Origin of the sequence: Labrenzia sp. PO1 (assembly GCF_012273635.1) — a bacterium.
GTDB classification, from domain to species: Bacteria; Pseudomonadota; Alphaproteobacteria; order Rhizobiales; family Stappiaceae; genus Roseibium; species Roseibium algicola.
In genome coordinates this window covers 1-57,671 of record NZ_JAAXCR010000006.1, presented here as the reverse complement: position 1 = coordinate 57,671, position 57,671 = coordinate 1, and the positions used below count along the sequence as shown (strand labels likewise).

General features: G+C 58.9%; 47 protein-coding genes (1 of these 47 running past the window's edge). 21 read left to right on the top strand and 26 right to left on the bottom strand.

Annotated features, from left to right (window positions below; genetic code table 11):
* From HCG46_RS25535 to yghU, 3 genes are all read right to left on the bottom strand, one after another.
* On the bottom strand, positions 1 to 120 hold the start of the coding sequence (locus tag HCG46_RS25535) for an NAD(P)(+) transhydrogenase (Re/Si-specific) subunit beta (protein ID WP_023000234.1). The gene continues 1,314 nt to the left of window position 1, outside the view; 120 of the gene's 1,434 nt are visible here — the first part of the coding sequence; it begins with the start codon at positions 118 to 120; its stop codon lies off the left edge, out of view.
* Positions 121 to 132: 12 nt separating this feature from the next.
* Positions 133 to 1,716 carry a Re/Si-specific NAD(P)(+) transhydrogenase subunit alpha gene (locus tag HCG46_RS25530; protein WP_055659157.1) on the bottom strand — a complete coding sequence of 528 codons (1,584 nt, stop codon included), beginning with the start codon at positions 1,714 to 1,716 and terminating at the stop codon, positions 133 to 135.
* A gap of 396 nt (positions 1,717 to 2,112) precedes the next feature.
* Positions 2,113 to 2,982 carry a glutathione-dependent disulfide-bond oxidoreductase gene (yghU, locus tag HCG46_RS25525; protein ID WP_062489222.1) on the bottom strand — a complete coding sequence of 290 codons (870 nt, stop codon included), beginning with the start codon at positions 2,980 to 2,982 and terminating at the stop codon, positions 2,113 to 2,115.
* Positions 2,983 to 3,424: 442 nt separating this feature from the next.
* Between yghU and HCG46_RS25520 the strand changes: the two genes are divergently transcribed.
* Together HCG46_RS25520 and HCG46_RS25515 are read left to right on the top strand one after the other, a co-directional pair.
* Positions 3,425 to 4,825 carry a selenium-binding protein SBP56-related protein gene (locus HCG46_RS25520; protein ID WP_031269032.1) on the top strand — a complete coding sequence of 467 codons (1,401 nt, stop codon included), beginning with the start codon at positions 3,425 to 3,427 and terminating at the stop codon, positions 4,823 to 4,825.
* Positions 4,826 to 4,903: 78 nt separating this feature from the next.
* Positions 4,904 to 5,488 (top strand): hypothetical protein, encoded by a 585-nt coding sequence (locus HCG46_RS25515; RefSeq protein ID WP_286185539.1) that lies wholly within the window; start codon positions 4,904 to 4,906, stop codon positions 5,486 to 5,488.
* Positions 5,489 to 5,496: 8 nt separating this feature from the next.
* Here the strand turns inward: HCG46_RS25515 and HCG46_RS25510 are convergent, their stop codons facing one another.
* On the bottom strand, positions 5,497 to 6,756 hold the full coding sequence (locus tag HCG46_RS25510) for a Xaa-Pro peptidase family protein (protein ID WP_168687849.1): 1,260 nt from the start codon (positions 6,754 to 6,756) through the stop codon (positions 5,497 to 5,499).
* Between the two features lie 95 nt (positions 6,757 to 6,851).
* Here HCG46_RS25510 and HCG46_RS25505 point away from each other — a divergent pair, with 95 nt between their 5' ends.
* Entirely contained in the window at positions 6,852 to 7,739 is an 888-nt protein-coding gene (locus HCG46_RS25505) for a LysR family transcriptional regulator (protein WP_168687848.1), read from the top strand.
* Positions 7,740 to 7,743: 4 nt separating this feature from the next.
* Here the strand turns inward: HCG46_RS25505 and HCG46_RS25500 are convergent, their stop codons facing one another.
* From HCG46_RS25500 to HCG46_RS25485, 4 genes are all read right to left on the bottom strand, one after another.
* A complete protein-coding gene (locus HCG46_RS25500) occupies positions 7,744 to 8,175 on the bottom strand; it encodes a universal stress protein (protein WP_023000227.1) in 432 nt (143 codons plus the stop codon).
* Entirely contained in the window at positions 8,172 to 10,808 is a 2,637-nt protein-coding gene (locus tag HCG46_RS25495) for a TRAP transporter permease (protein ID WP_168687847.1), read from the bottom strand. Before HCG46_RS25495 ends, HCG46_RS25500 begins: the two co-directional genes overlap by 4 nt.
* 184 nt (positions 10,809 to 10,992) lie before the next feature.
* On the bottom strand, positions 10,993 to 11,961 hold the full coding sequence (locus HCG46_RS25490) for a TAXI family TRAP transporter solute-binding subunit (protein ID WP_023000225.1): 969 nt from the start codon (positions 11,959 to 11,961) through the stop codon (positions 10,993 to 10,995).
* Positions 11,962 to 12,013: 52 nt separating this feature from the next.
* Positions 12,014 to 12,883, bottom strand: a complete 870-nt coding sequence (locus HCG46_RS25485) for a MurR/RpiR family transcriptional regulator (RefSeq protein WP_055659167.1) — start codon at positions 12,881 to 12,883, stop codon at positions 12,014 to 12,016.
* A gap of 313 nt (positions 12,884 to 13,196) precedes the next feature.
* On the opposite strand from HCG46_RS25485, the gene HCG46_RS25480 reads away from it, so the two are divergent.
* Positions 13,197 to 14,087: an alpha/beta hydrolase gene (locus HCG46_RS25480; protein ID WP_168687846.1), complete on the top strand. Its 891-nt coding sequence runs from the start codon at positions 13,197 to 13,199 to the stop codon at positions 14,085 to 14,087.
* Between the two features lie 89 nt (positions 14,088 to 14,176).
* On the opposite strand, the gene egtD is transcribed toward HCG46_RS25480, so the two are convergent.
* Positions 14,177 to 15,139 (bottom strand): L-histidine N(alpha)-methyltransferase, encoded by a 963-nt coding sequence (egtD, locus tag HCG46_RS25475; RefSeq protein WP_205838705.1) that lies wholly within the window; start codon positions 15,137 to 15,139, stop codon positions 14,177 to 14,179.
* A complete protein-coding gene (gene egtB / locus HCG46_RS25470) occupies positions 15,139 to 16,404 on the bottom strand; it encodes an ergothioneine biosynthesis protein EgtB (protein ID WP_168687844.1) in 1,266 nt (421 codons plus the stop codon). The genes egtD and egtB overlap by 1 nt, the downstream gene beginning before the upstream one ends.
* A 541-nt stretch (positions 16,405 to 16,945) precedes the next feature.
* Here egtB and HCG46_RS25465 point away from each other — a divergent pair.
* From HCG46_RS25465 to dapA, 3 genes are all read left to right on the top strand, one after another.
* A complete protein-coding gene (locus tag HCG46_RS25465) occupies positions 16,946 to 17,539 on the top strand; it encodes a TetR/AcrR family transcriptional regulator (RefSeq protein WP_168687843.1) in 594 nt (197 codons plus the stop codon).
* A 40-nt stretch (positions 17,540 to 17,579) separates the two neighbouring features.
* Positions 17,580 to 17,864, top strand: coding sequence for a hypothetical protein (locus HCG46_RS25460; protein WP_168687842.1), 285 nt, complete (start codon positions 17,580 to 17,582; stop codon positions 17,862 to 17,864).
* 143 nt (positions 17,865 to 18,007) lie between these two features.
* Entirely contained in the window at positions 18,008 to 18,886 is an 879-nt protein-coding gene (gene dapA, locus HCG46_RS25455; protein ID WP_168687841.1) for a 4-hydroxy-tetrahydrodipicolinate synthase, read from the top strand.
* Between the two features lie 114 nt (positions 18,887 to 19,000).
* Here the strand turns inward: dapA and metG are convergent, their stop codons facing one another.
* The 3 genes from metG to HCG46_RS25440 all read right to left on the bottom strand — a co-directional run bounded on the left by metG (position 19,001) and on the right by HCG46_RS25440 (position 23,043).
* Positions 19,001 to 20,521, bottom strand: coding sequence for a methionine--tRNA ligase (gene metG / locus HCG46_RS25450; RefSeq protein WP_168687840.1), 1,521 nt, complete (start codon positions 20,519 to 20,521; stop codon positions 19,001 to 19,003).
* 183 nt (positions 20,522 to 20,704) lie between these two features.
* Positions 20,705 to 21,700: a YeiH family protein gene (locus HCG46_RS25445; protein WP_168687839.1), complete on the bottom strand. Its 996-nt coding sequence runs from the start codon at positions 21,698 to 21,700 to the stop codon at positions 20,705 to 20,707.
* A 26-nt stretch (positions 21,701 to 21,726) separates the two neighbouring features.
* Positions 21,727 to 23,043 carry a cytochrome c peroxidase gene (locus tag HCG46_RS25440; RefSeq protein ID WP_209009630.1) on the bottom strand — a complete coding sequence of 439 codons (1,317 nt, stop codon included), beginning with the start codon at positions 23,041 to 23,043 and terminating at the stop codon, positions 21,727 to 21,729.
* 3 nt (positions 23,044 to 23,046) lie between these two features.
* Here HCG46_RS25440 and HCG46_RS25435 point away from each other — a divergent pair, with 3 nt between their 5' ends.
* Positions 23,047 to 23,529, top strand: coding sequence for a tetratricopeptide repeat protein (locus HCG46_RS25435; RefSeq protein ID WP_205838703.1), 483 nt, complete (start codon positions 23,047 to 23,049; stop codon positions 23,527 to 23,529).
* Between the two features lie 213 nt (positions 23,530 to 23,742).
* Here the strand turns inward: HCG46_RS25435 and dctP are convergent, their stop codons facing one another.
* The 6 genes from dctP to HCG46_RS25405 all read right to left on the bottom strand — a co-directional run bounded on the left by dctP (position 23,743) and on the right by HCG46_RS25405 (position 29,632).
* On the bottom strand, positions 23,743 to 24,801 hold the full coding sequence (gene dctP / locus HCG46_RS25430) for a TRAP transporter substrate-binding protein DctP (protein WP_055659181.1): 1,059 nt from the start codon (positions 24,799 to 24,801) through the stop codon (positions 23,743 to 23,745).
* A gap of 27 nt (positions 24,802 to 24,828) precedes the next feature.
* Positions 24,829 to 26,322 carry a TRAP transporter large permease gene (locus tag HCG46_RS25425; protein ID WP_055659183.1) on the bottom strand — a complete coding sequence of 498 codons (1,494 nt, stop codon included), beginning with the start codon at positions 26,320 to 26,322 and terminating at the stop codon, positions 24,829 to 24,831.
* Positions 26,322 to 26,912, bottom strand: a complete 591-nt coding sequence (locus HCG46_RS25420; RefSeq protein WP_055659185.1) for a TRAP transporter small permease — start codon at positions 26,910 to 26,912, stop codon at positions 26,322 to 26,324. Before HCG46_RS25420 ends, HCG46_RS25425 begins: the two co-directional genes overlap by 1 nt.
* A 160-nt stretch (positions 26,913 to 27,072) precedes the next feature.
* Positions 27,073 to 27,588 carry a flavin reductase family protein gene (locus HCG46_RS25415; protein WP_055659187.1) on the bottom strand — a complete coding sequence of 172 codons (516 nt, stop codon included), beginning with the start codon at positions 27,586 to 27,588 and terminating at the stop codon, positions 27,073 to 27,075.
* The gene (locus tag HCG46_RS25410; protein ID WP_168687838.1) at positions 27,588 to 28,478 is read right to left on the bottom strand and encodes an aldo/keto reductase; all 891 of its coding nucleotides are present in this window, start codon (positions 28,476 to 28,478) and stop codon (positions 27,588 to 27,590) included. The genes HCG46_RS25415 and HCG46_RS25410 overlap by 1 nt, the downstream gene beginning before the upstream one ends.
* Entirely contained in the window at positions 28,478 to 29,632 is a 1,155-nt protein-coding gene (locus tag HCG46_RS25405; protein WP_055659188.1) for an LLM class flavin-dependent oxidoreductase, read from the bottom strand. Before HCG46_RS25405 ends, HCG46_RS25410 begins: the two co-directional genes overlap by 1 nt.
* A gap of 190 nt (positions 29,633 to 29,822) precedes the next feature.
* On the opposite strand from HCG46_RS25405, the gene HCG46_RS25400 reads away from it, so the two are divergent.
* Both HCG46_RS25400 and HCG46_RS25395 read left to right on the top strand, forming a co-directional pair.
* Positions 29,823 to 30,533, top strand: a complete 711-nt coding sequence (locus HCG46_RS25400) for a GntR family transcriptional regulator (RefSeq protein ID WP_168687837.1) — start codon at positions 29,823 to 29,825, stop codon at positions 30,531 to 30,533.
* A gap of 35 nt (positions 30,534 to 30,568) precedes the next feature.
* Positions 30,569 to 31,693, top strand: a complete 1,125-nt coding sequence (locus HCG46_RS25395) for a Gfo/Idh/MocA family oxidoreductase (protein WP_168687836.1) — start codon at positions 30,569 to 30,571, stop codon at positions 31,691 to 31,693.
* 84 nt (positions 31,694 to 31,777) lie between these two features.
* On the opposite strand, the gene HCG46_RS25390 is transcribed toward HCG46_RS25395, so the two are convergent.
* Complete coding sequence (locus HCG46_RS25390) at positions 31,778 to 32,206, bottom strand: hypothetical protein (RefSeq protein ID WP_055659195.1); 429 nt, start codon at positions 32,204 to 32,206, stop codon at positions 31,778 to 31,780.
* 214 nt (positions 32,207 to 32,420) lie between these two features.
* On the opposite strand from HCG46_RS25390, the gene HCG46_RS25385 reads away from it, so the two are divergent.
* Positions 32,421 to 35,120 (top strand): SH3 domain-containing protein, encoded by a 2,700-nt coding sequence (locus tag HCG46_RS25385; protein WP_062489199.1) that lies wholly within the window; start codon positions 32,421 to 32,423, stop codon positions 35,118 to 35,120.
* A gap of 6 nt (positions 35,121 to 35,126) precedes the next feature.
* Here HCG46_RS25385 and HCG46_RS25380 read toward each other — a convergent pair whose 3' ends face one another.
* Positions 35,127 to 35,588 carry an Lrp/AsnC family transcriptional regulator gene (locus HCG46_RS25380; RefSeq protein WP_023000201.1) on the bottom strand — a complete coding sequence of 154 codons (462 nt, stop codon included), beginning with the start codon at positions 35,586 to 35,588 and terminating at the stop codon, positions 35,127 to 35,129.
* A 104-nt stretch (positions 35,589 to 35,692) separates the two neighbouring features.
* Here HCG46_RS25380 and HCG46_RS25375 point away from each other — a divergent pair, with 104 nt between their 5' ends.
* Complete coding sequence (locus HCG46_RS25375) at positions 35,693 to 37,159, top strand: aminotransferase class V-fold PLP-dependent enzyme (RefSeq protein WP_168687835.1); 1,467 nt, start codon at positions 35,693 to 35,695, stop codon at positions 37,157 to 37,159.
* 16 nt (positions 37,160 to 37,175) lie between these two features.
* Positions 37,176 to 37,964 carry a class II glutamine amidotransferase gene (locus tag HCG46_RS25370; RefSeq protein WP_168687834.1) on the top strand — a complete coding sequence of 263 codons (789 nt, stop codon included), beginning with the start codon at positions 37,176 to 37,178 and terminating at the stop codon, positions 37,962 to 37,964.
* A 98-nt stretch (positions 37,965 to 38,062) separates the two neighbouring features.
* Here the strand turns inward: HCG46_RS25370 and HCG46_RS25365 are convergent, their stop codons facing one another.
* The 4 genes from HCG46_RS25365 to HCG46_RS25350 form a co-directional block, all read right to left on the bottom strand.
* Positions 38,063 to 38,434 carry an STAS/SEC14 domain-containing protein gene (locus tag HCG46_RS25365; RefSeq protein ID WP_023000198.1) on the bottom strand — a complete coding sequence of 124 codons (372 nt, stop codon included), beginning with the start codon at positions 38,432 to 38,434 and terminating at the stop codon, positions 38,063 to 38,065.
* A 139-nt stretch (positions 38,435 to 38,573) separates the two neighbouring features.
* On the bottom strand, positions 38,574 to 39,254 hold the full coding sequence (locus HCG46_RS25360) for an HD domain-containing protein (protein WP_353621841.1): 681 nt from the start codon (positions 39,252 to 39,254) through the stop codon (positions 38,574 to 38,576).
* Complete coding sequence (locus tag HCG46_RS25355; protein WP_168687833.1) at positions 39,244 to 39,813, bottom strand: helix-turn-helix transcriptional regulator; 570 nt, start codon at positions 39,811 to 39,813, stop codon at positions 39,244 to 39,246. The genes HCG46_RS25360 and HCG46_RS25355 overlap by 11 nt, the downstream gene beginning before the upstream one ends.
* A gap of 88 nt (positions 39,814 to 39,901) precedes the next feature.
* A complete protein-coding gene (locus tag HCG46_RS25350; protein ID WP_168687832.1) occupies positions 39,902 to 40,528 on the bottom strand; it encodes a DapH/DapD/GlmU-related protein in 627 nt (208 codons plus the stop codon).
* 399 nt (positions 40,529 to 40,927) lie between these two features.
* Between HCG46_RS25350 and phnC the strand changes: the two genes are divergently transcribed.
* The 5 genes from phnC to HCG46_RS25325 all read left to right on the top strand — a co-directional run bounded on the left by phnC (position 40,928) and on the right by HCG46_RS25325 (position 46,455).
* The gene (gene phnC / locus HCG46_RS25345) at positions 40,928 to 41,761 is read left to right on the top strand and encodes a phosphonate ABC transporter ATP-binding protein (protein WP_168688017.1); all 834 of its coding nucleotides are present in this window, start codon (positions 40,928 to 40,930) and stop codon (positions 41,759 to 41,761) included.
* A gap of 58 nt (positions 41,762 to 41,819) precedes the next feature.
* Positions 41,820 to 42,734, top strand: coding sequence for a phosphonate ABC transporter substrate-binding protein (gene phnD / locus HCG46_RS25340; protein ID WP_023000193.1), 915 nt, complete (start codon positions 41,820 to 41,822; stop codon positions 42,732 to 42,734).
* A gap of 182 nt (positions 42,735 to 42,916) precedes the next feature.
* Positions 42,917 to 43,765: a phosphonate ABC transporter, permease protein PhnE gene (phnE, locus tag HCG46_RS25335; RefSeq protein WP_023000192.1), complete on the top strand. Its 849-nt coding sequence runs from the start codon at positions 42,917 to 42,919 to the stop codon at positions 43,763 to 43,765.
* Between the two features lie 11 nt (positions 43,766 to 43,776).
* Positions 43,777 to 45,111, top strand: a complete 1,335-nt coding sequence (phnE, locus tag HCG46_RS25330; RefSeq protein ID WP_168687831.1) for a phosphonate ABC transporter, permease protein PhnE — start codon at positions 43,777 to 43,779, stop codon at positions 45,109 to 45,111.
* A gap of 156 nt (positions 45,112 to 45,267) precedes the next feature.
* On the top strand, positions 45,268 to 46,455 hold the full coding sequence (locus HCG46_RS25325; protein WP_168687830.1) for a lytic murein transglycosylase: 1,188 nt from the start codon (positions 45,268 to 45,270) through the stop codon (positions 46,453 to 46,455).
* 49 nt (positions 46,456 to 46,504) lie between these two features.
* Here HCG46_RS25325 and HCG46_RS25320 read toward each other — a convergent pair whose 3' ends face one another.
* Positions 46,505 to 48,109 (bottom strand): tetratricopeptide repeat-containing diguanylate cyclase, encoded by a 1,605-nt coding sequence (locus HCG46_RS25320; protein WP_139314219.1) that lies wholly within the window; start codon positions 48,107 to 48,109, stop codon positions 46,505 to 46,507.
* Positions 48,110 to 48,295: 186 nt separating this feature from the next.
* On the opposite strand from HCG46_RS25320, the gene parA reads away from it, so the two are divergent.
* The 3 genes from parA (at position 48,296) to pbpC (ending at position 56,760) form a co-directional block, all read left to right on the top strand.
* Positions 48,296 to 48,937, top strand: coding sequence for a ParA family partition ATPase (gene parA / locus HCG46_RS25315; RefSeq protein ID WP_023000188.1), 642 nt, complete (start codon positions 48,296 to 48,298; stop codon positions 48,935 to 48,937).
* 137 nt (positions 48,938 to 49,074) lie between these two features.
* Positions 49,075 to 54,618, top strand: coding sequence for an alpha-2-macroglobulin family protein (locus HCG46_RS25310; protein WP_168687829.1), 5,544 nt, complete (start codon positions 49,075 to 49,077; stop codon positions 54,616 to 54,618).
* 42 nt (positions 54,619 to 54,660) lie between these two features.
* A complete protein-coding gene (pbpC, locus tag HCG46_RS25305) occupies positions 54,661 to 56,760 on the top strand; it encodes a penicillin-binding protein 1C (protein ID WP_209009628.1) in 2,100 nt (699 codons plus the stop codon).
* The last annotated feature ends 911 nt before the right edge of the window (positions 56,761 to 57,671 follow it).

The window sequence follows — 57,671 nt, the reverse complement described above, 5'->3', positions numbered from 1 at the left end:
GCCGGCGATACCGTACCAGATGGCGCGCTTGGCGCTTTCCTGGCCGGAAAGGCCTCCCAGAGACAGGATGAACAGAACAGCCGCAACAACGTAAACGGCGGTCGTGAAACCGAATTCCATCTGCCGGCCTCCTTAGGATTTCTGGAACATGGCGAGCATGCGCCGGGTGACGAGGAAACCGCCGAAGATGTTGATCCCGGCCATGAAGACGGACAGGCCTGCCAGCAGGATGACCAGGAACGATCCGGATCCGATCTGCATCAGCGCGCCGAGAATGATGATCGACGAAATGGCGTTGGTGACAGCCATCAGCGGCGTGTGCAGCGAGTGACTGACGTTCCAGATCACCTGGAAACCGACGAATACCGAGAGCACGAAAACGATGAAATGCTGCATGAAGCTGGCCGGGGCGATGAGGCCCACCAGCAGCAGAAGCAGGCCACCAACCGCCAGCAGGGTCACCTGCTGCTTGGTCTGCGCCTTGAAGGCGGCAGTTTCCTGCGCACGCTTTTCTTCCGCCGTCAGTTCCTTCGGCTTTTCCTTCGATTTCGCCGCGATTGCCTGCACCTTGGGCGGCGGCGGCGGGAAGGTGATCTCGCCTTCATGGGTCACGGTCGCGCCACGGATGACGTCGTCTTCCATGTTGTGAACGATCTGACCATCCTTCTCGGGCGTCAGGTCGGTCAGCATATGGCGGATGTTGGTGGCATAAAGCGTGGACGATTGAGCGGCCATGCGCGAGGGGAAGTCGGTATAGCCGATGATCGTGACACCATTCTCGGTGACGACCTTCTCGTCCTTGACCGTTCCTTCCGCGTTGCCGCCGCGTTCGGCGGCAAGATCGACGATGACCGAGCCCGGCTTCATGGCCTTGACCATGTCTTCCAGCCACAGCTTCGGTGCATCCCTGTTCGGGATCAGTGCCGTGGTGATGACAATGTCCATCTCCGGAGCCAGTTCCCGGAATTTTGCAAGCTGGGCTTCGCGGAACTCTGGTGAGGAAACGCTGGCATAACCGCCGGTCGCAGCGCCATCCTGCTGTTCTTCTTCAAAATCCAGATAAACGAATTCAGCGCCCATCGATTCGACCTGCTCGGCCACTTCCGGGCGCACGTCGAATGCATAGGTGATCGCGCCGAGCGACGTGGATGTGCCGATGGCCGCCAGACCCGCGACGCCTGCTCCCACGACCAAGACCTTCGCAGGCGGCACCTTGCCTGCAGCAGTGATCTGGCCGGTGAAGAAGCGGCCGAAATTGTTGCCCGCCTCGATAACGGCGCGATATCCGGCGATGTTGGCCATGGAGCTGAGAGCATCCATCTTCTGGGCACGCGAGATACGCGGCACCATCTCCATGGCAATGACGCTGGCGCCCGATTCCTTCGCCTTTTCCAGCCCGTCGGTGTTCCCACCCGGGTTGAAGAAGGAAATCAGGGTCTTGTCCTTTGTCAGATAGCCCAATTCCTTGTCATCGGGCTGCCGGACCTTGGTTACGATGTCCGATTTCTTCCAAAGACTTGCGGCAGTCTTGACGATTTCAACGCCGGCTTCTTCATAAGCCTGGTCGGAAAATCCGGCGGCGGTCCCGGCTCCGCTTTGCACAAGGCAGGAGAAGCCAAGCTTCTGCAGCTGCTTTGCGGATTCGGGTGTCATCGCCACACGGTTCTCCCCGGGGAAGGTTTCCTTTGGTGTGCCGATCTTTAGGGCTTCTGGCATACGTCTCTCCAGCAAGTGTCGAGGAATTGGCCTTTGGTAAGGGCAAGTTGGCCGGATTGGCTAACAAACTCCCCCCGTGCGTCCTGTCCCTCACAAATGTGCTGCGAATTTAGAAACGAAAATATTACTTATGACAAGGTGTCTTGCGATTGAATTTGGAGGGTATTACCGCACTGCACAGTGAGAGCAGCGCGATATAAATTTCACGGGATTTACAAAATAGGGGTATCGGAAACTGTGGGCGAGGGCATTCGGCAGTCGGAATACTCAAATAAGGCCCGGAATTAGTAAATTTTCCCGGCCCTATACACATATCAAGGCAAAATGACCAAAGACTGGTCGTGCGTAAAACCCCGGCAGCGGTTCCTGGGGAAAGAGCCGCTGCCGGACGAAAATTTATTCTGCTGCCGGGTCCAGCGCGGCTTTTGCGTCCAGATCCGCGGCATCATGACGCTCCGGAAGCTGCTCGTGATCTTCTCCCCAGGTCCGGTTCACCTTGCGCCCGCGAACAACCGCCGGGCGGGCATCGATCTTCTGGGCCCAGGCCAGGAGATTCTTGTATTCGTGAACGGAGAGGAATTCCGCCGCGTCATAGGCGCGGCCAAGAACCATTCCGCCATACCAGGGAAAGATCGCCATGTCGGCGATGGTGTAGTCGTCACCGGCGATGTAGGGGCGATCAGCCAGCGCCTTGTCGAGGACGTCAAGCTGGCGCTTGGCTTCCATTGCGAAGCGATCGATGGGGTATTGGTACTTTTCCGGCGCATAGGCGTAGAAATGGCCGAAGCCGCCGCCAAGATAAGGGGCGGATCCCATCTGCCAGAACAGCCAGTTCAGCGTTTCGGTGCGCTTCGCCGGATCCTTGGGCAGGAATTCACCGAATTTCTCGGCCAGATACAGCAGAATGGAACCGGATTCGAACACGCGCGTCGGGGTTTCGGTCGAGTGGTCGACAAGGGCCGGGATCTTGGAATTGGGATTGGCTTCCACGAAACCACTGGAGAATTGATCGCCTTCGTTGATCTTGATCAGCCAGGCATCATATTCAGCGCCCTTGTGACCGAGTGCGAGCAACTCCTCGAGCATCACCGTCACCTTGACGCCGTTCGGGGTCGCCAGAGAATAAAGCTGAAGCGGATGCTTGCCGACAGGCCGGTCCTTTTCGTGGGTTGAACCGGAAATCGGCCGGTTGATATTGGCGAACTGGCCGCCGCTCGGCTGTTCCCAGGTCCAGACTTTGGGCGGGGTGTAGGTCGGGTCACTCATGTGAAAGGGTCTCCGGAACGGGTCGGACAGTAAAGGAAGGCGTCGATCGGAGCCAAGGTTGGTTCGATCCATCGCAATCTTACGATTAAATAGGCGGCAATGGCAGGATTGCCTAGGGTCGATTTTTGTTCTGAGGCATATTATTGCGCAAAATCGAGCCTGGTTGAAACCGGGTCGCAATAAGTTCCTGTTTCTAGGTTTTCTGTTCTTTCTTCTTCATCAAAGTTAGGATGCGTTTTCGCCATCGACCCCTGATCGTATTTCAGGCATTGTACTAAAGTCGCATTTGGAAATGCCAATGGTCGGCACCGTGATCATTGGCGCGGCCCGGCTGCAAAATGCAGGACAAGCAGCATAGGAGACGAATTCGGGAAGTCGGTAACAACAAGAAAAGGAATGCGGACATCCCGTCTTGAATGTCATCACGTTTTGGGAGGACGACATGAATTTAAGGCCCGATCCGAGTTTTTATCCGACGCCGCGCATGGCTATGGAAGCGCCGGTTGAGAAGCTGGCTTTCACCCTGATGCTCAGTCCAGATTTCTCTCAACCCGATGGTCTGGCTGTCGTCAATGTCGATCCGCAAAGTCCTGACTACGGCAAGATCGTGCATACCGTCTTCATGCCGAACAAGGGAGACGAATTCCACCATTTCGGGTGGAACGCCTGTTCCTCGGCGCTGTCGCCGCTGACAGGGCATGCCTTTCTCGAGCGCCGTTACCTGATCATTCCGGGCATCCGGTCGTCGCGCATCTACGTCGTTGACGTGAAAGAGCCGCTTCAAGCGAAAATTCACAAGATCATCGAACCGGAAGAAGTCTTCGCCAAGACAGGCTATTCCCGCCCGCACACCATCCATTGCGGGCCGGAAGGTATCTATGTCTCGACCCTTGGGGGAGGCGGTGCGGATGGCACCGACGGGCCTCCGGGCATCTTTATAATGGACTGCGAGACCTTCGACATTCTCGGCCGGTATGAAATGGATCGTGGCATCCAGGACAAACACTATGATTTCTGGTGGAACCTGCCGCGCGACTACATGGTGTCGTCGGAGTGGGGACTGCCGCCGCAGTTCGAGAACGGTCTCGTTGCAGAAGATCTTCTGTCCAACAAATACGGCCACAGCCTGCATTTCTGGGATCTGCGCGGGCGAAAGAACATCCAGACCATCGATCTGGGCGAAAACCACCAGATGGCGCTCGAGGTTCGCCCTGCCCACGATCCCGCCAAACAATACGGCTTTTGTGGCGTTGTCGTCGACACAACCAACCTGCAAGGGGCGATCTTCACCTGGTGGCGCAAGGACGATGGCACGTTTGAGGCCAGGAAGACCATCACCATCGACCCGCAGCCGGCCGATCCCGCAGACCTGCCCGAAATGCTGAAGGGGTTTTCCGCTGTTCCACCGCTGGTGACCGACATCGACCTGAGTCTCGATGACAAATATCTCTATGTCGCATGCTGGGGCACCGGTGAAATGCATCAGTATGATGTCTCCGACCCAATGAACCCGACGCTTGCCGGCAAGGTCGAGATCGGCGGGATCGTGAAGAAGACGAAACACCCGAACGGCAAGGACTTCGGTTACGGACCGCAAATGGTCGAGATCAGCCGGGATGGTCAGCGCGTCTATTGGACCAACTCGCTCTATTCCACCTGGGACGAACAGTTCTATCCGGGCGAGCGCGGCGCCGCGATGGTGATGGCCCGTGTTGGAGCCGGTGGCGGATTGACGCTCGATCCGGATTTCTGGGTCGAGTTTCCGGCGGGCTACAGGTCGCACCAGATCCGGCTTGAAGGCGGGGACTGCTCTACCGACAGTTTCTGCTTCCCGTCGGTCTAGGTTTTGGAAGAGGCGAGTTTGTCGGCTCTCTGGTGGGCCGTCATTGCGTCTGGTCTCTATCACGGCGTGAACCCGGGCATGGGTTGGCCGCTGGCGGTGTCGGCTGCCTTGATGGAACAACGCGCGTTGGCCCTGCCGCGTGCGTTGTTGCTGCTGGCGGTCGGGCATCTGGCGGCAATGCTGGTTATTCTCTTGCCTTTTTCGGCAATGATCACGCTGGTTTCCCTGGAACGGGAAATCCGCATTGGCGCCGCTTGTCTGGTGATCGGCATGGGGCTGTACCTGCTGATCGCTGATCGCCATCCGCGCTTTCTGGCCCGTATTTCACCGGCGAAGCTCGGCCTGTGGTCTTTTCTGGTGGCGATTGCTCATGGGGCAGGGCTCATGCTGGTGCCTATCTACCTGGGCATCTGCGCAATGGAGCAGGAGGCAGGCCACGCGGCGGCCGGAACTCTCATGGGGGCAGATTTGAGGATGGCGTTGCTCGTGGCTGCGGTCCACACGCTCGCCATGGCGCTTGCCGGTGGCCTGCTGGCCATCGGCGTCTATTTCTGGCTGGGCCTTCGGTTCCTGCAAAAGGCGTGGTTCAACCTGGACAGGGTCTGGGCAGCCAGCCTCGTTTTCGTCGGTTTGTTTGCCCTTGTCCTGGCGCTCGGGAGCTGAGCTGCTCATCAGGTCAGCAGATGTGCCTCGAACGGAAACCTGGACAGGGTCTCGATGCCGGTTTCGGTGATCAGGACCTGCTGCTCCAGCTTGACGCCTTCCTTGGCACCATCCTCGCCAATGTAGCTTTCGACACACAGTGTCATGCCCGGTTCCACGACACCGTCATAACCGGCGTCCGGAAAGTCGCCATGGTGATAGAGGTAGGGGTATTCGCCGGTCATGCCGCAGCCATGGGCAGACAGATAGTAGCGGTTGGCATAGTAGCGCTCGGGGATGTTCCACGCCCGGTCGGCATATTCCCGGAAGCTCATTCCGGGCTTCAGAATGCCCATGTTGTAGTGAACCTGTTCGTAGGCGACCTTGTAAAGTTCGCGCTGGGTGTCCGTCGGCCGGTCCGGGCCGGAGTGAAAGGTGCGTGAAAAGTCGGCATAATAACCGTGGCAGCCGACAACATCCGTATCGAGGGCTATCAGCTCGTTCGCGCCGATGACGTTGTCAGATGTTTCCTGGAACCATGGATTGGTGCGCGCGCCAGCATTCAGCAGCCTCGTTTCGACATAGTCGCCGTTCTGCGCGATGATCGACTTGTGCAGCACTGACCAGAGTTCGGCTTCGGTAAGCCCCGGGCGAATTGCTTCACGCAGCTTGCCGACGCCTATTTCCGTCGCGCGCAACGAAGCAATCACGCATTTCATTTCTTCCGGCGATTTGATCGCGCGCGCCATCTCCACGGGTTGCTGCGCGTCGACCACGTTGAGCCCGGCTTCTTTCAGCGCGATGGCTGTTCCCGCATTAAGCCGTTCCAGCCCCACCGTGGCGTCCTTCAAGCCTGTCAGCTCATGAATGGTATCGGCCATCTCCGCCGCCCAGGCGTGTTCGCGCTCTGCAATATGAGGACCGGCAGCGACAAAGCTCGCGGTTTTGGAGGGGCGGACCTCATCGACGGTTTCATAGCCCTCTCCAAGATGAAGACAGCCGGTGAACTCGAAAAGAATGGAGCGGTTCTGGGTCAGCAGCAGGTAGCGCGACGGGGCATTGCGCATGGAAAAAACCTGCATGTTCCGCGTGCCGGTCGCATAGCGGATGTTGACCGGGTCGGAGAGGATTACCGCATCAACACCATATTCAGCCATCTTCTGCCGCACACGCTGCTGCCGGTATGTGCGCACGGCCACCAGATCGATCCCTTCCACCTCGGGTGCGCGGTCAAGCTGCGCCAGTCCCTGAAGGTCGCTGCGCTCCGCGTGCCAGTCCAGTTCCGCCATTTGTAATCGTCTCCAGTTCAACTGGATGGAATATCGGCCGAGCTTCGATTCTTTAAAAGACTGGAAAAAATCGGGTCATTGGATAACCTCCAGTAATGCAAGCCTATCGAAAATCACTCCCGCCGCTCGACACATTGGTCTTCTTTGAAGCCGCCATGCGTCATCTGAACTTTACAGAAGCTGCAGAAGAACTCTTCGTGACCCAGGCAGCCGTTTCCAAACGCATCCGGCAGCTGGAAGACTGGCTGGGCGTCGACCTGTTCGAGCGGTCCGGCCGCAGGCTTCAGCCAACGGAAGCAGGAACATATCTTGCCGAGAAGACCGGCATGACGCTGGATTATCTGACGCAGGCGCTGAGTGCGCTGAAAGTGCCGGAGAGGCCTGTCGTGCGGATTGCGTCTGTGACGGCACTTGCTGCCTTCTGGCTCCAGCCTAAGCTCAAGGAATTTGCACTGTCAGACGAAGCCTGCCTGTTCAATCTGGCAACAGCAGACGATCTGGGAGACCTGCTCAAACCAGAGCACGACCTTGTCATCCTGCACGGGGACGGCCGGTTTCCGGGCTGGCAGTCGGAATTGTTGTTTCAGGAGGTCCTGACACCTGTCGGGATGCCGGAAATTATTGACGCCCTGCGGTCAGGAGGTGGTGGGAAACAGCCGGCGCTTCTCAACTACCCGCGTCTTGCTCCGAACTGGATCGATTGGACAGGCTGGATCCAGCGGACAGGGAGATTGGATCTGAAAGATTGGCCTGTTCAGTCATGTGCAAGCTACAATCAGTCTATAGGGCGGGCCTTGAAGGGGCTCGGCATTGCGCTTGGCGCCTTGCCATTGTTGCGGGAAGAGATTTCTTCGGGAAGGCTCGTGCCGCTGGAAGGCGCTACGCTCAAGACGGGAATGGGCTATTACATCGCCTGGCCGAACATGCGGCCGCTCGGCACAGAGGCCGAGCGATTGAAATCCGCGCTGTTGGAAGCCGGCTGAGGCGTCAGTTCCTCACCACATAGACCGAACATTTCGAGTGACGGACGACCCGAGCTGCATTTGGTCCGAGCAGGAATTCGCTCAGATGCGGCTGGTGGGCGCCAATGACAATGAGGTCTGCCCCGGTCTTTTTCGCGACTTCCAGGATTTCCTCGTAAATGGAGCCGGTGGCGACCAGATGCCGGATTTCGCTGTTCCTTTCCGCTCCGAGGACGCTTGAGACCTTCTCGACCAGCTTTTTCTGGGTTTCCGCCACCATCTGACCCTGGAAGTTCTCGTCGAAATAGGAAGCGACAAGATTGATACCGGCGCTCGGGACGACCGTGATCACATCGAGCTGGGCACCGTCCAGACGGGCGAGCTTGTCGGCCGTTTCCAGAACCTTGGTGTCGTCGACCTGCTGGACGTCGACGGCGCACAAGATGGATTTCGTCATGCCGCTACTCCTTCTTCACGGTTGGTCCGGCCTGCGCGGGCGCGCTGGAGCATGAAGACAAGGGCCAGAAGCAGAAGCCCCGGAATATAGATCAGCTCCTTCGGCAACTGATCCGCCTCGAGGCGAGCTTCTTTAACGACCACGGGTTCGTCGCCGTAGAAGTCGAACGTTCCGAGCTGTTCGAAGTAGGGCGTCCCCGGGAAGGGTTCCTCCAGCTTCAGAACACCGTCTTCTTCGATTGTCGTCAGGCCAAGCGCCTGCAATCTGGCTTCGCCCCCGTCTTCGCTTCCGGGCGTGATCGCAATGCGCGTTTCCATCGTGTTGCCGGTGTCGAAATCCGGACCACTCAGCACCAGGCGGATCTCGCTGCCTGCAGGTGCATCGCCAACTGCCTGGACGAAACGGTCCGGCGAGACGATCTCGAACGGAGGCTGGATCCGGTTCATGAAGAAATCCGGACGAAACAGCACGAAGGCGACCAGCACCAGGGCAACACTCTCGTAGATCCTGTTCTTGGTCAGGAAATAGCCCATGGTGCCTGCGGTAAACACAAGGATGGCAATCGTCGCCATGATGAAGACGAGTATGCCCTGGGTCACCGTGACGTCGATCAGGAGAAGATCGGTGTTGAAGATGAAGACGAAGGGCAGAGCGACCGTCCGCAGAGAATAGAAGAATGCCGTGAACCCGGTCTTTATGGCATCGCCTCCTGACACCGCTGCCGCGGCAAAGGAGGCTAGACCTACGGGTGGCGTTACGTCCGCCATGATGCCGAAATAGAAGACGAACAGGTGCACGGCGATGAGCGGAACTATCAGTCCGGATTGCGCGCCGAGTTCGACCACGACCCCGGCCATCAGTGAAGACACCACGATGTAGTTGGCCGTTGTTGGCAGACCCATGCCAAGTATCAGCGACAGGACGCCGACGAAGACCAGCATCAGCACCAGATTGCCACCGGATACGAACTCGACAAGATCTGCCATCACCTGGCCGATGCCGGTCAGGGTGACCGTGCCGACGATGATGCCGGCTGTCGCAGTCGCAAGACCGATGCCGATCATGTTGCGGGCACCGTCGATCATGCCGTGGACGAGGTCGTTGACGCCCTCCTTGAAAGCTTCGACCGTCTCGTTCTCGCCCCGGAAGATCGCCTTGATCGGACGTTGGGTCAGAAGGATCGCGAAGAGCAGAGCCGTTGCCCAGAAGGCTGAAAGGCCCGGTGACTTCTGCTCGATCATCAGGAAGTAGACGAGCACGACGATCGGGAGCAGGTAGTAGAGACCAGCCTTGTAGATCTGCGAAATATCCGGAAGCGTGATCTCCTTGGCATTGGGGTCGTCCGGATGAAGGTCATCGACGCTGGCAGCCAGTTTCAACAGAGCGATATAGGCAAGGAAAACCAGTAGCGCGAGGATCCACGACGCGCCTTCCGGTACCAGGGCGACAATCCAGCCGACCGGGTATTGCACGCCATAGCAAAGAGCGGCAAAGGCCGCGAAAAACACGAACATGCCGATGATCGTGCGCAGGGTCGAAACGGTCTTGTGCCCGATGGTTGGCATGTTCCGCTTAACGGCTTCAAGGTGCACGATATAGACCAGCGCGATGTAGGAAATCACGGCCGGCAGAAAGGCGTGAGTGATCACGTCGACATAGGAAATGCCGACATATTCGACCATCAGAAAGGCGGCGGCGCCCATCACCGGCGGCATGATCTGGCCGTTCACGGATGATGCGACCTCGACCGATCCCGCTTGTTCAGAGGTAAAGCCGACACGCTTCATCAGCGGAATGGTGAATGTGCCCGTGGTAACGACGTTTGCGATGGATGAGCCGGAAATGAGGCCGGTGGCTGCAGAGCCGACAACGGCTGCCTTGGCCGGGCCACCCTTCAGGTGACCGAGCGCGCCGAAGGCCATCTTGATGAAGTAGTTGCCCGCGCCCGCCTTGTCCAGCAAGGCGCCAAAGAGCACGAACAGGAAGACGAACTTTGTGGAGACACCGAGCGCGATACCGAAGACACCCTCCGACGTGATCCACATGTGGCTCATCGCCTTTTGCAGCGAAGCGCCTTTCCAGCGGATGACTTCCGGGACCCATTCTGAGGAGCCGAAGAAGACGTAGAGCAGGAATACGGTTGCGACGATGGCCATGGCCGGGCCGAGTGCCCGGCGCGCGGCTTCAAACAGGACCACGATACCGGCAAGGGCGAACCACTTGTCTGTGTCGTCGGCCAGACCGCCGTTGGCAACGATCTTGTCGTAGAAGAAGAAGCCGTAAAGCGAAATGAAGGCGCCGAAAAACGCCAGGGCCCAGTCCTGGATCGGGACGCGGTGTCTCGGACTGCTCGACAGTGCGGGGTAGGCCATGAATGCCAGGAACATCGCAAACGCCAGATGCACCTGTCGGCTGTTGTTGATGATGTCCGACGGCAGGACGTAATAGACGATGGGGGAGGCGAGCAGAACCTGGAAGCAGGACCAGATCAGGGCCACGGTGGCGATCATCATCCCGACGGATCCGGCAGGGTTCCTGGACCCGGAATCGGAGGAGGCGACGAGTTCCTGAAGTTCTTCTTCGGATAGTCCCTGTCGTTGGTCCCGTCCGTTCGGCTGGTTCTGTTCAGACATGAAGTTCCCCCGGTCTTCCGGCTGAAGCGCAACGTCGGCGTTGCGCTCGGCTGGCACCCGACAGCCACGCAGCCCGTGGCATCTGTTAATTCATTCAAGAAATGCCTTGGCCAAAGTGTCGTTCAATGGGCCGCAGCAGAGAAACGGGCCCGGACATGGTCCGGACCCGAAATGTTGGCAAGGATTAGTTGATCCAGCCCTGTTCCTGGTAGTACTTCGCAGCACCCGGATGAAGCGGTGCGGACAGGCCGTCCTTCACCATTTCTTCCGGCTTCAGGTTGGCAAAGGCAGGATGCAGCTTCTTGAAGGCATCGAAGTTCTCGAACACTGACTTGACCAGCGTGTAGACGACTTCATCGTCCACCTTGGCGGACGTAATGAAGGTCGCGCCGACACCGAAGGTGGTGACGTCTTCGTCATTGCCGCGATACATGCCGCCCGGGATGGTTGCCTTGCGGTAGTAGCTGTTGTCTTCGATCAGCTTTCCGACAACCGGGCCGTCAACGTTCACGAGTTTGGAATCGCACGCCGTGGTCGCTTCCTGAATGGAACCGGACGGGTGGCCGACCGTGTAAACCATGGCATCGATCTGGTTGTCGCAGAGGGCGGCAGACTGTTCCGCAGCCTTCAGCTCGGTCGCCTGCGCGAAGTCATCCGTGGACCAGCCCATCGCTTCCATCAGAACTTCCATGGTGCCGCGCTGACCGGAACCCGGGTTGCCGATGTTGACCCGCTTGCCTTTCAGGTCCTCGAAGGACGTGACGCCGCTATCGGCGCGGGCAACGACGGTGAACGGCTCGGGGTGCACGGAGAAGACGGCTCGCAGGTCTTCGAACGGGCCTTTTTCCTCGAACTGCGAGGTGCCGTTGTAAGCGTGATACTGCCAATCGGACTGCGCAACACCAAACTCCAGTTCGCCTTCACGCACCGTGTTGATGTTGTAGACGGACCCGCCGGTGGATTCCACGGAGCAACGAATGCCATGGTCCTTGCGGCCCTTGTTGACGAGCCGGCAAATGGCTCCGCCGGTCGGATAGTAAACGCCAGTCACACCACCAGTGCCGATGGTGATGAATTGCTCTGCAGAGGCTGCGCCGGTGAATGCGATGCTGGTCGCCATGACGGCGCCCGCAAGGTTCAGTTTCATCATCATTTGACTTGGCTTCCCTTTGTTTGAATTCTTGTGTCCGGCATGGCGATCCACGCTAGACGTTTTCAAATTCGTCGAGCAGACGATTGTGTCTGTCGACCTCCTGGATCCGGGCTTCCGCCTCGGCTCCGGCCCGCGCAACCAGCATGCCTGTAATGGTTTCGATAAGCACAAGCGTGGCTGCGTAAGACGAGAAAAAGTGTGGACTTTCAGTGCGTTGTATGAAGTGGTAATTCGCGAATTGCAACCCTGGAAAGGCGTGGCTGTCGGTCAGGACGATCACCTGTGCACCATTTCCTGCCGCCACTTTTGCCGCGCGTACCGAACGGTGGGCATAAGGGTGCTTGGACAGGACGATGACCGTGTCGGCCGATGTAATGCCGGCAAGCGTGCTGCCCAGAGTGGCACCATTGCGCCCGGCAACGACCCACCTGTCATCGAACCACTTGGCCAGATAGGCGAAATAGTCGGTAAAACCTGCTGAGGCGAGGGCGCCTATCAGGATGATCTTGCGGGACTGGCTGAGCCGGTCGACGGCAGCATCCAGAACGGCCGGGTCAATGTCGTCCACCAGTGCCTTGATGTTGTCGATGCAAGCGGAGACCTGGCGTGGCAGCAGAGGCAGGTCGGCATCCGAGCGCAGCTTCCTGGCCTTGTCCTGAAACGTGTCCCGCCCACGGTGGCTCAACTCGTTCCGGGCCTGTTCGCGCAACGCTTCGTAATCAGAAAAACCCAGTGCCCTTGCAAGTCGGGTGTAGCTCGCCGGCGAAACACCACTGGCCGATGCGACCGACCTCAGGCTGCGGGTGGCGATTTCCACCTGGTTTTCCGCAATGTAATCCGCTGCCGTACGCAATGCATCGCTCAGGTCGGCATAATTGGCCGAAATTGCGGTGCGAAGATGGGGCGGCGAAATGGTTTCCATCCGGTTACTGTTCCATTTGTTTTTTACATTGTCAATTTGTGAAACAAATGTTTCGCGTTGAAAACGATCCCTCCCTTTCTACCGGAAATCCCTACGGTTTTGCCCGTCCCACCAGCACACTCAAGGCAGTAAAATGTCCCTGTCCAAGTGGTTTGGCGCGGTGATGACGGTTCTCGGAACCTGCTCAAAACGTCACTGATAAAAATACACGCATAAATTGATTTTTGAAATTTTAGTACACGTTAAGGTTTTGTTAATGATATAATCCATTGGGGGCATTGCGCTTTTCCTGTGACCATAAGGGGAGAGAGACATGACTGACTACACATCGAGAACTTTGGCCACATGTGCCCGGTCGGTGCTGTTGACACTTGCAATGGCAGCTCCGGCAATTGCCGGTGACTTCTTTGAAGTCGAGCCCGGGGTCGATCTCTATTACGAGGATCACGGATCGGGACTTCCGATCGTGTTTGTTCCCGGTTGGACCTTCACCACACAGGTTTTCGAACATCAGATCGAAGCCTTTGCGAAAGACCACCGGGTCATCAGCTTCGATCCTCGAAGCCACGGCCGCTCGACGCTGACACTGGAAGGCAATAACTACGTTACCCAGGGGGCTGACCTTGCAAAGTTGCTTGATCATCTCAAGGTCGAAAAGCCGGTGCTGGTGGGGTGGTCATTCGGTTGCCTGACCACTTGGGAATTCATCAAGACAAGGTCTGTGGATGCTGCGTCCGCCCATATGTGCATCGATCTTTCGCCGACACCGCTAACCGGCAACGACGGCGACTGGGCTGAGGGAAGTGTCGCGGAAATTGCGGAACTTTACAGCGGCATTCAGTCAGCTGAAGGCCAACGCAACGTCATCAACTGGTATGCCGACGAGGTCATGATCGAACAGGACTACACGCCGGAACTGTCCCGCTGGATTGTTGACCAGTCGACCAAGTCGCCACCTTTCGTGGCCGCGGCTTATCTGGCGGCCGGAAATTTCAGCAATTACCTGGAGACGGCCAAGGAGGTCGATGCGAAGCTGCCGTCGGCCTTCGTGATCGCCGATCACTGGTCCGACAGTGCCAAGGCCTACCTTGCCGTCCATACGCCCAACAGCTCGGTGCAGGCCTTTGGTGGCCATATGATGTTCTGGGAGTATCCGGACCGGTTCAACGGGGTGCTGGCCGGATTCATCGCACAGATCGAATAAGCTTCAGGCTGAACCTTTGAGTAAGTGGCGGGTGAGGCCTTGAAACTCTGCCTCACCCGCATCTGTTAGGTGACCCAAGTCGAAGGGCTTTAGGCAGCCTGCAACGTATAGACCGAGAACCATTTGTTCTCGTCGCTGTCGACGTCCGTGATCTGCCATCCGCCCTCGCGGGCGATGCCTTCGAACGCTTCCTCGCTGTATTTGTGCGAGTTTTCCGTGTGGATTGTCTCGCCCTTTGCGAATGCAACGGTTTCACCGGCGATGGAGACCTGCTGCTGAACCAGGCTTTCCAGATGCATCTCGATACGGCTTTCGACCTCGTTCCAGATGGCTTTGTGTGCGAAGGCGGCGAGGTCGAAATCGCCATCCAGTTCCCTGTTGATCCGCTGCAAAAGGTTCTGGTTGAAGGCTGCAGTGATCCCGGCTGGATCGTCATAGGCTTCCTGCAGGACTTTTGCATCCTTTGGCCGGTCCACCCCGATAACCAGGCTGGCCTCCGGCATGGCTGAGCGAATGTTCGACAGGAGTGCCGCTGCCTCGGTTTTCTCGAAGTTGCCGATCGTGGAACCGGGAAAGAAGATCAGCACTGGCAACTCGGGTAGCAACGGCAGTTGTCCGAAGGGCTGTGTGAAATCGGCAGCAACCGGGATTACCGCCAATGACGGGTATGCGCGGCGCACCCGTTCGGCAGCAGCTTTCAGATGATTGGCTGAAATGTCGATCGGCATGTATACGGACAGGTCCGGAAAGGCATTCAGCAACAGGTCTGTCTTGCGGCTGGACCCGCTGCCCAGTTCGACCATCGCTCCGCGTGCGCCCGGTAGACGGCGATATTTCCTGGCATTCTGGGCGAGGATCGAGATCTCCGTTCGGGTCGGGTAATAGGCATCCAGCTCGGTGATCGCTTCGAACAGATGTGACCCGACATCATCGTAGAGCCATTTGCTGCTGATCGCCTTCTGGTCCTTGAGGAGACCGGAGAGAATGTCGTCGCGAAACATATCCGACTGGTTCTCGTCCGTTTGGTTCTCGGGAGAAACATGCTTGGTCATCATTGATCTCCCGCCAGCCTCAGGCCGAGCATCTGCCAGCGTTGGTGTGGATAGAAGAAGGTGCGGTAGGACGACCGCAACTGTTCCTTAGGGGTCGCGCAGGACCCGCCGCGCAGCACCATCTGGTTGACCATGAACTTGCCATTGTATTCGCCAATGGCCCCCTCGGGTGGTCTGAAGCCCGGATAGGGGCTGAAAGCGCTGCTGGTCCATTGCCAGACATCACCCCAAAGGCCGGGCCTGCGGCCAACAGGCTGAAAGGCTCCGCTTTCCAGGAAATTGCCTTCGATCGGGGTCGGCTCTGCAGCGGCTTCCCACTCTGCTTCCGTCGGCAACCGGCGACCTGCCCAGCGGGCAAAGGCTTCCGCTTCGTAGTAACTGACGTGGACAACCGGTGCCGCAAGATCAATCGGTCTTGGACCCTGCAAGGTATAGGTCCACCATTGACCATCCTGCTGCCACCAGTAGAGGGGGCTATCCCAACCGTTTTTCTCTCGCACGGCCCAGCCTTCCATCAGCCAGAGCGTTTGGGTTGAGTAACCACCATCTTCCATGAAGGCGATCCACTCGCCGTTTGTTACGGGACGATCCGCAAGACGATAGGGCTCCAGCCAGACCTTGTGACGTGGCCCTTCGCAGTCATAAGCAAAGCCGGTCCCGTCGTGGCCGATTTCGAGAAGACCACCGTCGTAGGAAACCCATTCGGCGGTTTCAACCGCGCTGACCGGTGCCGGTTTTGGTTCGACATAGGCGGGCAGCAGCGGATTGAAGGAAAACGCATGGAGTAGATCGGTGACCAGCAGTTCCTGATGCTGCATCTCATGATGACAGCCGAGGGTAATCAGCTCTTCAAGCTTGTCCTGTTCGAGCGAAAAGGCGTTTCGGGCAACTCCTTCACGCAGGGCGTCTTCGACATGTGAGCGGTAGTCAAGCACGTCGGTAGCGCTGGGCCGCGAAAGCAGGCCCCGTCTCGACCGGGTATGTCTCGGGCCGGCTTGTACGTAGTACGAATTGAAGAGCACGGCGAAACGATCATCGCGTGGCTGATAGCCAGGCAGCGAAGGCTTCAGGATGAATTCTTCGAAGAACCAGGTGGTATGTGCCATGTGCCACTTGGGTGGGCTGGCATCCTCCATGGATTGCAACCCCATATCCTCCGGACTGAGGGGGGCGGCGAGAGCAAGTGTCTGTGCCCTGACCCGATCAAACAGGTCGGTAACGGCGGAAAGAGGCGCTTCATGCGTCCGCTCATCCAGCAATGTCATTTCAATCCCTCCACGCGGGAACCGGCTGCTGTGCCTCCAGCCGGACCTGTGTCTGCCACCAAGCGACTTCTAGGTAGGCAGCGAACGGGGCATTCCAATGTCGGAAATTGCACCGGTCCTGTGCACAAATGCGCGATCAAGGCACTTGGTTGCGTATTGTTGATAAAAAGAAACATTGTTGAGATTGATCTTCAATCGGTTGGATCGGGTGCGGAAAGTCACCAAGTCGTTGAGAGTGATGGAAATTTTGCGTTTTGCCTTCCCGCAGATCAGGTGTGACCGTCGAAACCCATCCTAAAAAACAGCTACTGACAGGGTGTGTCAGGAGTTGCTGCAACCAGAGTTCACATTGATGTGAGGGAAGCGAAAATCGCTTCGCGTCAGCTTGAAATGACCCTTCGCAGCAGTGCCGCACTACCTGTCTCGGGCGGCATCCGTGTTTTCCTGATGAACTTCACTTGACTTATTCGGACGGTCGTCCTAACTCGTCGATAGGTCATTTGTCCTAATGAGTGATGCGGAAATACGAAGGGAGATGGATATGGTTGCGGCAGGCGAGACACGGCGTCAGATCGTGGATGCGGCGGACAGCCTTTTCTATGCCCAAGGATTTACGCAGACGTCCTTCGCGGACATTGCTGCAGCGGTGAAAATCTCGCGCGGCAACTTCTATTATCATTTCAAGACCAAGGACGAGATCCTCGATGCGGTGATCGACAAGCGTTTGTCGGATCGAAAAGAGCTGCTCGCCAAATGGGACGAGACGGCGGATGAAGCACGGAAACGGATTGAGTGTTTTATCCGGATCGTCATCGTCAACCAGACGAAGATCATGGCTTACGGCTGTCCCGTCGGTACGCTGACGACGGAGCTGGCAAAGATCGATCATCCCTCACGGGGCAAGGCCAACGAGATCATGGCCCTGTTCGGCGACTGGCTTGAAACACAGTTTCGCGAAATCGGCTGCGGTGAGAATTCGCGGGACAATGCCATGCATGTCCTTGGCTGGAGCCAGGGTGTCGCGACACTCGCCCAGGCATTCAAGGACAAGGCCTATGTCGAGCGTGAAGTCTCGAAAATCCTGAGCTGGCTGGACGGCGTCATCGCCGGGACACAGCAGAACAAGATCCAGTAACTCGCCTTTGCCTTTCGTAAAAACCTACATGGAGAATGACATGTTTGTCGTGACACTCACCTTTGCTGACAAATCCCGGGCAGGCGAACTCATGGAAGGCCACAAGGCCTGGATCCAACGCGGGTTCGAGCAAGGATATTTCCTGATGGTCGGCAGCCTGCAGCCGAACCGCGGCGGCGGGATCCTTGCGCACGGCGCTAGCCTGGAAAAACTTGAAGGATTTGTTGCCGAAGACCCTTTCGTTGTTGAAGGTGTCGTGACGGCCGAAATTCTGGAAATAACACCTGCGCGGTTCGATGATCGCCTGGAGTTTTTGGCTGCCTGATCGCGGATCATGATGCAGTAAGATGTTCATGAGGGACAGGGCAGGTTGCCAGTGACGGGTTTTTGGTGGCACATCGATCTGGAATGACTATCGATGGAGATGGGACCGTGCTTTCAGACAGCGCGGATCCGGGAGGACGCCACATGCTCGAACTCAAGGGATCCATTCCCGCCCTTGTCACACCGTTCAGGGACGGAAGCGTTGACATCGAAGCGCTGGAACGTCTCGTTGAGTGGCACATTGCCCAGGGCAGCGACGGGCTGGTTGCCGTCGGGACAACGGGCGAAAGCCCGACGGTCTCCAAGATCGAGCATAAGGACGTCATCAAGCGGGTCGTCGATCTTGTGGCCGGCCGCATTCCGGTTGTTGCCGGCACTGGCTCCAACGCAACGGCGCAATCCCTCGACATGCTTCAGCACGCTGAAGCCGTTGGCGCAGATGCGGCGCTGGTCGTGACGCCCTATTACAACAAGCCCAACCAGGCAGGCCTGCTCAGCCACTACAAGGTTCTCCACGACAACAGCGCGATCCCGATTATCCTTTACAATATTCCGGGCCGGTGTGTGATCGACATATTGCCGGAAACCATGGCCGAGATGGCACGCTGGCCGCGGATTATCGGCGTGAAAGATGCCACCGGCAGCATGGAGCGGGTCAGCAAGCAAAGGGCACTTTGCGGCAAGGCTTTCATGCAGTTCAGTGCTGAGGACGCCGCCGCACTGGGTTTCAACGCCCATGGCGGGCAAGGGTGCATTTCAGTGACCGCCAACGTGGCTCCAGGCTTTTGTGCCGAGTTCCAGAGCGCATCACTTGCAGAAAACCTCGAACTTGCCCGGGAGTATCAGGACCGCCTTTTGCCGCTCCACTCCGCGATGTTCCTCGAGCCACCCGCAGCCTGCGCCAAATACGGCCTGTCCAGACTGGGGCTTTGCCGCGAAGATGTCCGCTTGCCGCTGACACCGGTGACCGAGGCAACCCGTCGCGAGATCGACAAAGCCATGGAAATCGCCGGTCTGCTCTAGAGCCTCTGCTCGTTCGCCGTACACTTTGTGGCTGCAAATCGCGTTCCGCGCGATTGGTTATCTGAAGCGCCCCGGCCCGGGGCGCTTCATTTTTTTGATCAAGCCGCGACGGGCTTACTGAACCCGCGGATAAAGCGTCTCGATTTCGCCGAGATCGCTATTGCCTTCAAGCCGGTCAAGTTCCGGCTTCCACGGGCAGGCGACAGCCGGTGCGTTCAGCATGGCAAGAGCCTTCCCGGCAGATGCAGGGATGACCTGTGTCAGCGCTTCCATCACGACGCGCAGGCAGTCCAGTGTCACGTAGATCACCGTCTGGCAACGCTCGCGGGTCTCCTCGTTCTTGATGAGATCCCAGGGAGCCTGCTCGGCGAAGTAGTTGTTCATCTCGTCGGCGACGGTGATGATCGACTGCATGCGAGCCGGGATTTCAGCAAGGTTGACCCATTCGCCCATGCCCTTGGTGGCTTCAAGCACGGACTTGCGGATCGCTTCGTCCTCGGCTGACAGCGGACCCGGTGCCGGCAGTTTGCCGTCAAAACGGGCCTTTGAGAACTTGGCCGCCCGCGACAGCAGGTTGCCGATCTTGTTACCCAGTTCCGTGTTGTAGGACTGGGTGATGAAGTCGACCGAAATCTGGCTGTCGCTGTCCGCACGCATGTGCCGGGCGAGGTACCAGCGCAAGGCGTCGACGCCCAGCTTCTCGATGACCTCGATCGGATCAACAACGTTGCCGATGGACTTCGACATCTTCACGCCGCCCGCACCAACCCAGTGACTGTGGACGGACAGCTTCTTCGGCAGCGGCAGACCGGCGGCCATCAGCATGATCGGCCAGTAGACCCCATGCGGCTTGAGAATATCCTTGCCGATCAGATGCTCGCATTCCGCCCACCAGCTCTCGTAGCCTTCTTCCGGCCAGTTGATGTTGGTGAGGTAGTTCGCCAGCGCATCGAACCAGACATAGGTTACGAACTCGGTGTCGAACGGCAGTTCGATACCCAGGGTCACACGGGCTTTCGGCCGGGAGATGCAGAGATCCTCCAGCGGCTCGGACAGCATCTGCTTCAGTTCGTTCTTGAACGCTTCGGGCTGAACGAAGTCCGGATTTTCGGCGATGTGCTGCAGAAGGCGCTCGCGGAACGGTTCCATCTTCAGGAAGTAGTTGGTTTCCTCCGTCTGCTCCACCTTCATTGTCGGGTGCAGCGGGCACTGGCCCTCTTCGGTCAGATCGGATTCCTTCTTGAACTCCTCGCAGCCCTTGCAGTAGGTGCCGGTGTAGTTCTTCTTGACGATCAGATCCTTGTCGAAGATCGACTGCTCCATTCCAGCGACGGCCGTCTTGTGGCCCTCGCGGCTGGTACGCACGAAATAGTCGTAAGCCACGTCCAGACGGTCGAAGACATCGCGGAATTCTGCACAGCGCATGTTGAGGTAGTCTTCAACCGACATTCCCTCTTTTTCCGCTGCTTCCTGGTTCTTCTGTCCGTGCTCGTCCACGCCGGTGGACAGCATCATGTCATACCCCAGCGCCTGTCGGTTGCGTTTCAGGATATCGGCCATCACGGAGGTGAAGGCGTGACCGATATGCGGAGAACCGTTGACGTAGTAGATCGGGGTGGTGATGTAGCTTTTCATCCAAACGCTTTCGAAATGTTTGGGCGGAAACAAGTCCGGTCCGGCCTGTTGCGGCGCATCTGCCGTTCCGCCTAAAGAGGTGCGAGCTATATTCCATACTCGCCCGCACAAGAAAAGCCCCGGCCTTTGAAAAGACCGGGGTTCTGCTTCGTTATATGGGGTGCGGCAAGGCCGATTGAAAGGTCAGCCGATCAGCCAGATGCCGCCCAGAACGAAGAGCGCCAGAAACGCTGTCTGCGTGACCAGCATCCAGATGGCCGGGCCGCCGACTTCCAGCAGTTTCGGGATCGAGGTTTTCATGCCCACTGCCGCAATTGCGGCCAGCAACGCCCAGCGGGAAACGTGTCCGGCCGCCTCCTTGGCAACGTCCGGAATAAGGCCGAAGGAATTGAGTGCGGCAAGCACCAGGAAGGCGACAACAAACGCCGGCATGATCGGAGGACGGGCGCTGCCCGGCTCCGAACTCTTGCGCAGGATGAGCGCCGCGACCAGAACGATGGGCGCCAGCATGGTGACACGGATCAGTTTCACCAGCGTCGAAAGGTCTCCGGTTTCCTCGGAGATCGAGAAGCCGGCCCCGACAACCTGGGCAACATCGTGGATCGTGCCGCCAAGGAAGACACCGGTCGCGTCCATGGAAAGGCCGAGGGAGGAGGTGAGGATCGGGTAGAAGATCATCGCCAGTGTGGACAGGACGGTCACGGTAATCACCGTAAAGGCGAGATCGCGTTCGGCATGTTCGCGTTTCGGCAGGATGGAGCCGATGGCCATGGCCGCGGAGGCTCCGCAAATGGCGACTGCGCCGCCGGTCAGAAACGAAAACAACCTGTCTCGTCCGAACAATCCGCCGATCAAGAGGGAAAAGCCGATTGTAACCAGGACGCCGAGGACCACCAGAAGCAGAAACGGCAGACCCAGCTGCTGCACCATTTCCACACTGATGCGGACGCCGAGCAGAGCAACGCCGACACGAAGCAGCGTGCGGGCTGCAAAGGCGATGCCTTCGCCCGTGCGCTGTTCCTCCGACAGGAAGTTCAGCGGCATGCCAAGCAGGATGGCCATCAACATGGCCGGTGCCCCGTAGTGCTCGTTGAGGAATTGCGCAGCAATGGCGACAAGCCCGGCAATCGCAATACCCGGGAACAGCCGGTTAGCCCGGTCTTTCAATGGAGCAACCATGAAACGTTCTTTGTCCTTGTTGATGTTTACCGGTCGACGAGAAGGCCGCTCGGGACAGTGGCAGGGATGCCGAAGGGCGGGGCCGTGACGGACTGCGTGCCGGTCAGGCTTTTCAGGAAAGCCTCCAGATCGGCAATCTCCGCATCCGAAAGGGGGAGAGGTTCAATATCCCTGAAACGGGCCTGACGCGCCATCTCACGAGCGTCATTCCAGACCACAAAATCGATCGCCTGCAGCCAGGGCGCTTGTGGAAGGGCTGCGGTGTCCGGTGTCCAGGCTTTCAGCATTCCATCGGGGTCGAGATGATGCCGGATGATCCCCTCCAGCGTGGGGTAGGCGCCATTGTGCCCGTAAGGGGCGGTCAGCTCGACATTGCGCAGCATCGGGGTCCGGAACCGGTAGGCATCTTCCAGGCGGTCGGTTTCTCCCATCACGCCGACATCGCGCACCATCGGATCGAAGCTGCGGGTGCGACCCGGACCGAAGGGGGGCAGGCCAAGGGCGTGAAACTTCTGATCGCTGAGCAGTTTGCCCGAATGACACGAGGAGCACCCGGCCTTGCCGTAGAAGAGATCGAGACCCCGCTTCTGGGCCGGATCCAGAGCGCTTTCGTCGCCGGTGAGATACGCGTCGAACGGGCTGTCGAAGCTCTGCCATTCAATTGCCTGGAAAGCTGCCAGCGCATTTGCGATTTCAACGATCGTGACCGCTTCAGGCGCGTCGATATGATCGAATGCCTCGACAAACAGGCGGCCATATTCCGGAATGATGCGGACGCGTTTGGCAAGGATCGGCCAGGCGTTGTCGATGCGATCGTAGATGGCCCCGGCGATCTCGTTTTCCTTCGGATTGCCCGCCATCTCGAACTGGGCCGTCACCGGAAAGACAGCCTGGGCGGCGAGCAGAGAATTGAAGCCCGTGGGCAGCCATTCTTCCGCCGGCGAATTGAAGCCATTCTCGAAGGTGTCGTTAATCGACAGGCGGCCGTCATGAAACAGGACGTGGAGCTCTTTTGCTCCCAAGTTCCAAAGACCTGGAGCGTTTCGCGGAATCCGTTTCTTAATGCGGCTGTCACCGGTTCCGGCAATCCGCATGAGCCCCAACCCTTCGCCACCTTCGCCGATGCCGAGCGACAACCGGTCCCCGGTGCCAAGGGTCGGGTGGTGGCATGTGGCGCAAGCAATATTCCTGTTGCCGGAGAGGATCTTGTCGTAAAAAAGCAACTGGCCGAGGGCTGCCTGCTTTCTGTCGAAGGCGATGAAATCGTCTTCCTTCAAGGGCGGTGGCAATTCGGAAGCAATCGCCGGTGCCGACAAGCCGAAGACCAGAGGGAGCAACCGCAACACATGAAAACCACGCTGACCGCCGCTCTTTTTGCTCTTGTGTTGTGCACGAGTTCTGCTCAGGCGGAAATCGAAGCCGCGCGCGACCTTATGGAGGCCAATCGCTACGAAGAGGCGATGAAGGAACTTTGGCCGGCGGCACGCTCCGGCAACGCGGATGCGGAAGAACTGATCGGTGTGAGGTACGCTATGGGGCTGGGTGTCGAGCGCGACGACCAGCGGGCATTCGAGTGGTATCTCAGAAGCGCGATGAAGGGGCATCCGGGTGCCCAGTCCGGTGTCGGCTGGTACTATGAGGTGGGCCGGGGCATGCCGGCTCCGGATCTCGTGCGGGCTTACATGTGGTACACGCTCTCCGCCATCGGGGGGGACCCCGACGCCGCGATCTCTCTGGAAGAGGTGGTCAAGAAGATGACCAAAGACGAGATTGAGAAGGCGCATATCCTAGTCGGTGATTACAAGGTCTGGATGTATCCGTTCAATTGAAAGCCGGCGGTTCGTTCCTGATCGGCGCAGAACTCGCGTGATCGAGTGCTGGGCGGACCGGACCATTGAGTTCTGGCTCTCCCGGGTCTCCTACGGCTTCACCATGGGACGTGTGCCGATCCCTGTCCAGTTTACGGCAGGCACGATTCCGGACCGGTGCATGTGCTCGGATGTGTCACGCCCTGCAGTGGCAAGGCGTGACACGGTGTTTCGTCAGTTCAGATCGGCAGAGCGATTGGCGTTGATGTCGGCTTCGGCCGCAGCCACGGCTTCTTCCAGGGCGCCGAAGATCTCGCCGCCGCGTCCGACATTGCCTTTGAACCAGTCATAGACCGGAGCGGCTGCTTCCTTGAAGGCTGCCTTTTCTTCCGGGGTCGGGACGTAGAGATCGCCGCCACCGGCCACGAAGTCCTCATAAGCCTTGATCGACTTGCGCTTCGGTGAGGCGAAGGTTGCCTGCTGCAGGGCGTAGAAACCATCCACCACGACGCGGCGAAGGTCTTCCGGCATCGACAGGAACTTCTCGTTGTTCATCCACCACAGCGCGCCCATGTAGGCATGCCCGTCGAGGGTGACATACTGAAGACCGGCATCGGGGAACTTCATGCCCATGATGTCGGTGATGCCGTTCTTGGAACCTTCGACAACGCCGGTCTGAAGCGAGGTGAACAGTTCCGGCCACGGGATCGGTGTCGGAGCAGCACCAAGTGCCTTGACTAGTTCCTGCGGCAGGTCGGCCACCACGGTGCGGATCTTCAGGCCCTTGAGGTCTTCCGGCTTGGCGACGCGATGCTTGGTGTTGGCGAAGTTGCGCCAGCCGCCGGTGTTGCCGATGGTCATCAGGCGGATGGTGTCACCGGAATCTTCCAGTGCCATCGTGCGCATGGTGCGGGTGAACTCGCCGGACAGGACATGCTCCGCAATCCGGTCGTCGCTCATCATGTAGGGCAGGTCGAGAACCTGGACATACGGGAAAATGCCCGCCGCGCCGCCGGAGGTGGAGATGTAGATGTCGATCGCACCGTCGGAAATGCCCTGAAGGCATTCAGCGCCGTTGGAGCAAAGCTGCGTACCGATGAACAGTTCGACCTCGATGGCACCGTTGGAAGCGGCCTCAACGAAGTTCTTGAAAACGACAAGACCGTCGTAGTCTTCGTCGTTTTCGTTGGAATTGGCGGTTGCGCGCAGCGTGTAGTCCGCGGCAAGCGCGCTCAGCGACGATCCGGCAAGCATCGCCGCGACGGTGAGCGTTTTCAGTGCAGTTTTGAGCATTAGGTTCCTCCCTTAGAAAGCTCAGGATCAGTTGGCAAATCCGGTCAGACGCGGGATCGTCATCGAAAGTGCCGGAATGTAGGTGATCAGGAAGATCACCGCGATTTCCACCGCCAGAAACGGCAGGATGGCTTTGGCAATGGTTTCAACCCGTTCTCTTGAAACCGAAGCCGCAACGAAGAGCACCAGTCCCATGGGTGGCGTTGCCAGCCCGATGGTCAGGTTGACGCTCATGATGATGGCGAAATGGATCGGATCGACGCCCAGGTTGACGAAGATCGGTCCGAGAATGGGGCCGAGAATGATGATGGCGGGGCCTGCATCCAGGAACATGCCGACAACGAAGAGCAGCAGGTTGATCAGGAACAGCAGGATCAGCGGGTTCTCCGACAGCGTGAGAACGAACTCCGCCATGATTTCGGGAGCGTGGCTGAGGCTGACGACGGTCTTGAAGGCCATCGCCGCACCGACCAGGAGAAGCACCACTGCAGAGGTTATGCCAGCCCTGTTCAGGACACCCGGGATCTCGGAGACCTTGATGGAGTGCAGAACGAAGAAGCCGATAACCAGCGCGTAGGCAACTGCGACCGCGGCCGCTTCCGTTGGCGTGAAGACCCCCAGCAGAATGCCGCCGAGAATGATGATCGGCGTCTGAAGCGGAGCAACTGCTTTCTTGCACACGACCCGAAAATCTTCAGAGACAGCACTTCTGAGCTTCCACAAGAGCACATGGGAAACCGCCAGGAAGACCGCGAACAGGATGAAGGAAGTCGTCGTTGAAAGGGAAGCGAACCCGGTCAGATTGATCACAAGGTCCGCGATCACCGTGAAGAGGGCAGCCAGGTTTGCCCTCAGCACGACAAAGGAGAACCAGTATTCCACCGGTGCCATGGTCTGGCCGGGGTTGACGATCCTCTGTGCTTTGGGAAGGTCGTACTTGTTGGCCATGACCTTGACCATCAGCATCAGGCCGATGCCGACCATGATGCCGGGTACGATACCGGCCAGGAACAGCGCAGCAACGCTCTCGCCCATTACATAGGCATAGATGATCATGATGCCCGACGGCGGAATGATCGGCCCGATGACGGAACTCGCCGCGGTGATTGCCGCGGCAAAGCGCCTTGTGTAACCCTGCTTCTCCATTGCCGGGATCAGCATGGATCCGAGTGCGGAGGTATCGGCAACAGCGGAACCGGATAGGCCTGCAAACAGCATCGACGACAGGATGTTCACATGAGCAAGGCCGCCGCGCAGATGTCCCATCAGGGCCTGGCTGAACTCGACCAGCCGCATAGTGATGCCACCCTTGTTCATCAGCTCGCCTGCGAGCATGAAAAACGGAATCGCCATCAGAGGAAAACTGTCCATGCCGTTGTAGACGTTGCGGTAAAGCAGCGTGATGTCTTTTTCCTGGCCGTTCAGCCAGAGCAACAGGCCAGGGGCCGCCAGAAGGCCGAAGAAGACAGGCAGTCCGATCAGCAGGAAGACGAGGAAAACGGGAAGGAACCAGATCAGCATCAGTCAGCTCCTGCCATGTCGGGATCGGGAATGACCGGCATGCGGTCGGCGCCACCGAAGCTGGCGATGATGTTGCGCAGGATCAGCTCGATGTTGACGAGCGTCAGCAGGAATACGCCGACGAGGATGGAAGCCATCATCCAGCTGCGCGGCACGCGGATCCATTCGCTGAAGGAAAGGTTGCCCGGAACATAAAGCGATGCGGTTGCGAAACGGCCTCCGAAACCGGTGACTTCCGAAAAGCCGATCTTGAGGGCAACGACGAGCACCACAAGTGAAATAAGCAGAAGGAGCAGGGATATGGCGCTTCCCAGCAGGCGAGGCAGGGAATGGGTGAACATGTCGATGGCAACGAAACCGCCTCTGCGGAACGCCGTTGGTGCCATAAGACCTGTCATCCAGAGCATGCAGAAACGGGCTGCTTCGTCCGGCCAGGGCAGGGCATTGTTGAAGACATAGCGGAACACGACCTGAACCAGGATCGCGATCACCATCAGGGCAACGGCAAAGATGCCGATGCCCCGGCCAATTCGCAACAGCAGCGAATTGACGAAGTCGAGCGGTGCAAGAACCGCCAGCAAAATGCCCATTCGGGCTCCTCCCTGGATCAACCGGCCTTCATGTGCGCGAACATGAGAACCGTGAAGCTGATCATGTTAAAAGTGGCGAAGCGGTCTTCTGCGTTCTCCTGAGACAGAAGGCTTCTCACTTTCCTCCAGAACGGGCCGGTCGCCGCCCCGTTTTCCGCCCTTATTTTGGAGCGATTTGTCCGAGTTTGCCTGCATAAAACGTCAGGGCCTCGCCTGAACGCATCTCGGCCTGCAACACCTGCCCAAGAACGATCAGGTGATCGCCGCCCTCATAGGCGGTGAAGCGCTTGCACTCGAAGCGGGCGAGACAGTTTTCGATCAGGGGCACGCCGTTGTCGTCGATCGTATAGGTGAGCTGATCGAAAGCATGGGCATTGCGCACGAAACCGTTGCAGACTTCAGCCTGTTCGTTGCTGAGCACGTGAATGGCGTAATGTTCGGCCGTTTCGAAATACCTGAACCTGCGCGATCCCTTGTCCGGCATCCACAGGACAAGTGCCGGTTCCAGGGAGACGGATGAGAAGCTGTTGGCTGTAATGCCGACGGGGCCATCGGCCGAGCCGGTGGTCACCACCGTAACACCGGTGGCAAATCGACCGAACGCATCCCGCAAGAGGCGGGTGTTATCGGCGTCCGGTTCGAAGGTCACGGTATGATTGGCATTCTGCATGGTCATCAGGGCACCTCTGTTCCAAGCGCCGCTTCGTAAAGACGGTACCAGGTTTCGCGATCCAGGCTGACTTTCAGCGCGTCGGAGATCTGGGCAATGCGCTCCAGATTGTTCGTGCCCATGACCGGCAAGAGTTGCGCCGGATGAGCCAGAAGGAAGGCGACCGCGACTGCGGACCGGTCTACACCGGCCTCTGCAGCGATTTCGTCCATCACGGTGCCAAGCTTGCCACTTTCGGAAATCAGCGAGCCGCCGCCGAGGGGAGACCATGCCATCAACCGGGTGCCGAGGCGCTGGTGGAACGCGAGGTCGCCATTGGTGAACGGCGCGATTTCCTTCAGTGATATCTCGATCTGGTTGGTCGCAAGCCGGTTCGACATCGCCGACTGCAGCAGCTCCCAGTCCCAGGGGCGGAAGTTGGAGACACCGACATTCCGCACCTTGCCGCTCTTGACCAGGTCATCGAGCGCGGCGCCGGTCTCGTGATGGTCCATCAGCGGGTCCGGGCGATGGATCAGCAGCAGGTCGATGGTCTCGATGCCCATCTCCGTGAGGGAGAACTCGACCGACTTCTCGATGTGAGATCGGGACGTGTCGTAGTATTTCACCCTGGCATCCGAATACCGTCCCATCGGCGCGACAATGTCGCATTTGGTGACGATTTGCATCTGACCACGCAGGGCCGGATTGGCTTTCAGCGCCCCGCCAAGCACGGCCTCTGCGGCATAACCGCCGTAAATGTCAGCCTGATCGAAGGTTGTGATGCCCTGGTCGAGACAGGTCTGGATCTTGCGTTCCACGTAAGCGGGGGACGTGTCGCTGTCGTCGCCGATGCGCCACATGCCATAGATCAGCCGGGAGAAGTCCAGGGTTTCAGAAAGTTTCACGCGGTCCATTAGCGGCGCACTCCTTGGCCAAGCGGGGTTGCCGGCGTTTGAGCCGGTACACGACCATAGGCGTGCGGCAGGGAACATGTCTTCAGATTCGGCAGGACCCTGGACCCGAAATGCCTGGCTTCTTCCAGGTGCGGATAGCCTGAGAAGATGAAGGCACGAATGCCCATCTTCTGATAGGCCTCGATCTTGGACATCACCTGATCGGTTGACCCGACCAGCGCTGCCCCGCAACCGGACCGCGCCCGGCCGACACCCGTCCACAGGTTCGGTTCGATATAACCGAATTCATCGGCGATCTCGCGGTTCTTGGCCTGGTGGCTCACCCCCAGCGACTTGGCATCCAGTGCCCGTTCGCGAATGGCGGTTCCCTGGGTCTCGTCAAGTTTGGAGACGATATAGTCCGCGTATTCCTGCGCTTCCTTTTCCGTGTCGCGCACGATCATGTGCACGCGCAGGCCATAGTCGAGGGTGCGGTCGTATTTCTCGGCGACCGCGTTGACCGCCTTCATGCGGCCTTCCAGTTCCTCGATCTTTTCCGGCCACATCAGGTAGACGTCGCAATGCTGACCGCAAAGGTCCAGCGCATCCGGAGAATAACCTCCGAAATAGAGCAGGGGCCCACCGGTCTGGTAAGGCCGGGCGGGGTCCGTGGTCAGGCCCTTGAAGTTATAGACCTGGCCTTCGTAATTGATTTCGTCCTGCGTCCAGGCCTGCTTCAGGATCTCCACCACTTCCCGCGAACGCTGGTAGCGATAGCTGCTGTCGGCCTGCTCGCCCGGAAAGTCGGACGAGATGATGTTGACCGTCAACCGGCCCTCGAGCATGTGATCCAGCGTGGCAATGGTCCGCGCCAGCATGATCGGCTGCATCTCGCCGCAGCGAACCGCTGCCAGCAGGTTGATCTTGTCGGTGATCGGAGCGCAGCCGGCGACGAAGGACAGGGTGTCCTGGCCCACCTGGTAGGACGACGGGCACAGGATGTTGCGGAAGCCCTGCTGCTCGGCTGTTTTCACGATCGAAGAGCAATGCTCCCAGGAGGAACGCAGATGGCCTTCGGGTACGCCCAGAAACTGATAGTCGTCGGAACACAATGCGGCGAACCAGGATACCTCCGCTGCATCAAGATCCGGTGACGTGACTGGGACTACGGTCATGAAGTGCCTCCCTTGGACCATCTTGTCGAATAGCGAAACCCGCATGCGCCGACATGGGCGCGATTGTGGTTTCGCTATTTTCGTTTGTTTTCGAATGGCTTCATTCTGCCTTCGATTTCTTCTTGCATATCACCCGTTTTGATGTAAATCAATAGTGTATCAATTTTGAAAACGAGACCTTCGAACCGCCATGCCAACCGCCTCGCAAACCTCTACCGCGCTGCCGTTATACGTGCAGATAAGCGAGCTTTTGATCAGGGATATCGCGGCCGGGCGGCTGATCGACGGGGAGCGGCTGCCGCCTGAAAGGGACATGGCAGAGGAGCTTGGCATCTCCATTGGAACCCTTCGCAAGGCACTCGCCGACCTTACGCAAAAAGGCTTACTCGAGCGGATCCAGGGGTCGGGAAACTACATACGGCAGGGCGGCACGCATGAGAGCGTCTACGCCATGTTCCGTCTGGAACTCCTGACCGGAGGTGGTCTGCCACGCGCCGATATTCTGGACGTTCAGCGCCTGGACAAGCCGGACGATCTGCCGCTTTTCGGTACCAGCGCCGAAGGCACCCGTATCCGCCGGCTGAGGTTTCTCAACGATGTGATGATCGCGGTGGAGGAAATCTGGCTCGACGGCGACGCGGGATTCGTGCGGCGCGAGCTTCTGTCGGACTCGCTTTACCGCTTTTACCAGAAACACCTCGGGTTCTGGATCGTGCGTGCAGAAGACCGGGTGACCATCCGTGCGCTGCCGGACTGGACGCCGGAACTCTTTCAGAAGACGCCGGGCACTCTCACAGGCTTTGTCGAACGGTTCAGCTGGGCGGATCGCCCCAAGCCGGTCGAATATTCGCGAACCTGGTTCGACACGGACCGGGCGCATTACGTGCAGCGCTTGAAATAGGTGGACGAGAAATGCCACCGCGCATGGAGGACTGAATGCCTGCAAAGGTAAGATATGGTGTCATTGGCTGCGGGATGATGGGGCAGGAGCACCTGCGCAACATCGCACTCCTGCCGGACACCGAAGTAACGGTGATCTTCGAGCCGGACGCCGGAATGGCGGAAGCGGCCGCAAGATTTGCGCCTCTTGCGCGATTTGCCAATTCCGTTTCGGAACTGCTGGAAGTGGACGAACTGGACTGCATCCTGATTGCCAGTCCGAACCACTGCCATGTGCCGCAGATGGAAGAAATTCGCCGCAAGCGCCCGTTGCCGCTTCTCGTCGAAAAGCCTCTCTTCACCGATCCCAAGGATGTTGCCGAGCTGGAGGCTTTCAAGGCGTCCTATCCGGCGCCCGTGTGGGTGGCGATGGAGTACCGCTACATGCCGCCGATCGCGGCGTTGATCGAGCAGGCGGAAGCAGCCACTGGCGGCATCAAGATGCTGACCATCCGCGAACACCGTTTTCCCTTCCTCGACAAGGTCGGCGCATGGAACCGGTTCAACCGCTACTCCGGTGGTACATTCGTTGAAAAGTGTTGCCATTTCTTCGATCTCATGCGGCTGATCATGCAATGCGAACCAGTCCGCGTGATGGCGTCGGCCGGCCAGGATGCCAACCACAAGGACGAGGTCTACAATGGCGAGCAGCCAGACATACTCGACAATGGCTATGTGATCGTCGACTTCGAAAACGGTGCACGGGCCATGCTGGAACTTTGCATGTTTGCCGAAGGCTCCCGCTACCAGGAAGAAGTGTCGGCCGTTGGCCCGGAAGGCAAGATCGAAGCCTTCGTGCCGGGTCCCGGACGCTTCTGGCCAGAACACCTCGGCGAGCCGCCGGTGCCTCAGCTTGTCGTGTCGCCCAGGTACCCGAAGGGGCCACGTCAGATCGATATTCCGGTTGACCCGATGATCCTCGATGCAGGCGACCACAACGGCTCGACATTCTATCAGCACGAAGGCTTCGTGGCTGTCGTACGCGGTGAAAAGCCGTCACCTGAAGTAACGCTTGAAGACGGATGGCGGGCCGTGGAAATGGGGCTGGCGGCACAGCAGTCTGCCCGTACGGGTCAGGCCGTGACGCTACGATCTCAGGCGCTTTCCTCCGTCGCCTGCTGACAAGACGATTTTCCTCTGGAAACCTGGCCGGTACGACATTTGTCGTGCCGGCTTTTTCTTGCCAGTCCGGCAGACGAGAAAGGGCTACCAGCGTTCCTTCGGCAACAGGGACTGCACGTTGTTGGAACTGAAGCCATCCCGTCCGCGCCGCAGGTTGATGGCGCGGATCGGTACCTGGTATTCTCGGCCCGTGTCCGACTTCTTGCACTGCTGTTTCCGGTAGGCGAAATTGTCCGGCACGTTCCTGTGGTTTTGAACAAGGACGCAGAAGACGTCGTAGCGGCCGTTCACGGCCACGTCCCGCCGCGCGCCCTGGGCGACGATTACCTGCATGTGGCGGGTGAAGGCCTTGTCGAAAAGCATAAAGTTGCAGTAGGGCTCGCTGCCGTTGGGTGTGCGCGTGCTCTGGCAATAAAATATCTCTGCCCAGGCTTTCTGCGGAGCCGCGAACGGGAAAGAGCCGATCGAGACCAAGCCCGCCAATACGGCTGCCAGAGCGTAACGCTTCACCATTCCCTTAAACTCCTGGTCGAAATGCAGTTTTTTTCAACGTGATCTTGCGGATAGAATATCACTCCACGTAAGATTTACCCGTGACGCTCCTCACAGGGAATAGGCGTGACGACGAAATTTAGCTTGCCTCGGGAACGCACAGGTTCCCGTCACGTGCACAGACACATGCACCGACATCGACAGGGTTGGTTGAACCGGCCCCCGGGAGGTCCCAATGCGTAAGTCTCTTTCCGTTCTTTTGTCTTCCACTTTGATTTTGCAAACGGTTTTCGTAAACGGCGTGCTTGCCGCGCCGGCCCTGACGACCGCCAACGTGAATTTCCGACAAGGCCCGGGAACGAACTTCGGCTCACTGGGAACGGTGCCGTCCGGTACGCAGGTCGAAATGGAGAACTGCGATGACAGCGGGGCCTGGTGTTCAATCAGCTACAACGGCCAGAACGGGTTTGTCAGCGGACAGTATCTTCAGCTTAGCGAGCCGGAACAGACGACCGGCTGGCCGCGGTCTTTCCAGACCGACGCCGGGGCGACGCTGGTGCTCTACCAGCCGCAATTCACCGAGTGGGACAACTTCAAGACCCTGAAGGCGATGGTGGCAGCGGAATACATCAAGGACAAGGATGCCAAGCCTGTCTTTGGTGTGATCGGTGTCAGCGGCGCGACCGTGGCCGACACCGACAAGAGCGAAGTTGACATCAACCAGATCCAGGTAACGGAACTGAACTTTTCGGCTTTGGACCGGGAATCCCTCACTGACCTGTCGCTTCAGGTCGGCAAGATCATGCCGACCGGTACGATCACCGTGAAAGAGGATCGGATTACCGCAGGCCTTGCCGAATACCAGCGCATGGAGGATGTCCAGGGCCTGAGTTCGGAAGCACCGCCTATCTATGTCTCTACCGAGCCATCCATTCTCGTGCAGACCGAAGGCACGCCGATCTTTGCGCCAGTCAAGGGTGATCAGGGGCTCAGCTTCGTGGTCAACAGCAACTGGGACATTCTGAAAATCGACGAGAGCGGCGAACTCTATCTGCGCGATGAAAAATCCTGGATGAAAACCAAGGACGTCTCGGCAGGGTGGGAAGCGGTCGACAAGCTGCCGGATCTGATCGGGTCTCTTCCGGATGACGACAACTGGAAGGAAACCCGGGAAGCGATCCCGGGGGAACCGTTCGCGGACAATACTCCGCCGAAGGTGATCTATTCAGACACACCGGCCGAAATGATCGTCTTTGACGGCGAACCGGCTCTGGAACCGGTGGATGGCACCGATCTGGAATGGGCGTCCAACACCGAAAGCGACGTGTTCTTCCTGAAATCCACGTCCACCTGGTACATTCTGGTATCCGGCCGCTGGTTCAAGTCCACTTCGCTCGACGGGCCGTGGACTTTCACCACTCCGGACATGCCCTCCGATTTTCAGAACCTGCCGGAAGACGCGCCTTACTATTCGGTCCGTTCGTCCATTCCAGGCACTTCTGAAGCCTCGCAGGCACGGCTGAAAGCCAGCATTCCGACAACTGCTCGCGTTGAGGTCGGTTCCGTCAGTGCGGATGTCTCCTATGCCGGCGATCCGGAATTCGAGAAGATCGACGGCACGTCGATGTCCTACGCGGTCAATACCAGCGACCAGGTGATCCAGGTCGGTGCGAAATACTACGTGCTGCAGGACGGTGTCTGGTTTGTCGGAGACAGCCCGGAAGGACCATTTACGGTTGCCACGGCGGTTCCTGACGAGATCTACACCATTCCGCCGTCTTCCCCGGTCTACAACACCACCTATGTGCGCATCTACGACAGCGAACCGGGAGCTGTCTGGTACGGCTACACGATGGGCTATCTGGCTGGGTTCCTGTCCTGGGGCGTCTTCGTTTACGGCACAGGCTATTATTATCGGCCCTGGTACCGTCCGGGGCTGCGCCCGATCTACTTCCCGCGTCCTGTGAGCTACGGGATCGGTGCCTTCTACAATCCGGTCCGTGGCACTTTCGGACGCTATGGCTATGCCTACGGTCCGCTGCGTGGCATCGCCGGCGGCGGCATCTATAATCCGCGTACGGGCGGCTACATTCGCGGTGCCGCCATCAGCGGCCCGCGCGGCAGTGCAGGCTTCATCAGCGCCTATAATCCGCGCACCGGCAATCGTGTCGTGGTTGGCGGAGCCCGGGGCATTTACGGCTCCTGGGGCGGAAAGGTCGTAAGCGGGCCGGAATGGTCACGCACGCGCGATATCCAGGCTGGCGCCGTGCAGCGCTGGAAGCAGGACGGCAATCTGGGCCGTGTAGCGAACCTTGATCGTCGTGGTGACGTCTTTGCCGGCCGGGATGGTAGCGTCTATCGCCGCGATGGTGAGAAATGGCAGAAATTCGAGGGTGGTCGTTGGGGCGAAGTCGCTGCGCCCTCCCGCGAGGCAATCCAGGACCGCGTGGGTGACATTGGTGCCGGACTGGCCGGGGGAGCGATCGGCGCCGGAGCAGGCGCAGCCCTTGCCAACCGCCCCCTTGGCGACAAGATCCAGAACCGGCCGAACGTTCAACGCCCGACCAACCTGCCTGCAGGCCAGCGCCCGAATATCGAGCGTCCCAACGTCCAACGCCCGAATGTTCAAAAGCCGAATGTGGAGCGCCCAAACGTCCAACGCCCGGCGCAGAGGCCCAATGTTCAGCGCCCCAATGTGCAACGACCGAATATCCAGAAGCCGAATGTGCAGCGACCGGCGACCCGCCCTGCCACACGTCCGGCGGCACGACCCCAGGCGCCTGCACACCTGAGCAGGGACAACCGGGCGAGAACGGCAGGCAACCGTCAGGTCAATCGGCAGCGCAACGTTCAGCGCTCACGTCCGCAGGCACGCCCGCAACGTCATGGCGGCGGTGGCGGTGCGCGCAGGGGAGGCGGCGGACGCCGCCGCTGAGAAAAGCTAGATTGGAAGGTCGCGGGCATCCGCGATCGATTCCATGGTCATGTACGACGTGACCGTATCCAGATCGACTTTCTCGATCAGGCGCTGATAGACGCGGTCGAAGGCATTCATGTCTTCGGCCACCACTTTCAGCATGTAGTCGTAGTCTCCGGCAATCCGGTAGAAATCGATCACGTTCGGAATGGCCACCACTTCGCCCCTGAACCTTTCCAGCCACTCCTTGGAATGGTGCCGGGTCCGGATCATCACGAAGACCGTGAGATTCAACCCCAGCTGCGCCGGGTCCAGCCGGATCGTATGTCCTTCAATCAATCCACTGTCGTACAGCGTTTTCAACCGGCGCCAGCAGGCGTTCTGGGAAAGACCGACCTTGTCGGCAAGGTCTCTTTGCGAAAGACGTGCGTCGCGTTGCAGGGCGCGCAGCAGCGCGCGATCAATATGATCGAATTTTTTCTCCATCATCGATCAAATGACACGATCTGGAGCCTAAAACAATCGAATGAGGTGAAGATTTCCCCGTGAAAGGGGTCGTATGATCCGAAAAAGACGTTTCGGAGCACAAGATGACCCAAAAAACAGGCACGGCACTCGATCATTTCATCGAGGAACTGAAATCTCCGGACCTGATTTCCCGCCTGCGCGCGGGATTGATCGGCGAGGGGGCAACCATTTCAGGTCCGTTCGGCGAGCGCGAGCTGATCTATGCCGACTACGTCGCCTCCGGGCGGGCTCTGCGTCAGGTCGAGGAATTCGTTCTGGAAGAAGTCCTGCCGGTCTACGCGAACAGCCACACCGAGGCTTCCTACTGCGGCAGCGCAATGACACGAATGCGCGAGGCCGCGCGATCTGAAATCGCCCGCATTTGCGGGGCTGACCAGGGCTACGCGACGGTCTTTTGCGGCTCGGGGGCAACCGCAGGCCTTAACCGGCTTGTACATCTTCTTGGTGTTTCGGCCGCCGCAGAGCGGGGCGAACAGCCACTTGTTGTGATCGGTCCCTATGAACATCACTCAGACATTCTGCCCTGGCGCGAGAGCGGAGCGGAGGTGATCGAGATAGACGAAGCGGAGACTGGTGGTCCTGATCTTGCGGAGCTGGAGGTTGTTTTGCGCAAGGCGGGGGCGGGCCGGCTGATTGTTGGAGCATTCTCGCTGATGTCCAACGTAACCGGCATCGTTACCGACGACGTTGCGGTCACACGCATTCTGAAGCGATACGGCGCGCTCAGCGTTTGGGATTGCGCGGGTTCCGGCCCTTACCTCCCGGTAGATATGAAAGCCGGCACGGATGCCCAGAAAGATGCGGTTGTTGTCTCGCCGCACAAGTTCATCGGTGGGCCAGCCGCGTCAGGCGTCATGATCGTGCGTAAGGAAGCTGTCAGCAAGGCGACACCGGTCTTTCCGGGCGGAGGAACTGTACGCTTCGTCTCGCCCTGGGCTCACGATTATTCAGACAATCTTTCAGCCCGCGAGGAAGCCGGGACGCCGAACGTGATCGGCGATATCCGGGCGGCGCTCGCTTTTCTGGTCAAGGAAGCCATTGGGCAGCGGCTCATGGACGAGCGGAACGCCGCCTGGCGCGCCAAGGCGCTGGCGGTCTGGCGTGACAATCCGGCGATCGAGATCCTCGGAAACGACAAGGCCCGTCACGTGCTACCCGTGTTCTCGTTCCGTGTGAAGGATCTGGAACGCGGAGGCTATGTGCACCAGCAGCTCGTCACCCGCATGCTGTCGGACATCTATGGCATCCAGGCCCGTGGTGGCTGCGCCTGTGCCGGGCCCTATGCCCATCGGTTGCTGGATATCGGTCCGGAACAGTCCGAAGCGTTGAGGGCCGGTATTCTTTCCGGTGAAGAACTGAAGAAACCCGGCTGGACACGGCTCAATTTTTCAGTGCTCATGACAGTAGACAAGGCGGACAGGATCATTGCCGCCGTCGAAGATCTGGCGCTGCATCCTTATCCGGCCGCGGATTACTACGCGTGCGATGAAACCACGGCCCGGTTCAAGGCCATGCAAGACGCTGCTTGAAGGACACCAAGTCGACATGTGCCGCTGGGCTGCCTGGAGCGGAGCTCCCAAATACCTGGAAGAAGTCATTTGCGATCCGGCGCATTCGCTGATCGACCAGAGCCGCAACGCGCTGTCCTGCAAGACATCGGTCAATGCCGACGGGTTCGGCGTTGCCTGGTACGGCGACCGGGACACTCCTTGTGTCTACAAGGACGTCCGGCCCGCCTGGTCGGATCCAAACCTGTTGCAGATCTCCAAGCACATCCGGTCTCGCCACTTCCTGGCACATGTGCGCGCCTCAACCGGAACGGCGACCACGCGGGACAACTGCCATCCTTTCACGTTCCAGCGCTGGACCTTCATGCATAACGGTCAGGTCGGCGGCTACGACAAGGTGAAGCGTCGCCTCGACAACATGATCCCGGACGACCTTTACCGCGACCGCATCGGCGGCACCGACAGCGAAAGCCTGTTTCTGGTCGCGCTCGCCTATGGACTCAATCTGCACCCGCGCGCGGCGATGGCGAGAGCTGTGTTCGAAGCAGAAGCCCTGTCCAAATACGCCGGAACGACGCCTCACATGCGGTTTGCTGCCGGCTGGTCGGATGGTGAAACGCTCTATGCCGCCCGCTATGCTTCGGACAACCTAGCGCCGACGCTCTATTACCGGGTGTACGACGACGGTGTGATGGTGGTGTCAGAACCGCTGGATGAAGCCCGCGGATGCTGGATGGAAGTGCCTCAGGGCCAGATGATCGAGGTCTGGGACGGCAAGGTGAACCAGGTTGCCTTCCTGAGTGATGAACAGCTCGCTGACGCCTGATTTTCCGGACTGACCTGCCAGGACTGACCTGCCAGAGCTGAATTGTCAGATGAGGCTGGACGGCAGCCTCAGTAGCAGAAATCGCCAACGGCTTGACCTCAGACCGGCGTTTCGATCCAGTGCCAGGCGATATCGATTTCATCCCGGTCGAAGTGCTTTTCCTGAATTCCGACCATCCGTGCAAACGTGGCGTCGATCGCAACGAGGGCGGCAAGCAGCTTGCTGTCCGTAACGATGGCGATCTTGTTGAGATGCTGCATGTTGGCAAGCACCCACCGGATGTCCGCCTTGGCGGCCTCGAAAGAAACGCCGACATGATCGCCAAGAACGACCAGAACGCTGATCTTGCCCTGATCTTCAATCATCTCCTCGGCCTTGGCGATCAGGTTCTTTTCCTGATCAATATCGATTTTTCCGGAAATCTCGACACCGAGAACGGCACCCTGGCTGCGGGGCAGAATGGTGTACATGCTGGTTCCTCCGGCAGTGACTGGACGGCACAACCAGAAGGGTAAACCCAAACACGAAAAATAAGAACCTGCCTGACCTTTTTTGCTGACCGCCCGGCAAGGCGCCAGGCACCCTTGAGCGGCAAAGTCTCTGGTGCAATCAGGCGATTTCCCGTCCTGCGCCCGTCATCATGGTGCGGGTAAGCTCGTCGACTTCGTCACGCAACTGGCGCGTGAGAGCACTGCAATCGGTGCGATCACGGCCGTAACCCAGGTTGAACTCATAAAATGAAGGCGCTTGCCTTGGCATCAGAACGTGCTGAAGCATGGTCTCCAGCTTGTCGAACGCCTTGGCAAGTCGGGCTTCGACGGTTCGTGCCGCTGCATACTCATCCCAGAGGGAGGTTAGCTCCCCAGCCACGTCACCCGGCAGCGGTTCACACAAGGTCAGGAAGTCCCGCCTCTCGCGTTCCTGCCGGTCGTCACCCGGCGTCTGGAGTGGAGCGGGGACATCTCCGGAGATGGCTTCGCCCAGGTCATGCACAAGCGTCAGCTTCAGGAGTTTGAGCAAGTCGACTTCTTTCAGCTCTGGTTCGAACAACAGAACCATCAAGGCCAGTCGCCAGCTATGTTCGGCAGTGCTCTCCGGCCTGCCGCCGGTTGTCGTTCCCGAGCGAAGCGTGTCCTTCAGCTGCTCTGCAGCCTGAAGGAAGTCCAGCAGGCCCGTCAGTCTGGTATGGGAAATTTCAGGAAGATCGAGGGAAGGGGGCGTCTTTGTCATGGTGGCCAGATTATTGCGGGCCACCGCGCCAGGCGAGTTACCGCATAATTTATGCGGCATCCTGTTCTTCACGGACCAGCCGCGCAAACCGTCCGTCTGACAGCGGCAGGCGCGAAATCCGGATGGTGCTCTCAGGGATGGTCATTTCCGGGAAATCAACGTGTTCCGTTCGGTAGACAATGTCAGGAGCATCCGGCTCGAACCAGCCATAGTCGGTCAGTCTGTGCTCCGTTGCCCGGATGCCTGCGGACGCAAAACGCCACAGGGGCCGGTTCAGAAACTCGTTCACCGGTGCGCGCCATTCGCAGGCACGCGGTACGGACATGGCCAGCAGCCTGTGTGTGAGGTCGCAGACCAGATGCACGGGAACTGCGGACCGGGAGACAAGATCAAGCAGGGCCTTGTCGGCGGCGCTCTCCGGACGTGCCCTCAGCAGACAGGTGATCTTCGCCCTGTCGCTGTCGTCCGGCTGCGACATGCCACTCTCCCAGCGCGATATCCTCGTCTGCGAGACGCCGAGTTCATGCGCCAGAGCTTCCTGCTTGACCCGGTTCAGTACGCGCCAGCGCCGCAGCGACGGTCCAAGACTGCTTTCTAGAACGGCGGTTTCTGTTTGCATGGTGCAAGTGTAACGCGTCCCGGGAATTTTGTGCAGCGGGAAAAGAAGGCACGGCTCACCTGAGCAGGTGTCCGCGCCACCAGCGGGATCAGCGGTACTTCTCGATGAATGCGTCGATCGACAACTTGCGAAAATCGGGCAGCCGCTGCTTCAGCTCTTCTTGGGACCAGTCCCACCAGGAGATATCGATCAGCGCCTGTTCCTGCTGTTCGGTAAAACGCCGTTTGATTTCCCTGGCGGCCACACCGCCAACAACGGTGTAGGGGGCGACATCCTTGGAAACGACTGCCCCGGCTGCAACAATAGCTCCGGTGCCGATCGAGACGCCGGCAAGCACCGTGACATTGTGGCCGATCCACACATCATGGCCAATGGTGACCCAGTCGTCCTTGCGCCACTGGAAGAAATCCGCGTCGTCTTCGCCAAGGTCATAGGCAGCAGCGCGGTAGGTGAAGTGGTGCTGTGAGGCGCGCCAGGTTGCGTGGTTTCCCGGATTGATGCGGACGCGACGGGCGATGGAACAGAACTTGCCGATAGTCGACCAGACGACATCGCCTTCCTGCACGATATAGGAATAGTCCCCCATGCTGCTTTCGCGCATTTCCGTGCGTGCGCCAACCTCGGTCCAGATGCCGAGATCACAATTCAGCACCCTGGCCTCCGGGTGAATGTTCGGGGCTTCGGTCAGGGAAGGCTTCTGGGTCGGGGCGGACATGGATGCTCCATATAGCGTTGGAAGGAGTGCGGAAACGGTTTGTAGCCGTGTTGCTGGCACCGGTCGTGACGCTTTGATGACACTGGCGTGACTCCCGTCACTTTTTTTGCATGCATCCACAGCGGTGAAAGCGGCATTTGGCGGGTAGAAGCCTTGTATTTGAGCACTGATTTCCGAGTAAATTTTAGCCAGGAATGTGTGACGCCAAGGGGGCTCGGAAAGCGCTGAGAGCGCTGCGGAATTCCCGCCGGAGATGGTTGTTCTGCCGATGCTTCAGGCAGGGATGTCATTGATTTGTCATAAAATTTTGAGCTCCCCGACAAAGGAATGTCATTTTTCTGTAATGGTCCGGTGGCTCTTGTCGCGCAGCACGACGAACACAACGGACAGGGCTGGCGCGTGATTCAATTTCAGGAAGTCACCAAGACCTTCGGGTCTCGGACCGCGGTCAACAAAGTAAGTTTTAATATCGAAAAACCGCAGATGGTCGGGATCATCGGTCGCTCCGGTGCCGGCAAGTCAACCTTGCTGCGCATGATCAACCGGCTGACCCCCGCCAGCGCCGGACAGATCCTGTTCGATGGCCGGGACATTCTCAGCCTGAAAGGCGGCATGATGCGCCGCTGGCAGCGCGACTGCGCCATGGTGTTCCAGCAGTTCAACCTGGTGCCGCGCCTGGATGTTGTCACCAACGTCATGTTGGGGCGCCTCAACGGTCACGGCACCTTGAAGAGCCTCTTCAACATCTTCAGCCAGGAAGACGTCAATTCCGCGCTTGGTGCGCTCGACAGACTGGGCATTGCCCAGGAAGCCACCAAGCGGGCCGAGGAGTTGTCCGGTGGTCAGCAGCAGCGTGTTGCGATTGCCCGCGTTCTTATGCAGGACCCGCACATGATCCTGGCGGACGAGCCGATTGCTTCGCTCGATCCGATGAATGCCAAGATCGTCATGGATGCGCTGCGTGAGATTCACGAGCGCGACAACAAGATCGTCATCTGCAACCTGCACACGCTCGACACTGCCCGGACCTATTGCGACCGGGTGATTGGCATGCGCGACGGTTTCCTCGTGTTCGACGGGGCGCCGGAAGCGCTGACCACGGCTGTCGCACGCGAAATCTACGGTGCTGATGAGAGCTTTAACGAGGCGGCGACATCCACCGCCATCGATGCCGGCCAGTCCGGTTCCAGAGAATCCGCCGGTGCGATGACCCCGGCGGCAGCAGCGGTCTGATCCGGCTGCGCACCCGCTTAACGTCATCAAAATTGAGAACTCTCGGGGAGTGTCCCAAATGAAACTCGTTGCTAAAGTTGCTGCGCTTGCTGCTGTCAGCATGATCGCTCTGAACGCTTCTGTTGCCGGTGCAGCGGAAATCACGGAATTCCGTATCGGCCTGCTCGGCGGCGAAAATGCTTCCGACCGTCTGCGTGCCAACGAATGCCTGCGCGAAAAGACCGAGGAACTGCTCGGCGTTCCGACAAAGCTGTTTGCTCCGGCAGACTACAACGGCGTTATCGAAGGCCTGCTCGGCGGTAACCTCGACATGGCCTGGCTCGGTGCTTCCGGCTACGCAAAAGTCTTCCTGACCGACCCGGAAGCCGTTGAGCCGGTTCTGGTCAAGGTCAACAACGACGGCAGCTATGGCTACTACTCCATCGGTTTTGCCCGCGTCGACAGCGAGATCAACTCCCTGGAAGACATGAAGGGCAAGACCTTCGGCTTTGGTGACCCGAACTCCACGTCCGGTTACCTGATCCCGTCCATCGAAATCCCGAAACTCGGCTACTCCATGAAGCCGGGTGAGTATTTCTCCGACGTCGTCTTCACCGGTGGTCACGAGCAGACCATCGTTGCCGTATTCAACGGCGACATTGCCGGCGGCGTGACCTGGGCTGACGGTCTTGGCGAATGGGAAGACGGCTACAATTCCGGCGCTCTGCGCAAGGCAACCGATGCGGGTCTGGTCGACATGACCGAGATCAAGGAAATCTGGCGTTCGCCGGTGATCCCGGAAGGCCCGGTTGTCCTGTCCAAGAAGCTGCCGGACGACATCAAGGCAAAGATGACCGAGCTGATGGCCAACCTCGTCAAGGAAGACAAGGAATGTGGTTACGGCGTGATGGCCGGTGAAGCACGCGGCTTCGAACCGATCACCCATGCGGCTTACGAATCCATCGTCGCTGCCCGCAAGGCAAAGAGCGAGTAATCGGAATTTCCGATCTCCGCGCGGGCCGGTCTCCGGCCCGCGTTTTCTCAAGTATCGGCCAGCGGAATCGACTTTCCGCCAGAAGTGGCTCCACAGGGCCAGGATCGCCAGGTTTCGAAGGGTTGATCCAGCTAAGCCACCCCGCTTCGGATGAAGTGAGCATCAAGTAAAGGTCCCAAACAATGGCTGTTGCCGCACTCGAGCAGGAAATCCTGTCCATGCGCAAACGCCGCCAGCTCTATTCGTTGATAGGGTTGCTGCTGGTCGTAGCGGTTCTGGTCTCCGGTTATTCGAAATCCAATTCGATGAATTCCGGCGGATTTATTCAGGGTCTTTCCAAGTTCTTCGACTATCCGGGCGAGATCGTCGTTGAAGCCTTTGAAGCCGGCCCGGCCTTTTTCTCGCTGATGCTGCAGTTCGTTCCGGCCATGCTGGAAACCTTGAACATTGCCGCAGTTGCGACCCTTCTGGGCGGCGCGATGGCGGTGGTGCTGGCGATGGCCTCCACACGCAATGTCGACAGCTGGGGACCGTTGATCCCGGTAGTCCGCCGCATCATGGACATCACACGTGCCTTTCCCGAACTGATCATTGCGCTGTTCCTGATCTTCGTACTCGGCTCCAGCCCTGTACCAGCCATGATCGCTGTTGCGTTTCATACCGCAGGTGCGCTCGGCAAACTCTTTTCCGAAGTGAACGAGAACATCGACCGCAAGCCCATCGAGGGCCTGTCGGCCTGTGGGGCCAGCTGGCTGCAACGCATCCGGTTTGCGGTGCTGCCCCAGGTGGCGCCGAACTATCTCAGCTATTTCCTGCTGCGCCTTGAAATCAATGTGCGTGCTTCTGCCATTCTCGGCTTCGTTGGCGCTGGCGGCATCGGCCAGGAACTTCGCCGCACGATCGGCTGGGGCAAGGGTGCAGGCGATGAAACCGCCGCTATCTTCGTCCTTCTGTTCATAACCATCATGGCCATCGACCAACTGTCGTCCTATCTGCGCGGCAAGCTGGTCGGGTCCGGCCGGGCGCATTGAGGGGAAATCTCATGACCGTCGATACGCTCGAAACACCCGTCACCCAGGCACTCGTCTGGAATCAGGTCCGCCGGCGCGCATGGCTCACTGTCGTCGTACCGCTCGCGATCTTCACCTACCTCGTTTACACCTGGTTCGCCTTCGGGGTGCCGGAACTGCTCTCTCGTGCCCAGCCGGAACGGGCGGTGATCCTGGCAACGGATAGCGTCGCCTACAAAGTTCACGTCACAAAGAGCTTCCGGGACAACGAGTTCGAAGTTGCGATCGAAGGCGAGCGCACCGCTACCTACGACAACGCCAAGGTGCCTGACTGGGTGCAGCTCAGCGGCGAAAATGGTGTGGTTGACCTCGGCGATGGCTACAAGGTCGAGATCGATGACAGGACAGCCCTGTTCACCATCCCGGGCTATGGCGTGGTGGAGGGCACCGCGACTGCCGATGGTGTCGAAACGGTTCTGCCGGCAGGGCCGGCACCTGACTGGATCAAGATCGACCCGCGCAAGCTCGATGTGCGCCCGACCCTTGATCGGCGCCTTCAGGTCACCAAGACGAAGATCGAGGTTCACAACTATTTCGGCGGTTGGGAGAACTTCTGGTTTCCGTTCCGCTCACCACTTTACGGCATGTCCTTCAGCCAGCTTTATGCGTTGGCGTTGAGCTCGGACCGAATGGATCCGGAAACGTCGAACATCTGGTTCATCGTGAACGAGTTTCTGGAAAACCCTGACTGGCAGCACGGCAAGGTTCTTACCGCCTTGTTCGAAACCATCATGATGGCTGTTCTCGGCACTCTCACGGCTGCATTCTTCGGATTGCCGCTGGCGTTTCTTGCAGCTCGCAACTTCACGCCGTCGAAGCTGCTTCGGTTCGGAACACGCCGCCTCTTCGACTTCCTGCGTGGCATCGACATGCTGATCTGGTCGCTGATCTTCATTCGCGCCTTCGGTCTCGGGCCGCTGACAGGAGCTCTGGCAATAGCCTTCACCGATACCGGTTCGCTCGGCAAACTGTTTTCCGAAGCGCTGGAGAACATCGACAACAAGCAGGTCGAGGGCGTGAGGGCGACCGGCGCCAATCAGATCCAGCGGTATCGCTACGGTGTGATCCCGCAGATCCTGCCGGTCTTCGTGTCCCAGGTCCTCTACTACCTGGAATCGAACACCAGGTCAGCCACGGTCATCGGTGCTCTCGGGGCAGGGGGGATCGGTCTCTTGCTGGTCGAAACCATGAAGACCTCGCGCGATTGGGAAAACACCAGCTACATCATCATCCTGACAATCATTGTCGTGATCCTGATGGATCAGACCTCAGGTTGGCTGCGCCGGAAGCTCATTGAAGGCAAATAGGTCCGTCTGACCTGAAAGTGATAAACCCGGCGCGGTAACGGCGCCGGGTTTATCTTGATAACTGCAGGTACCCCCTTTTTGCCGCATTTATGTCGCGCTAGCGTGTCAGCGTTCGGAAATTGCTTCGAAGCTGCGGAGGGGGCTGTGCGCCAGGGCATGCGAAATCATCTTGTGAATGTTGCGTTCGGAACCGGTCTGTCCATGATGGCCATGGCAGGATCGGCCTTTGCGATCGAAAGCTGTGTTGCATCCCTGAAGAAACAGGCTGTTGCCGCGGGCGTCCGGCCGGACATTGCCGAGCGCATGCTGTCAGGTGCAACCTTTGACGAGAAAGTCATCCGGTTCTCGACGTCCCAGCCCGAGCACAAGACCGAAATCTGGGATTACATGGCCTTTCTGGTCGACGCGCAGCGGATCCAGGACGGCAAAGCAAACCTGAAAAAACACAACAGCACACTCACCTCCATCGAAAAGCGGTACGGTGTCGACCGGCACGTGGTTCTGGCGGTCTGGGGCATCGAGAGTGACTACGGCAACTTCCGCGGCGATTTCTACACCCCACATGCTTTGGCCAATCTGGTTTGCGCCGGCAAACGGCGCCAGAAATACTTCCAGGGCGAATTGATCAAGACCATGCAGATTGCTTCGCGAGGGGATGTACCGGCCAAAGACTTCGTCGGCTCCTGGGCAGGGGCTTTCGGGCAAACCCAGTTCATGCCGAGCACCTACAACAGTCTTGCGGTTGACTTTGACGGCGACGGCCGCAAGGACCTGGTGAATTCCGTCCCCGATGCTCTGGCTTCAACGGCAAACTTTCTGAAAAATGCCGGATGGAGCAACAGCCGGCCCTGGGGATACGAGGTCAAGGCACCGAAGAGTTACAGTGGGCCGTCGGGTCTGAAGAACTATTCCTCCCTGTCGACCTGGGCGAAAAGAGGCTTCAGCAAAATCGACGGCGGCGCTCTTTCCGGCAATCTGGATGCAGCGCTGATCCAGCCGGCAGGAGCGGGTGGCCCGTCCTTCCTGGTGACCCGCAACTTCCGGGCTCTGCGTTCCTACAATGCATCAACGTCCTATGGTCTGGCGATCGCCCTTTTGTCGGAACTCGTATCAGGCGGCGATCCGTTCAAGACACCCTGGCCGACGGACAACCCCGGTCTTTCCCGTGCTCAGCGTGTGGAGCTGCAGAAGCTTCTCAACCGCAACGGCTTCAACGTCGGTGAACCGGACGGGAAGGTCGGCCCGGCCACACGTGAAGGCATCCGCAAGGCCGAGGCACGCCACGGCCTCCCGGTAACAGGACGTCCGTCCTGGAATGTGTACTCGGTGCTGGGGGGGAAATAGCCCACGGTCAATCGGCTGAAATAGGGTGAACCTGCTTGACAGGTGCCGCTCAGGAAGCGTTCTGGGGAATGGAAAGCGGCACACTGGAATGGAGGCAGCTTCTGTTTCGGCCCGTTTTCTTGGCTTGATACATGGCCTCGTCCGCGGTCCTGAGAAGCTCATATTCGAGGTCCGGGCCGTTCGCCTGAACCGAGACCCCGACGCTTGCGCCGACTGTCCTGTCCACCGCCCCTTTGATCGGGATCGGCAGGTTGATGTCGTAAACGATCCTGTCTGCCAGGGCAGATAGACTGTCCGCGTCAGTGCGCCGTGTCGACAGGATCAGGAATTCGTCGCCGCCCATCCGGATGATCGTCTCATCTTGTTGCAGCAAATCCGACAACCGTTCCGCCACTGCCTTGATGACCTGATCACCGACCGAATGGCCATGGTGATCGTTGACGGTCTTGAACCGGTCCAGATCGATCAGAATGGCGGCAACCTTGACGCCGGGGCCCACGCTGAGCCGGGTCGTTTCGAAGAATTTCGACATCATGCGCCGATTGCCGACACCTGTCAGCGCGTCGTGCAGTGCGTTGAATTCGATCTGGGCGTTGAGTTCAAGAAGGCTCGTGTTCGCCTCCTGCAATTCCGTGTTCAAGGTTTCGGTTCTGGTGCGCAATTCCCTCTCGTAATCGGCCTTGCTGTGTGCAAGCCGGAATTCCAGCCGGTTCCGGAAATCGTTGCTCTGGCGTTCCGTTTCCTCGGTGAACATCTTCTTCTGAAGTTTCACATAGGCCTTCAGATAGTCGAGTGCACTGCGGTGCTCTTCCAGGGCTTCGTGGGTCTGGGAGAGCTTGAGGTAGAAGTTTCGCGTCCAGTGGTGATAGTCGGCACCGGCAGCGTTCAGCAGACCGTTTTCCAGTTCGGCACGCGCTTCGTCATAGCGCTTCTCTTCGAAAAGGCTCAATCCGAGCACGTAGTAAAGGTGGCAGGCGACCCGGTGATCCTGGCTGAACTGTGCCGCTGCCAGGCCCTTGGCGGCGCAGGCGCGCGCCTCCTTCAATGCCCCGGTTTCCACCAGCGCTGCTCCCAGCACTTCATAGGCGTAAGGCAGGTTCACGGCGTTGCGATGCTCCAGGGCATCTTCCAGGCACGCCTTTGCCGCTTCGACGGCTGCCTCGGGACTGCCACACCGCAATTCAGTGCGCGATAGGGTTTGCAGGATGTGCGAACGCTCGTAAACAAGGCTCAGCCGATCGGCGATGTCCATGGCTTCCTGAAGCTTGGACTGAGCCTTTTCGTAGTCATGATAATAGGCGCACATGTTGGCGAGTACGGTCAGCGGCTCGATACCGGCGCGTCCGTGAGTTGCCGCCCCGAGGATCTCCAGGCTTTCTCCCAGAATGGCATCGGCCTGGCTGAGTTCACCGAGGCTGTAGACGCAAACCGACTTGATGACCAGAAGCTCGGACCAGCCTTCCGGATCCTGCCTGGGATCCATCATCGAGAAGGCTTTGTCTGCAAGCTTTGCCGCCGCATCGAAATGACCGGACCAACGCTCCAGCCATGCAAGATTGAACTGAAGGGGACGGTTGCCGGGATCCGGTTCCGGCTGCCGTTTCAGCGCGTCATACAAAAGGCGTTTGCAGAACGCCGGATTGCGCCATCGCAAGGCCCAGCTTCGCTCTTGCAGTTCCTTCAGGTGCGCCTCCCTTGACGGCAGTTATTAAAAAATACCACTGGTGATCATAGCCATAATTCCGGAAACGCAACGTAAATTCATTTGGATAAGACATAGATTTGTTGCGTTGCGAAAAACATCAGCGCAATATATTGGCGAAATTCTGGAGGTTTAGGCATGTCCGGGCGGATTCTGACGGTTGCACAGCAAAAAGGCGGGTCGGGGAAGACAACCCTTGCGGCCCATCTTGCCGTTGCGCTTGCCAAAAAGTCCGGCGAACCGGTGGCAATCCTCGACGTGGATCCGCAAGGCTCTTTGGGGACCTGGTTCGAGGCACGCGAAGACAACTTTGGCGAAGACAATACCGGTCTTGAATTCCGCACCGCGTCAGGCTGGGGCGCAAGGCGTGAGGCGCGTTCGCTCGCAAAGTCCCATGGGTACGTTGTCATCGATACACCGCCCAAGACCGACAGTGATGCCAAGCCGGCAATCGACGCCGCTGACTTCGTGATCGTTCCGATCCAGCCGACGCCGGTCGATCTCTGGGCAACCTCGCAGACGATCGAGATGGCTGCGCGTGAAGATACTCCCGCACTTCTGGTACTCAACCGCGTACCGCCCCGCGCGTCCCTGACAGGCGAGATGGCGGACGCCATTGCCGCTTCGGGATATGACGCGCTCAATGCCCGCCTGGGCAACCGGACCGTCTTTGCCTCTGCAATGGGCAGAGGCCGCGCCGTGACCGAGGACGCACCATCCAGCAAGGCGGCCCAGGAAGTTGCGCTGCTGATCGAGGAACTGGTCAGCAGGATCGGCTGAACTCTCAGACCATCTCGTCTGCATTTGCGAGACCACGCCCTTGTGTCAGGAGAGTTCACTCTAAAAACTATTTTGCCTTGTCCTTGTCACGATCCAGTGACTTGATAGGGGAAATTATAGGCCCCGGAGGATTGGCCATGTTCGTTTTTTCGTTTGTTTCCCAAAAGCTTTCCCTCAATTTCAAGCATCGTTTCAAGAAGGTTGCCAAAAGCACACTGCTTCTTGTGGCCAGCGCCGGTTTCGCCGGTATCATGGCCACCGCAGCAGGCGCGCAGGACCGGCGTATCGTCACCATTGATGATGCGGATTTCTTCGGTGGTGACTATCGCACCGTAAAAGACGTGGATCTGGACGGGTGCAAATCCGTCTGCCTCAGCGACAATCAATGCCGCGCATTCACCTTCAACACCTCTGCGGGCTGGTGTTTCCTGAAGACCGACTATGGCGAACTGCAGAGTTTTGCCGGTGCGATCGCCGGACGGGTCGTTGAAGTCAAGGCGCCACGCGCCGACCAGAGCGCAGACCGAAAGGCAGAGCTGGTTTTTATTCCCAAATCCCAGCTGGAAAGCGCACAGACCTATTCCCTCAGCATTGCAAATTCGGTGCGCCCGAACGGGCAGACTGCGGATCAGCTGCGCCGGAACGGTCAGGACGCACTCGGCGAGCGTAACGGCGCACTGGCAGAAGCCGACTTCCTGCAGCTGATCAAGCTGGAACCGGGTGAATTTGATGCCTGGACCCAGCTCACCACCGCCCTGCTGCTGCAGGATCCAGACAACTGGCAGGACAGGGAAACCAAGCGCAAGAACGCGATATCAGCCTCGATCAATGCCTATCTGCGGTCCGTCAGCGCACCTGAGCGCGCCTTGGCGCTTGAACTTGTGGGCCGCGCGATGACCCGAAGCAGCGAATACAAGACCGCGATCAAGGCCTTGCGGGCATCGTTGGCGGTCGAGGAAAATTCCAGCGTACGTCGGCAATACGCGGATCTGGTTGCCGAGCACGGCTTCCGGATCGTTGATCACGAAGTCGATTCCGACAGCGCGTCGCCACGGATATGTCTGGTCTTCTCGCAAAAACTGCCGCTTGGCGAAGACATGAGCCCTTATGTCAGCGTAAGCGGCGAGGGTACTTTCGCGATCGAGGCGGAAGGCAGCCAAATCTGTGCGGATGGTCTCAAGCATGGCGGCCGCTATCAGATCACCGCACGCAGCGGCTTGCCGGCAGCCGATGGCGAGAAGCTGGAAAAGACCGCAGACCTGACTGTCTATGTGAAGGACCGGTCTCCGTCCGTCAGCTTTTTGAGCCGTTCCTACGTTCTTCCTGCTGGTGGCGACCCCACCATTCCGATCGTTTCCGTGAACACCTCTGAAGTCGAGACCTCGATCTACCGCATCGGCAACCGCTCCATCGCCGATATTCTGCGTGACAACCGCTTCCTGCGGCAGCTAGACAGCTGGCGGGCAGACCAGATCGAGGACGAACTGGGTCAGAAGGTCTGGTCCGGAATTGTCGAGACCGGTAACGACCTGAACCAGGACATCACGACCGCCATACCGATTTCGGAAACCGGCATCGAGCTGAAACCGGGCGTCTATGCCATGACTGCGCGGTCAAAGCTCGATCAGAAGAACCGCTGGGGCACGCTGGCAACGCAATGGTTCCTTGTGTCCGATCTGGGCCTGACGGCCCTTTCAGGCGATAACGGCATTGCCGCCAATATCCGCTCTCTCACAAGCGCTGAGGCATTGGAGGGCGTGACCGTGCGCCTGTTGGCCGTCAACAACGACATTCTCGGTGAAGCTGTCAGCAACGCGGAAGGCTTTGCGGAATTTGCCGTCGGCCTTACCCGCGGCAGAGGCGGTCAGGCCCCCGGTATCCTCGTTGCTGAAACGTCCGAGGGCGACTATTCCTTCCTCGACCTGCGCAAACCGGCGTTCGATCTGTCCGACCGGGGTGTCGAAGGACGTGCAGCACCGGGACCGCTAGACGTTTTTGCGTGGACGGATCGCGGTATCTACAAGGCCGGCGAAACCGTTCACGCGCAGGCTCTGCTGCGCAATGCAAGTGCAACCGCACAGGAAGACTTTCCGCTCACCTTCATCTTCAATCGGCCCGACGGGGTCGAACACGCCCGCTTTACCGTGAACGACGGCGGGCTTGGTGGCCACCTTCAGGATGTGACGCTGGCGGCGTCGGCTCAGCAGGGTATCTGGTCCTGGCAGGTCTTTGCCGATCCGAAGGGCAGGGCTCTCACCGAGCAGACCTTCCTGGTGGAAGATTATCAGCCCGAGCGAGTCGATTTCGAACTTGAAACAGATGCAAAGGCCTTCAACCGTACCGGACCGACAGCAGTATCGCTGGACGCCAAGTATCTCTACGGCTCTCCGGCCAGCGGCCAGACGCTGGAAGGTGATGTCATCGTGCGGCCGATCCGCACGCTTGAAGCCCACCCGGGCTATCAGTTCGGCATTGCCGATGCGGATGCCTATACACAGCGTGGCTCCCTGTCGTCGGGCCTGAAGACCGATGAAGATGGCAAGCTTACCTTCGACGTCTTCATGCCCGAACTTCCCGAGACCACCATGCTTTATACTGGCGAGCTGATCGCACGCCTGGTGGAAGCGGGTGGCCGCTACGTTGAACGGGACATGGACCTGCCTGTTGCCATCGACGGACCACGCATTGGCGTGAAACCCGCCTTCGACGGCGGTGTCGATGAAGGCGGTCCGGCCGATTTCTCCGTAATCGTCATCGATGAAGACGGCAAGGAAGTCGACGGAGCGGACATCGGCTGGACCCTGTCCAAGGTCGATCGTCGGTATCAATGGTACCGCTATGACGGCAACTGGTCCTATGAGCCGATCACCACCACCCGCCGTGTTGCCACCGGCACCGTGCAGGTGACTGCTGGACAGCCGGCACAGCTGTCCCTTCCGGTCGAATGGGGTGAGTACCGTCTCGACGTTGAAGGCAGCGGAACGCTGCAGACCTCGACGCGCGTCACCTTCAATGCCGGCTGGTATTCTGCCGATGCGTCCTCAGATACGCCTGATTATCTGGACGTTGGCCTCGACAAGACCAGCTACCGGCCCGGCGACACCGCCAAGCTGCGCCTCAAGCCACAAATGGCCGGGATTGCCGTGGTCAATGTTGTTTCCGGCGGATTGCTGGCCAGCAAGACCGTTGAAGTGACTGCCGAGGAAACCGAGGTCGAGATCCCTGTCAGCGACGATTGGGGGGCAGGGGCCTATATCACGGCCAGCCTCTACCGGCCGATGGACCTGGACCAGAAGCGAATGCCGTCACGGGCAGTCGGTCTGTCCTGGCTGCAGGTCGACCCGGGTGACCGGGCGCTTGACGTGCAGTTGTCTGCGCCTGACCGGATTCTGCCCGAGACGACACTGGACGTTCCGGTGAAACTCGCGAACCTGAAACCGGGAGACCAGGCGTATCTGACGATTGCCGCGGTTGACGTCGGCATTTTGAACCTGACCGGCTTCCAGACACCGGATCCAGAGAAATGGTACTTCGGCCAGCGACGTCTCGGCACCGACTTCCGTGATCTTTACGGCCAGTTGATCGACCGGATGGCTGGAACCCGCGGGCGCGTCCGTTCCGGAGGAGATGCCGCAGGCATGCGGCTCGATGCACCTCCGCCGGATGAAGAACCGCTTGCCCTGTTCTCGGGACTTGTAACCGTGGGCGATACTGGCGAAGCAACCGTCTCCTTCGATATCCCGGCCTTCAACGGCGCCGTCAAACTGATGGCGGTTGCCTGGACAAAGGATGGCGTCGGTCATGCCGACCAGGAAGTGGAAGTGCGTTCACCAGTCGTGATGACGGCAAGCGCACCCGCCTTCCTTGCACCGGGAGACCAGTCGCGAATTTCCCTGGAAATCGACAACGTCGATGGCCCTTCCGGCTCTTATGCACTCGAAGTCTCGGTCGCTGACGGCCTTCGGCTGGAAGGCGGCAGCACGGATCAGTCCCGTACGCTGGATCTGGAAAACGGCAAGAAAGCCCTGGTGCTGCTTTCGGTTTCGGCAGAAGACATGCTGACGAAGTCGGAAGTCGTGGCGTCGCTGACCGGGCCGCAGAGCGAAGTTTTCGTCAAGCGTTTCAGCCTCGAGGTTGAAGATACCCAGCCTGAAGTTGTCCGTCAGTCCAGCTTCTCACTGGCATCCGGAGACAGCCTCTCGCTGGATGCGGACTCCTTCGACGGCCTGCGGGCGGATACGGTTGACATCACCTTGTCTGCCGGTGGTGCTGCAAGCATCGATGTCGCCGGCCTGCTGGCGGCACTTGACCGCTATCCTTATGGCTGCACCGAGCAGACGACCAGTCGTGCCTTGCCGCTGCTTTATCTCAGCGAAGTTGCTGAGGCTGCGGGGCTTGGCGGCGATAGTGCCATTCGGGAACGGGTGGTCAAGGCCATTGCCAAGATCCTGTCGAACCAGTCCTCTTCCGGCGATTTCGGTCTCTGGAACAGCTACGGCGGCGGTGATACCTGGTTGGATGCCTATGTCACCGACTTCCTGACCCGTGCACGCGAAAAGGGATATCTGGTGCCTGATCTTGCGTTCACTTCGGCACTGGACAATCTGGAAAACAGATTGGCCTATTCCTCCGACTTCCAGGATGGCGGCGAAGACATCGCCTATGCGCTCTACGTGCTGGCCCGCAATGGCCGCGCCTCCATGGGCGATCTTCGCTACTACCTGGATGCCAAGCTGCAGAACTTCGCAACACCGCTTGCCAAGGCACAGGTTGCTGCCGGGCTTGCCCTTTATGGCGAGCGTGACCGGGCGGCCACCGGTTTCCGGGCGGCTCTTGCCGCTCTGCCGAAGGAGGCTCCGAAGTACTATCGCGACGACTACGGCTCCGTCCTGCGCGACAGCGCGGGCGTGACGGACTATGTCGTTTCGGCGTCCATGGAAGACAGTCTGAAGACGGAAGCAATCGACTTCCTGAAAACGGCCCAGGCCAACAAGCCATACCGGTCGACACAGGACATGGCCTGGATGCTCCTGGCAGCGAATGCGCTCAACGAATCCGCGCAAGACGCCCGGATCTCCGTTCGTGGTGAAGTAACGCCCGGACGGCTGGCCTGGTCGCTGGCTGGCCGCGAGGTTGCCGACTTCCCGGTGGAGGTGAAGAACAACGGGGACGCTGGAACGGAGCTTCTTGTCTCCGTGGCCGGCCAGCCGCTGGTGCCCGAGCCCGCAGGTGGCAAGGACTATGCGGTTGAACGCACGGTCTACGACCTTGACGGCAATCCGATCGATCCGGCCGCGGTTCCGGTCAACACCCGGCTTGCTGTGGTCGTCACAGTACGGGCCCTGACGGATCATCCGGGCCGGTTGATGGTCGTTGACCGCCTGCCTGCCGGCCTGGTGATCGACAATCCGCGGCTTGTGCGTTCCGGCGATATCGGTGGCCTGTCGTTCCTCGATACGGTTGATCAGCCGGAACATTCGGCGTTCTACAGGGATCGTTTCGAAGTGGCCGTGGACCAGACCCGTTGGAGCAGCAAGGAACTGACCTTTGCCTATCTTGCACGGGCTGCAACCCCGGGCGACTATTCGCATCCGCCGGCGTCGGTAGAGGATATGTACCGTCCGGACCGTCGCGCCATTACGGCAACCGGCAGGTTGGTTGTTCTCGGCCCGACACGGTAAGGCGACCGTACGATGAAAACGTTGGCGCGGCGGAATTGGCTCATGATCCGGCGGTGGTTCGCTGCCGCCGGTCTTGGTGCCGCCGCACTGTCTGTCTGCCTGATTACAAAGGTCGGGCACGACTATGCGTCGCTGTCCGCGCCGCCCCGTGTCGGCGACCTGCCTCTGTCGGTTGTCGTTCTGGACCGGAATGACCGCCTTCTGCGGGCTTTCACCAGCCAGGACGACAAATGGCGCTTGCCGGTGGAGCTACCAGAAATCGATCCGCTTTATTTCCGGATGCTGCTGGCGTTCGAGGACAAGCGGTTTTACGAACACGGCGGGTTTGACGCGCTGGCGCTTGCTCGCTCTGCCCTGCAAAGTCTCAGGAACGGCCGCATAGTTTCCGGCGGTTCGACGCTGACCATGCAGGTTGCGCGGTTGCTGGAAGAGCAGCCGACGAAGTCGCTTGAGCGTAAATACGAGCAGCTACTCAGGGCCGTTCAGCTGGAAGCGGAATTTTCGAAAGAAGATATCTTGCGGCTTTATGCTCTCAGGGCGCCGTTTGGCGGCAACCTGGAGGGGGTTCGGGCGGCAAGCCTTACCTGGTTCGGCAAAGAACCTGGGCGTCTCACGCCGGCGGAAGCTGCGCTGCTGGTGGCATTGCCGCAAAGCCCGGAGGCGCGGCGGCCGGACCGTTTTCCAGATCAGGCGCGCAAGGCCCGCAACCGTGTCTTGCGCCGGGCAGCAGTGGCTGGTGTCCTCGGCAAAGAGGATGCGGCTTCGGCTGCGAATGAACCGGTCCGGACGATACGTTATGCAATGCCATTCCTGGCGCCGCACGAAAGCCGGCAGGCGCGTGCCGATGCGCCACTCTTGCCTGTCCACCGGTTGACGATCGACCTTGAGCTTCAGCGTGCGATCGAGTCCCTGGCGAGACGGAAGAGCGAGACGATGCCATCGCCAGTTTCCCTGGCCATTCTGGTCGCCGATCACCAGAGCGGAGAAATTCTGGCCAGCGTTGGCGCGCCGAACCTTCTGGACACGCGCCGCCAGGGGCATGTCGACATGACCCGCGCCACACGTTCGCCCGGATCAACGCTGAAGCCGTTCATCTATGGTCTTGCCTTTGAAGAAGGTGTCGGTCTGCCGGAAAGTTTCATTGAAGATCGGGCGACCAACATTGGTGGCTACCAGCCGACGAACTTCGACCAGTCCTACCAGGGCACGGTCACCCTGCGCGAAGCCCTTCAGTTGTCGCTCAATACACCGGCCGTGAAGTTGCTGGAAGCGGTCGGGCCAGCACGGCTGATTGCCCGGCTGAAACGTGCCGGTGCCAATCCCGTCATGGAGAAAGGCATCGCACCGGGGCTTGCCATCAGCCTTGGCGGTCTCGGCATGACCTTGCGGGACCTGACCCAGGCTTACGCCGCAATGGCTCGAGGTGGCGAACCGGTAGCCCTGTCCGTGTGCCGCAAAGACTGCGAAGAGGGTACGGCGCCGGTGTCTTCAGCCCGCGTCCTTTCGGAAAAGGCCTCCTGGATGGTGGGCGATATTCTTTCCGGATTGCCGCAGCCGCAAAGTGCAGAAACACACCACGTCGCCTACAAGACGGGCACAGCCTACGGCTATCGTGACGCTTGGGCTGTCGGTTATGACGGTCGTCATGTGGTGGCGATCTGGTCGGGGCGCCCGGATGGCACGCCAGTGCCCGGGGCGACGGGAGCTTCGGTCGCCGTACCTATTCTCTTCGAGGCGTTTCAGATCCTGGGACCCGACAGGGTTCCGCTTCCGGACGGTCCGGCGGAAGCCATGAGTGTCGCCGGGCAACAGGTTCCCGAACCGCTTCGCTTTGCCCGCTTGCCACAAAACCGCGGCACGGTTCGCACGGGTGACACCTTGCAGATATCCTATCCGCCGGACGGAGCCGAGCTGGATCTTGGGTTCGCACAGGACAGTTCGTTGGAACAGTCGGCGCAGCCTCTGGTCGTCAAGTTCAAGGGCGGTGCAGGGCCGTTCTCCTTCCTTGTCAACGGACGCCCCCTCCATACAGGGCAGCGGGAAAGGCAACTTGTCTGGCAGCCGGACACGCCTGGTTTTGCGGATGTGACGGTGCTCGATGCCAACGGCAACAGTGCAGGAATAACGGTTCTCTTGCGCTAATCGAACAACAGCGCGCCAAATCGAACCCTTTCATTGTCGGCATCACATAAAGGCCTGCCGACCGGTCTGCATCAAAGATGCGGATCGACACGCCCCGCCTGAGCATCCGCTTGTTTTGCGAGAGTTCGCATGGAATGAGCGAATCTTCCGAAAAACATGCGGTTTTCATCGCCGTGGGGCGAATCTTTCAGCATCGAATCCCGCGACAAAGTATGTGGAAGACAAGAAACACCTACCTTGGCGAGGTTTTAGCGGATTTTCTCCACTCGTCTGAGTGGTGTCGTATTTTCCTTAAGGGAAGGGTGTTGAAATTCTCCATTGAACTTGTTTTCAAGTGTTAATACAGTATAAATTAAGAAAATATCTTAAATAAGAAAGACATGTATATTCTATTTTAGAAGTATGATCTATTTTTTGATTGAGTATTATCTTTTTAGATAGAAGTTCTTTGTTTTTCTGTGTTGTGTTTTGGAGGGGTGGGGTTGGGGTGTCTCATCGCGAAATAGTGATTTTCCCGGGATTTTTCGCGAATTTTTGTTTGATGGTTCCCTTGGGTAATGGAAAACTGGTTGCAAAACAGCATGTTGCAGAAAAAACACACAGCTGCCTGACAGTGCTGCTACTCAGCAGTTTGGACTTGCTGTGCCAACTCGAGTTTGGTTCTTAAGCCCTGCGACGGCGAGTAATCGCCAGAAAAAATAGTTCGGACTTTTTCGACTGAATTGTTTTTGTACGAAATCGCGGGGATGGAGCCCGCCAGGTCCTTGAGGGTCAGGTTCGGTTCCAATGAAAATTGACTTTTGGAGGTCAGATATGAAACTCAAGAGCTTGATGCTCGGCGCTGCAGCTGCTGCTGCTGCCACCACCGCACAGGCAGCCGATCTTCCGGTTGCTCCGGAGCCGGTTGATTA

Excerpts from the sequence above, each read along its gene's own strand:
- HCG46_RS25360 (WP_353621841.1), bottom strand. The coding sequence starts at position 39,254 with ATGCCGCATAAATTATGCGGTAACTCGCCTGGCGCGGTGGCCCGCAAT.
- HCG46_RS25415 (WP_055659187.1), bottom strand. The coding sequence starts at position 27,588 with ATGACCATGCAGAATGCCAATCATACCGTGACCTTCGAACCGGACGCC.
- HCG46_RS25425 (WP_055659183.1), bottom strand. The coding sequence starts at position 26,322 with ATGCTGATCTGGTTCCTTCCCGTTTTCCTCGTCTTCCTGCTGATCGGA.
- HCG46_RS25310 (WP_168687829.1), top strand. The coding sequence starts at position 49,075 with ATGTTCGTTTTTTCGTTTGTTTCCCAAAAGCTTTCCCTCAATTTCAAG.
- HCG46_RS25460 (WP_168687842.1), top strand. The coding sequence starts at position 17,580 with ATGTTTGTCGTGACACTCACCTTTGCTGACAAATCCCGGGCAGGCGAA.
- HCG46_RS25395 (WP_168687836.1), top strand. The coding sequence starts at position 30,569 with ATGCCTGCAAAGGTAAGATATGGTGTCATTGGCTGCGGGATGATGGGG.
- HCG46_RS25355 (WP_168687833.1), bottom strand. The coding sequence starts at position 39,813 with ATGCAAACAGAAACCGCCGTTCTAGAAAGCAGTCTTGGACCGTCGCTG.
- phnE (WP_168687831.1), top strand. The coding sequence starts at position 43,777 with ATGACCGTCGATACGCTCGAAACACCCGTCACCCAGGCACTCGTCTGG.
- HCG46_RS25505 (WP_168687848.1), top strand. The coding sequence starts at position 6,852 with ATGCAAGCCTATCGAAAATCACTCCCGCCGCTCGACACATTGGTCTTC.
- phnD (WP_023000193.1), top strand. The coding sequence starts at position 41,820 with ATGAAACTCGTTGCTAAAGTTGCTGCGCTTGCTGCTGTCAGCATGATC.
- HCG46_RS25485 (WP_055659167.1), bottom strand. The coding sequence starts at position 12,883 with ATGGAAACCATTTCGCCGCCCCATCTTCGCACCGCAATTTCGGCCAAT.
- HCG46_RS25420 (WP_055659185.1), bottom strand. The coding sequence starts at position 26,912 with ATGGGCATTTTGCTGGCGGTTCTTGCACCGCTCGACTTCGTCAATTCG.
- HCG46_RS25445 (WP_168687839.1), bottom strand. The coding sequence starts at position 21,700 with ATGGTTGCTCCATTGAAAGACCGGGCTAACCGGCTGTTCCCGGGTATT.
- HCG46_RS25530 (WP_055659157.1), bottom strand. The coding sequence starts at position 1,716 with ATGCCAGAAGCCCTAAAGATCGGCACACCAAAGGAAACCTTCCCCGGG.
- HCG46_RS25400 (WP_168687837.1), top strand. The coding sequence starts at position 29,823 with ATGCCAACCGCCTCGCAAACCTCTACCGCGCTGCCGTTATACGTGCAG.
- egtD (WP_205838705.1), bottom strand. The coding sequence starts at position 15,139 with ATGACCAAGCATGTTTCTCCCGAGAACCAAACGGACGAGAACCAGTCG.
- HCG46_RS25380 (WP_023000201.1), bottom strand. The coding sequence starts at position 35,588 with ATGGAGAAAAAATTCGATCATATTGATCGCGCGCTGCTGCGCGCCCTG.
- HCG46_RS25375 (WP_168687835.1), top strand. The coding sequence starts at position 35,693 with ATGACCCAAAAAACAGGCACGGCACTCGATCATTTCATCGAGGAACTG.
- HCG46_RS25365 (WP_023000198.1), bottom strand. The coding sequence starts at position 38,434 with ATGTACACCATTCTGCCCCGCAGCCAGGGTGCCGTTCTCGGTGTCGAG.
- parA (WP_023000188.1), top strand. The coding sequence starts at position 48,296 with ATGTCCGGGCGGATTCTGACGGTTGCACAGCAAAAAGGCGGGTCGGGG.
- HCG46_RS25410 (WP_168687838.1), bottom strand. The coding sequence starts at position 28,478 with ATGGACCGCGTGAAACTTTCTGAAACCCTGGACTTCTCCCGGCTGATC.
- HCG46_RS25350 (WP_168687832.1), bottom strand. The coding sequence starts at position 40,528 with ATGTCCGCCCCGACCCAGAAGCCTTCCCTGACCGAAGCCCCGAACATT.
- yghU (WP_062489222.1), bottom strand. The coding sequence starts at position 2,982 with ATGAGTGACCCGACCTACACCCCGCCCAAAGTCTGGACCTGGGAACAG.
- HCG46_RS25480 (WP_168687846.1), top strand. The coding sequence starts at position 13,197 with ATGACTGACTACACATCGAGAACTTTGGCCACATGTGCCCGGTCGGTG.
- HCG46_RS25490 (WP_023000225.1), bottom strand. The coding sequence starts at position 11,961 with ATGATGATGAAACTGAACCTTGCGGGCGCCGTCATGGCGACCAGCATC.
- phnE (WP_023000192.1), top strand. The coding sequence starts at position 42,917 with ATGGCTGTTGCCGCACTCGAGCAGGAAATCCTGTCCATGCGCAAACGC.
- dapA (WP_168687841.1), top strand. The coding sequence starts at position 18,008 with ATGCTCGAACTCAAGGGATCCATTCCCGCCCTTGTCACACCGTTCAGG.
- HCG46_RS25500 (WP_023000227.1), bottom strand. The coding sequence starts at position 8,175 with ATGACGAAATCCATCTTGTGCGCCGTCGACGTCCAGCAGGTCGACGAC.
- HCG46_RS25370 (WP_168687834.1), top strand. The coding sequence starts at position 37,176 with ATGTGCCGCTGGGCTGCCTGGAGCGGAGCTCCCAAATACCTGGAAGAA.
- pbpC (WP_209009628.1), top strand. The coding sequence starts at position 54,661 with ATGATCCGGCGGTGGTTCGCTGCCGCCGGTCTTGGTGCCGCCGCACTG.
- HCG46_RS25495 (WP_168687847.1), bottom strand. The coding sequence starts at position 10,808 with ATGTCTGAACAGAACCAGCCGAACGGACGGGACCAACGACAGGGACTA.
- HCG46_RS25405 (WP_055659188.1), bottom strand. The coding sequence starts at position 29,632 with ATGACCGTAGTCCCAGTCACGTCACCGGATCTTGATGCAGCGGAGGTA.
- egtB (WP_168687844.1), bottom strand. The coding sequence starts at position 16,404 with ATGACATTGCTGGATGAGCGGACGCATGAAGCGCCTCTTTCCGCCGTT.
- HCG46_RS25515 (WP_286185539.1), top strand. The coding sequence starts at position 4,904 with ATGGGTTGGCCGCTGGCGGTGTCGGCTGCCTTGATGGAACAACGCGCG.
- HCG46_RS25325 (WP_168687830.1), top strand. The coding sequence starts at position 45,268 with ATGCGAAATCATCTTGTGAATGTTGCGTTCGGAACCGGTCTGTCCATG.
- HCG46_RS25390 (WP_055659195.1), bottom strand. The coding sequence starts at position 32,206 with ATGGTGAAGCGTTACGCTCTGGCAGCCGTATTGGCGGGCTTGGTCTCG.
- metG (WP_168687840.1), bottom strand. The coding sequence starts at position 20,521 with ATGAAAAGCTACATCACCACCCCGATCTACTACGTCAACGGTTCTCCG.
- HCG46_RS25520 (WP_031269032.1), top strand. The coding sequence starts at position 3,425 with ATGAATTTAAGGCCCGATCCGAGTTTTTATCCGACGCCGCGCATGGCT.
- HCG46_RS25465 (WP_168687843.1), top strand. The coding sequence starts at position 16,946 with ATGGTTGCGGCAGGCGAGACACGGCGTCAGATCGTGGATGCGGCGGAC.
- HCG46_RS25510 (WP_168687849.1), bottom strand. The coding sequence starts at position 6,756 with ATGGCGGAACTGGACTGGCACGCGGAGCGCAGCGACCTTCAGGGACTG.
- dctP (WP_055659181.1), bottom strand. The coding sequence starts at position 24,801 with ATGCTCAAAACTGCACTGAAAACGCTCACCGTCGCGGCGATGCTTGCC.
- HCG46_RS25435 (WP_205838703.1), top strand. The coding sequence starts at position 23,047 with ATGAAAACCACGCTGACCGCCGCTCTTTTTGCTCTTGTGTTGTGCACG.
- HCG46_RS25385 (WP_062489199.1), top strand. The coding sequence starts at position 32,421 with ATGCGTAAGTCTCTTTCCGTTCTTTTGTCTTCCACTTTGATTTTGCAA.